This window comes from Methylobacterium sp. J-072, from assembly GCF_022829425.1.
Taxonomy (GTDB): Bacteria; Pseudomonadota; Alphaproteobacteria; order Rhizobiales; family Beijerinckiaceae; genus Methylobacterium.
The window spans coordinates 1-56,597 of record NZ_JAKSYK010000184.1; the positions used below are offsets into that span (position 1 = coordinate 1).

Annotated in this window: 51 protein-coding genes (1 of these 51 running past the window's edge); 24 read left to right on the top strand and 27 right to left on the bottom strand. The window is 69.5% G+C overall.

Annotated elements, in window-relative coordinates:
* Positions 1–286: 286 nt before the first annotated feature.
* Positions 287–1,417: an FAD-binding domain-containing protein gene (locus tag MKK67_RS23090; RefSeq protein ID WP_243969866.1), complete on the bottom strand. Its 1,131-nt coding sequence runs from the start codon at positions 1,415–1,417 to the stop codon at positions 287–289.
* Positions 1,418–1,701: 284 nt separating this feature from the next.
* Between MKK67_RS23090 and MKK67_RS23095 the strand changes: the two genes are divergently transcribed.
* The 3 genes from MKK67_RS23095 (at position 1,702) to MKK67_RS23105 (ending at position 5,607) form a co-directional block, all read left to right on the top strand.
* Positions 1,702–2,793 carry an alkene reductase gene (locus tag MKK67_RS23095; protein WP_243969869.1) on the top strand — a complete coding sequence of 364 codons (1,092 nt, stop codon included), beginning with the start codon at positions 1,702–1,704 and terminating at the stop codon, positions 2,791–2,793.
* A 170-nt stretch (positions 2,794–2,963) separates the two neighbouring features.
* Positions 2,964–4,877, top strand: coding sequence for a PAS domain S-box protein (locus tag MKK67_RS23100; RefSeq protein WP_243969871.1), 1,914 nt, complete (start codon positions 2,964–2,966; stop codon positions 4,875–4,877).
* A gap of 1 nt (position 4,878) precedes the next feature.
* Complete coding sequence (locus MKK67_RS23105; protein ID WP_243969873.1) at positions 4,879–5,607, top strand: HAD hydrolase-like protein; 729 nt, start codon at positions 4,879–4,881, stop codon at positions 5,605–5,607.
* A gap of 150 nt (positions 5,608–5,757) precedes the next feature.
* Here MKK67_RS23105 and MKK67_RS23110 read toward each other — a convergent pair whose 3' ends face one another.
* The gene (locus MKK67_RS23110) at positions 5,758–6,255 is read right to left on the bottom strand and encodes an outer membrane protein assembly factor BamE (RefSeq protein ID WP_243969876.1); all 498 of its coding nucleotides are present in this window, start codon (positions 6,253–6,255) and stop codon (positions 5,758–5,760) included.
* A gap of 614 nt (positions 6,256–6,869) precedes the next feature.
* Between MKK67_RS23110 and MKK67_RS23115 the strand changes: the two genes are divergently transcribed.
* The 12 genes from MKK67_RS23115 (at position 6,870) to MKK67_RS23170 (ending at position 19,348) form a co-directional block, all read left to right on the top strand.
* Positions 6,870–7,427, top strand: a complete 558-nt coding sequence (locus tag MKK67_RS23115; RefSeq protein WP_243969878.1) for a ubiquinol-cytochrome C chaperone family protein — start codon at positions 6,870–6,872, stop codon at positions 7,425–7,427.
* Positions 7,424–7,939, top strand: a complete 516-nt coding sequence (locus MKK67_RS23120; protein ID WP_243969880.1) for a YceD family protein — start codon at positions 7,424–7,426, stop codon at positions 7,937–7,939. Before MKK67_RS23115 ends, MKK67_RS23120 begins: the two co-directional genes overlap by 4 nt.
* A gap of 394 nt (positions 7,940–8,333) precedes the next feature.
* Entirely contained in the window at positions 8,334–9,368 is a 1,035-nt protein-coding gene (plsX, locus tag MKK67_RS23125) for a phosphate acyltransferase PlsX (RefSeq protein WP_243969882.1), read from the top strand.
* A 377-nt stretch (positions 9,369–9,745) separates the two neighbouring features.
* On the top strand, positions 9,746–10,738 hold the full coding sequence (locus MKK67_RS23130) for a beta-ketoacyl-ACP synthase III (protein WP_243969884.1): 993 nt from the start codon (positions 9,746–9,748) through the stop codon (positions 10,736–10,738).
* Between the two features lie 113 nt (positions 10,739–10,851).
* Positions 10,852–11,223, top strand: a complete 372-nt coding sequence (locus MKK67_RS23135) for an integration host factor subunit alpha (RefSeq protein WP_279594519.1) — start codon at positions 10,852–10,854, stop codon at positions 11,221–11,223.
* A 411-nt stretch (positions 11,224–11,634) separates the two neighbouring features.
* Entirely contained in the window at positions 11,635–12,108 is a 474-nt protein-coding gene (locus MKK67_RS23140; RefSeq protein WP_243969886.1) for a MerR family transcriptional regulator, read from the top strand.
* A gap of 96 nt (positions 12,109–12,204) precedes the next feature.
* The gene (locus MKK67_RS23145; protein ID WP_243970007.1) at positions 12,205–12,624 is read left to right on the top strand and encodes a hypothetical protein; all 420 of its coding nucleotides are present in this window, start codon (positions 12,205–12,207) and stop codon (positions 12,622–12,624) included.
* 171 nt (positions 12,625–12,795) lie between these two features.
* Positions 12,796–13,251 (top strand): Ig-like domain-containing protein, encoded by a 456-nt coding sequence (locus tag MKK67_RS23150; RefSeq protein ID WP_243969888.1) that lies wholly within the window; start codon positions 12,796–12,798, stop codon positions 13,249–13,251.
* A 228-nt stretch (positions 13,252–13,479) separates the two neighbouring features.
* Positions 13,480–15,432, top strand: coding sequence for a PrkA family serine protein kinase (locus MKK67_RS23155; RefSeq protein WP_243969891.1), 1,953 nt, complete (start codon positions 13,480–13,482; stop codon positions 15,430–15,432).
* Between the two features lie 256 nt (positions 15,433–15,688).
* Entirely contained in the window at positions 15,689–16,990 is a 1,302-nt protein-coding gene (locus MKK67_RS23160; RefSeq protein WP_243969893.1) for a YeaH/YhbH family protein, read from the top strand.
* Between the two features lie 138 nt (positions 16,991–17,128).
* Positions 17,129–18,706, top strand: coding sequence for a SpoVR family protein (locus tag MKK67_RS23165; protein ID WP_243969895.1), 1,578 nt, complete (start codon positions 17,129–17,131; stop codon positions 18,704–18,706).
* Between the two features lie 213 nt (positions 18,707–18,919).
* The gene (locus tag MKK67_RS23170) at positions 18,920–19,348 is read left to right on the top strand and encodes a PaaI family thioesterase (RefSeq protein WP_243969897.1); all 429 of its coding nucleotides are present in this window, start codon (positions 18,920–18,922) and stop codon (positions 19,346–19,348) included.
* 263 nt (positions 19,349–19,611) lie between these two features.
* Here MKK67_RS23170 and MKK67_RS23175 read toward each other — a convergent pair whose 3' ends face one another.
* The 5 genes from MKK67_RS23175 to glyA form a co-directional block, all read right to left on the bottom strand.
* Positions 19,612–20,238, bottom strand: a complete 627-nt coding sequence (locus tag MKK67_RS23175) for a riboflavin synthase (RefSeq protein ID WP_243969899.1) — start codon at positions 20,236–20,238, stop codon at positions 19,612–19,614.
* A gap of 3 nt (positions 20,239–20,241) precedes the next feature.
* The gene (gene ribD, locus MKK67_RS23180; RefSeq protein WP_243969901.1) at positions 20,242–21,351 is read right to left on the bottom strand and encodes a bifunctional diaminohydroxyphosphoribosylaminopyrimidine deaminase/5-amino-6-(5-phosphoribosylamino)uracil reductase RibD; all 1,110 of its coding nucleotides are present in this window, start codon (positions 21,349–21,351) and stop codon (positions 20,242–20,244) included.
* Complete coding sequence (nrdR, locus tag MKK67_RS23185; RefSeq protein WP_243969904.1) at positions 21,348–21,890, bottom strand: transcriptional regulator NrdR; 543 nt, start codon at positions 21,888–21,890, stop codon at positions 21,348–21,350. The genes ribD and nrdR overlap by 4 nt, the downstream gene beginning before the upstream one ends.
* 133 nt (positions 21,891–22,023) lie before the next feature.
* The gene (locus MKK67_RS23190; RefSeq protein WP_313899040.1) at positions 22,024–22,755 is read right to left on the bottom strand and encodes an amino acid racemase; all 732 of its coding nucleotides are present in this window, start codon (positions 22,753–22,755) and stop codon (positions 22,024–22,026) included.
* Positions 22,756–22,836: 81 nt separating this feature from the next.
* On the bottom strand, positions 22,837–24,141 hold the full coding sequence (gene glyA / locus MKK67_RS23195; protein WP_243969908.1) for a serine hydroxymethyltransferase: 1,305 nt from the start codon (positions 24,139–24,141) through the stop codon (positions 22,837–22,839).
* 593 nt (positions 24,142–24,734) lie between these two features.
* Between glyA and MKK67_RS23200 the strand changes: the two genes are divergently transcribed.
* Entirely contained in the window at positions 24,735–24,989 is a 255-nt protein-coding gene (locus MKK67_RS23200) for a hypothetical protein (protein WP_243969911.1), read from the top strand.
* Positions 24,990–25,017: 28 nt separating this feature from the next.
* Here the strand turns inward: MKK67_RS23200 and MKK67_RS23205 are convergent, their stop codons facing one another.
* From MKK67_RS23205 to MKK67_RS23220, 4 genes are all read right to left on the bottom strand, one after another.
* Positions 25,018–25,329, bottom strand: a complete 312-nt coding sequence (locus MKK67_RS23205) for a cupin domain-containing protein (RefSeq protein WP_243969913.1) — start codon at positions 25,327–25,329, stop codon at positions 25,018–25,020.
* Positions 25,330–25,787: 458 nt separating this feature from the next.
* The gene (locus MKK67_RS23210) at positions 25,788–26,534 is read right to left on the bottom strand and encodes a DUF937 domain-containing protein (protein ID WP_243969915.1); all 747 of its coding nucleotides are present in this window, start codon (positions 26,532–26,534) and stop codon (positions 25,788–25,790) included.
* Positions 26,535–26,678: 144 nt separating this feature from the next.
* The gene (locus tag MKK67_RS23215; RefSeq protein WP_243969917.1) at positions 26,679–28,115 is read right to left on the bottom strand and encodes an MATE family efflux transporter; all 1,437 of its coding nucleotides are present in this window, start codon (positions 28,113–28,115) and stop codon (positions 26,679–26,681) included.
* 8 nt (positions 28,116–28,123) lie between these two features.
* Positions 28,124–30,106: a monovalent cation:proton antiporter-2 (CPA2) family protein gene (locus tag MKK67_RS23220; RefSeq protein ID WP_243969919.1), complete on the bottom strand. Its 1,983-nt coding sequence runs from the start codon at positions 30,104–30,106 to the stop codon at positions 28,124–28,126.
* Between the two features lie 198 nt (positions 30,107–30,304).
* Between MKK67_RS23220 and MKK67_RS23225 the strand changes: the two genes are divergently transcribed.
* Both MKK67_RS23225 and MKK67_RS23230 read left to right on the top strand, forming a co-directional pair.
* Positions 30,305–30,550: a type II toxin-antitoxin system ParD family antitoxin gene (locus MKK67_RS23225; protein ID WP_243969921.1), complete on the top strand. Its 246-nt coding sequence runs from the start codon at positions 30,305–30,307 to the stop codon at positions 30,548–30,550.
* Positions 30,540–30,839, top strand: a complete 300-nt coding sequence (locus tag MKK67_RS23230) for a type II toxin-antitoxin system RelE/ParE family toxin (protein WP_243970009.1) — start codon at positions 30,540–30,542, stop codon at positions 30,837–30,839. The genes MKK67_RS23225 and MKK67_RS23230 overlap by 11 nt, the downstream gene beginning before the upstream one ends.
* A 151-nt stretch (positions 30,840–30,990) precedes the next feature.
* Here the strand turns inward: MKK67_RS23230 and MKK67_RS23235 are convergent, their stop codons facing one another.
* On the bottom strand, positions 30,991–32,595 hold the full coding sequence (locus tag MKK67_RS23235) for a formyl transferase (RefSeq protein WP_243970011.1): 1,605 nt from the start codon (positions 32,593–32,595) through the stop codon (positions 30,991–30,993).
* Positions 32,596–32,936: 341 nt separating this feature from the next.
* On the opposite strand from MKK67_RS23235, the gene MKK67_RS23240 reads away from it, so the two are divergent.
* On the top strand, positions 32,937–33,230 hold the full coding sequence (locus MKK67_RS23240) for a hypothetical protein (RefSeq protein WP_243969923.1): 294 nt from the start codon (positions 32,937–32,939) through the stop codon (positions 33,228–33,230).
* Between the two features lie 48 nt (positions 33,231–33,278).
* Here the strand turns inward: MKK67_RS23240 and MKK67_RS23245 are convergent, their stop codons facing one another.
* Positions 33,279–33,707, bottom strand: coding sequence for an RT0821/Lpp0805 family surface protein (locus tag MKK67_RS23245; RefSeq protein ID WP_243970013.1), 429 nt, complete (start codon positions 33,705–33,707; stop codon positions 33,279–33,281).
* A gap of 147 nt (positions 33,708–33,854) precedes the next feature.
* On the opposite strand from MKK67_RS23245, the gene pdxH reads away from it, so the two are divergent.
* A complete protein-coding gene (pdxH, locus tag MKK67_RS23250; protein WP_243969925.1) occupies positions 33,855–34,484 on the top strand; it encodes a pyridoxamine 5'-phosphate oxidase in 630 nt (209 codons plus the stop codon).
* Positions 34,485–34,630: 146 nt separating this feature from the next.
* Here pdxH and MKK67_RS23255 read toward each other — a convergent pair whose 3' ends face one another.
* From MKK67_RS23255 to MKK67_RS23290, 8 genes are all read right to left on the bottom strand, one after another.
* Positions 34,631–35,317: a 50S ribosomal protein L25/general stress protein Ctc gene (locus tag MKK67_RS23255; RefSeq protein ID WP_243969926.1), complete on the bottom strand. Its 687-nt coding sequence runs from the start codon at positions 35,315–35,317 to the stop codon at positions 34,631–34,633.
* A gap of 474 nt (positions 35,318–35,791) precedes the next feature.
* Positions 35,792–36,685, bottom strand: a complete 894-nt coding sequence (locus MKK67_RS23260; RefSeq protein WP_243969928.1) for an ABC transporter permease — start codon at positions 36,683–36,685, stop codon at positions 35,792–35,794.
* A gap of 1 nt (position 36,686) precedes the next feature.
* Positions 36,687–37,619 (bottom strand): ABC transporter permease, encoded by a 933-nt coding sequence (locus MKK67_RS23265; protein ID WP_243969930.1) that lies wholly within the window; start codon positions 37,617–37,619, stop codon positions 36,687–36,689.
* Positions 37,620–37,869: 250 nt separating this feature from the next.
* Positions 37,870–39,132 (bottom strand): PotD/PotF family extracellular solute-binding protein, encoded by a 1,263-nt coding sequence (locus MKK67_RS23270; protein ID WP_243970015.1) that lies wholly within the window; start codon positions 39,130–39,132, stop codon positions 37,870–37,872.
* Positions 39,133–39,148: 16 nt separating this feature from the next.
* Positions 39,149–40,159, bottom strand: coding sequence for an ABC transporter ATP-binding protein (locus MKK67_RS23275; RefSeq protein ID WP_243969932.1), 1,011 nt, complete (start codon positions 40,157–40,159; stop codon positions 39,149–39,151).
* 266 nt (positions 40,160–40,425) lie between these two features.
* Positions 40,426–41,853, bottom strand: coding sequence for a dihydropyrimidinase (gene hydA, locus MKK67_RS23280; protein WP_243969934.1), 1,428 nt, complete (start codon positions 41,851–41,853; stop codon positions 40,426–40,428).
* Positions 41,854–42,060: 207 nt separating this feature from the next.
* Entirely contained in the window at positions 42,061–43,065 is a 1,005-nt protein-coding gene (locus MKK67_RS23285; RefSeq protein WP_243969936.1) for a GlxA family transcriptional regulator, read from the bottom strand.
* Entirely contained in the window at positions 43,062–43,622 is a 561-nt protein-coding gene (locus MKK67_RS23290) for an isochorismatase family protein (RefSeq protein ID WP_243969939.1), read from the bottom strand. The genes MKK67_RS23285 and MKK67_RS23290 overlap by 4 nt, the downstream gene beginning before the upstream one ends.
* A 122-nt stretch (positions 43,623–43,744) precedes the next feature.
* Between MKK67_RS23290 and MKK67_RS23295 the strand changes: the two genes are divergently transcribed.
* Positions 43,745–44,455 carry a Sir2 family NAD-dependent protein deacetylase gene (locus MKK67_RS23295; RefSeq protein ID WP_243969941.1) on the top strand — a complete coding sequence of 237 codons (711 nt, stop codon included), beginning with the start codon at positions 43,745–43,747 and terminating at the stop codon, positions 44,453–44,455.
* A 219-nt stretch (positions 44,456–44,674) separates the two neighbouring features.
* Positions 44,675–44,899, top strand: coding sequence for a hypothetical protein (locus MKK67_RS23300; RefSeq protein WP_147854742.1), 225 nt, complete (start codon positions 44,675–44,677; stop codon positions 44,897–44,899).
* Between the two features lie 464 nt (positions 44,900–45,363).
* Here the strand turns inward: MKK67_RS23300 and MKK67_RS23305 are convergent, their stop codons facing one another.
* The 4 genes from MKK67_RS23305 to MKK67_RS23320 all read right to left on the bottom strand — a co-directional run bounded on the left by MKK67_RS23305 (position 45,364) and on the right by MKK67_RS23320 (position 50,143).
* Positions 45,364–45,762, bottom strand: a complete 399-nt coding sequence (locus tag MKK67_RS23305; RefSeq protein ID WP_243969943.1) for a hypothetical protein — start codon at positions 45,760–45,762, stop codon at positions 45,364–45,366.
* Positions 45,763–45,837: 75 nt separating this feature from the next.
* On the bottom strand, positions 45,838–48,174 hold the full coding sequence (locus MKK67_RS23310; protein WP_243969946.1) for a xanthine dehydrogenase family protein molybdopterin-binding subunit: 2,337 nt from the start codon (positions 48,172–48,174) through the stop codon (positions 45,838–45,840).
* The gene (locus tag MKK67_RS23315; RefSeq protein ID WP_092042949.1) at positions 48,171–48,650 is read right to left on the bottom strand and encodes a (2Fe-2S)-binding protein; all 480 of its coding nucleotides are present in this window, start codon (positions 48,648–48,650) and stop codon (positions 48,171–48,173) included. Before MKK67_RS23315 ends, MKK67_RS23310 begins: the two co-directional genes overlap by 4 nt.
* A gap of 263 nt (positions 48,651–48,913) precedes the next feature.
* Complete coding sequence (locus MKK67_RS23320) at positions 48,914–50,143, bottom strand: MFS transporter (RefSeq protein WP_279601792.1); 1,230 nt, start codon at positions 50,141–50,143, stop codon at positions 48,914–48,916.
* 158 nt (positions 50,144–50,301) lie between these two features.
* Here MKK67_RS23320 and MKK67_RS23325 point away from each other — a divergent pair, with 158 nt between their 5' ends.
* Entirely contained in the window at positions 50,302–51,183 is an 882-nt protein-coding gene (locus MKK67_RS23325) for a LysR family transcriptional regulator (RefSeq protein ID WP_243969948.1), read from the top strand.
* 141 nt (positions 51,184–51,324) lie between these two features.
* Here the strand turns inward: MKK67_RS23325 and MKK67_RS23330 are convergent, their stop codons facing one another.
* Both MKK67_RS23330 and ispG read right to left on the bottom strand, forming a co-directional pair.
* Entirely contained in the window at positions 51,325–53,343 is a 2,019-nt protein-coding gene (locus MKK67_RS23330; protein ID WP_243969950.1) for a potassium transporter Kup, read from the bottom strand.
* A gap of 448 nt (positions 53,344–53,791) precedes the next feature.
* Complete coding sequence (ispG, locus tag MKK67_RS23335) at positions 53,792–55,126, bottom strand: flavodoxin-dependent (E)-4-hydroxy-3-methylbut-2-enyl-diphosphate synthase (RefSeq protein ID WP_409568434.1); 1,335 nt, start codon at positions 55,124–55,126, stop codon at positions 53,792–53,794.
* A gap of 353 nt (positions 55,127–55,479) precedes the next feature.
* Here ispG and MKK67_RS23340 point away from each other — a divergent pair, with 353 nt between their 5' ends.
* A protein-coding gene (locus MKK67_RS23340) for a patatin-like phospholipase family protein (RefSeq protein WP_243969954.1) crosses the window boundary here: on the top strand, positions 55,480–56,597 show its 5' portion. It continues 22 nt past the right edge of the window; 1,118 of the gene's 1,140 nt are visible here — the first part of the coding sequence; the start codon lies at positions 55,480–55,482; its stop codon lies off the right edge, out of view.

Below are 56,597 nucleotides of genomic sequence, written 5' to 3' on the forward strand. Positions count from 1 at the left end.
CACAGGTTGCAGTTGCAGCATGATTGCTCCCACCGGACGGTCCTACGCGAACTATCCCTACCCACCACGTCCTCTGTCCACCTCTGAGGTGAAGTTGCCGGACGGCCGCCGAATGGCTGCTTAAGGGAAGCGCCCATGGAAACTTGAGCGGCCGGGTTGGGTCGTAAGCAGCCACCCTAAGCGCAAGCTGATGGGTTCAGACCCCAGGATGGGCGCAAAGCAGGTCTGTCGTATCGGTCCGCCCGGCGCCCCTATCCTTCCTGGCCACGACGCCCCCCCTCGACGATCAATGCGGCCGCAGCTGCGGGATGGCCTTCTTCACCCGGGCATAGCCGCGGGTGGCCAGCGGCCAGGCGACTTCGTCCCAGGGCCGCCGGACGCGCAGGCACGCGTCCGGGAGGGCATCCGCCGACGGGCCGACCGGGGCCCAGGCCGTGACGACCGGATGGGCGTCGGACCAATCCGGGGCGACCGGTCCCGCCGGACAGCCGAAATGCGCCGCCGCGCGCGCCAGGGCATCGGCCATCGCCGCTGAATCGGCCGCCCGGACCCTGTCTGACGCGCCGGGGGCGTGGGCGATGAGGCCCGCGACCCGGACCACTCGGGCGTCGCCCAACGGCAGGCTCTCCGGGTGCAGGTCGTCGAGATGCAGCAGCAGGGCGACCGCGCCGGCCGGCGCCGCGTCGGCCCGCGGCAGCGCGACCTCGCGCGGCGGGTTCGATTCGTCGAGGGAATCCGGATACTCGTTGAGCCCGGCGGGATCGAACCGGCCCTCCGTGTAGCGCCGGATGTTTTCGGCGCGGGCGACGTAATGCTTGCCCCGCGTGTGCAGGCCCGCCACCCAGCGCCAGGACAGGGTGTTGCTCGCCGGGTCGCCATCGACGAGGTGGCGCAGGAAGAAGTCGGCGCCGAGCGCCCAGGGCAGGCGCAGGGTGAAGATCCAGATCGAGGCGAACCACATCCGGGCATGGTTGTGCAGCCAGCCGGTCTCGACCAGCTCGCGCACCCAATCGTCGAAACCGTCGATGCCGGTCCGGCCCTCGACCGCGCGCGCGTAGGTCCGGTGCAGCCCGGGCTCGGCGGCGAGCCGCGCGCGGTCCGCCGCGGCCAGGGCCAGAAAGTCCGTCCAGGCGACCGGATGGGTCTCCAGATGGCCCTTGAAGTAGGTCCGCCAGAACACCTCGGAGACGAATTTCTCGGCGCCGCCGTCGCCGAAGGCGCTGTCGGCCGCGGCCACCACCTCGGCTTCGGTGATCAGGCGCCGGCGCAGATAGGGCGATAGCGCCGAGGTGGTCGGCCGCGCCTGCACGCCGCGGTCGGTATTGCGCGAGGCGGCGTAATCGGCACCGGCCTCCGCGAGGAAGGCGGAGAGACGGTCGAGCCCGGCATCCCGGGTCATGGGGAAGATGCGATCCATGCCGCTGAGCTAGCGCAGGCAATCGCGGGCGCGGCTGCGACCCATTCCCTGCCCGGCGGCGACATGGCCTGTCGCGCCTCCGACTTTCGGCGTTGCGCCCCCGCTGACCAACCAGGAACGCTCGCTGATTCCAAAAACCCCAGGATGATCCCACGCCCCTGGGACGTGCGCTCGCGCACGGACCGATCCCCCATGTTGCGCTGCACCCTGGCATCACCGCGCCGCAACGCCACCTCGGCGTCTGACACACGGAGGCGGCGCCGCCGCACCAGCACGAGGTTTCCATGCCGTCCCTGCTAGACCCGATCCGCATCGGTGCCATCGAGGCGAAGAACCGGATCTTCATGGCTCCGCTCACCCGCGGCCGCGCCACCCGCGAGCACGTGCCGACGCCGATCATGGCCGAGTACTACGCCCAGCGCGCCGGCGCCGGGCTGATCCTCACCGAGGCCACAGGCATCTCCCAGGAGGGACTGGGCTGGCCGTACGCGCCGGGCATCTGGTCCGACGCCCAGGTCGATGCCTGGCGGCCGATCGTGAAGGCCGTGCACGATCGCGGCGGCAAGATCGTCTGCCAGATCTGGCATATGGGCCGGCTGGTCCATCCCGACTTCCTGGGCGGCGAGAAGCCGGTCTCGGCCTCGCCCATCACGGCCCCGGACCAGGCGCACACCTATTCCGGCAAGAAGCCCTACGCCGAGCCGCGCGCGCTGGAGGTCGCCGAGATCCCGCGGCTGCTCGCCGATTACGAGCGCGCCACCGCCAACGCCATCGCGGCCGGGTTCGACGGAGTGCAGATCCACGCCGCGAACGGCTACCTGATCGACGAGTTCCTGCGTGACGGCACCAACCACCGCACCGACTCGTATGGCGGCTCGATCGCCAACCGCGTGCGGTTGCTGCGCGAGGTGACCGACGCGGTCGCCGGCGTCGCCGGGCCGGAGCGCACCGGGGTGCGCCTGTCGCCGAACGGTGAAATCCAGGGCTGCAACGATTCGGATCCGGAGGCCCTGTTCGTGGCGGCTGCCCAGGCGCTCGCCGACAGCGGCATCGCCTTCCTGGAGATGCGCGAGCCCGGCCCGGACGGCACCTTCGGCAAGGCCGACCACCCGCCGATCGCCCCGGCGATGCGCAAGGTGTTCCGCAACCCGCTGATCCTCAACGCCGATTACGACGGTGTGAGCGGCCAGAAGGTGCTGGATGCCGGGCAGGCCGACGCGATCGCGTTCGGCCGGACCTTCATCGCCAACCCGGACCTGGTCGAGCGGATCGCCAAGGGCGCAACCCTGGCCAAGGACGAGGCCGCGACCTGGTACAGCCAGGGGCCGAAGGGCTACACCGACTATCCGACGCTGGACGAGGCCCGGGCGGCCTGATCGCCGGCTTCAACGCGGTGCCGGGGCCTGCGCGACGGGCCCCGGCACTCTGGAAATCGCATGCGGACTGTGCGGCCACTCGTCCTGCACCGTCACCAAGGACGCGAAAACCTTAATCCGCGGTCGTGCCTAGGCATCCAGCCGATCTGCGCCTATTTGAGCGCAAGACCATGGATGTGCCGCCCCCCCACTCACGCGCGGATCTCGAACCGACCGACCGGCGCTGGAGCAGAGCGGACCGGCTCGCGGAACTGCACGACCTCGCGATCCTCGATAGCGCGCCCGAGCCGCTCTACGACGATCTCGTCCGCATCGCCGCCCATGTCTGCCGGGCGCCGGTGGCCCTGGTCAGCCTGGTCGATGCCGAGCGGCAATGGTTCAAGTCGGAATTCGGCCTCGGCCAGCGCGAATTGCCGATCAACTGCTCGGTCTGCGCCCACACGATCGAGGCCGGCGAAAGCCTGATCATCCCCGATCTCGCCGACGACCCGCGGACCATCGACAACCCGCTGGTGACCGGCGGGCCGGGTTTCCGGTTCTACGCCGGGGCGGTGATCCGCGGCTCGCAGGGTATCCCGCTCGGAGCGCTCTGCGTCCTCGACCGGGTGACGCGGCCGGAAGGCCTCGATGCCGATCAGAAAGCCACGCTGACCGCCCTGGCGCGCCAGATCTCGACCCTGCTCGAAACACGCCGGACCCATGCCCAGGTGGCCGCCCGGGAGGCCGAGCTCGCCGCCAGCGAGCGTCGCTTCCGGGTGATGACCGCGGCGATGCCCCAGATGGTCTGGACCACCCTGCCGGACGGGTTCCACGACTATTACAACGACCGCTGGTACGAATTCACCGGCATGCCCTATGGCTCCACCGACGGCGAGGGCTGGAACGGCGTGTTCCACCCGGCCGACCAGGAGCGGGCCTGGACGCGCTGGCGCCATTCGCTCGCCACCGGCGAGCCCTACGAGATCGAGTACCGCCTGCGCCACCGCGACGGAAGCTACCGGTGGACGCTGGGCCGGGCCATGCCGATCCGCGACGCGGAGGGGCGGATCGAGCGCTGGTTCGGCACCTGCACCGATATCGACGACCTGAAGCGGGCCGAGGACGAGGCGCGCAAGCTCGCCGCCATCGTCGAGACCTCCAAGGACTTCATCGGCCTCTGCACCCTGGACGGGGCCGTCACCCATCTCAACGAGGCCGCCCTGGCGCTGGTCGGGCTGCCCGACCTCGCCGCCGCCCGCCGGCACCGGATGGAGGATTTTTTCTGCGCGGATAGCCGCCGGGTGCTCGCAGAGACCGTGATGCCGGCCGTGCAGCGTTCCGGCTATTGGGAGGGCGAGCTCGCCGTCCGGCATTTCGGCACCGGCGAGCCGGTGGCGGTGCTGTACAACATCTTCCCGGTGCGCGACCCGACCGGCGCCGAGATCGGCTACGCCACCGTCACCCGGGACCTGCGCGAGGCCAAGCGCGCCGAGGAGGCCCGCGACCTGCTGATCCGCGAGCTGTCCCACCGGATCAAGAACATCTTTGCCGTGGTCGGCGGGCTGGCGGCGCTCACGGCCCGCAGCGACCCGGCGGCCAAGCCGTTCGCAGCGGCGTTCCGGGAACGGCTCGGCGCCCTCGCCCGGGCGCACGAATATGTCCGCCCGCATTCCCCCGACAGCGCCCCCGAGGTCGAGGGCCAGACGGTCCTCGGACTGATGCGCCTGATCATGGCCGCCTACGAGGAGGGCGGCCGGGCTCGCGTCGCGATCTCCGGCGACGATGCCGCGATCGGCGAGCGCACCGCCACGGCGCTCGCGCTGATCATGCACGAGCAGGCCACCAACGCGATGAAGTATGGCGGGCTGTCGACCAAGGAAGGCGGCGTCACCCTGAGCGGGCTGCGCGACGGCGAGCGCTACACCCTCACCTGGGCGGAGGCCGGCGGCCCCCCGGTGACAGCGAAGCCCTCGCGCAAGGGATTCGGGACGGTGCTCGCCGAGCGCAGCGTCGCCGGCCAGCTCGACGGCGTGCTGGAGCACGAGTGGGCGCCGGGCGGCCTGCTGATGCGGCTCAGCGTGCCGCTGGCCAACCTCCGGCACTGAGATGGCGCGCAGCCCCGGCGGGGCCGGGCCCGCGCTCGTCGTGCTCGATTTCGACGGCACGCTCGCCGACAGCTTCGACTGGTTCTGCTCGGTCCTGAACGGCGTCGCCGACCGCTATCGCTTCCGCCGGGTCGAGCCCCACGAGGTCGAGGGGCTGCGGCTGCAGGGCGCGCGGGCGATCGTGGCCCATCTCGGCATCCCCCGCTGGAAGCTGCCGTTCATCGCCCGCCACATGCACGCGCTGGCGGCGCGCGACGCGGACCGGATCGCGCTGTTTCCTGGCGTGCCGGCGATGCTGGCTGGGCTCAACGAAGCGGGGGTGCCGCTGGCGATCCTTTCGTCGAATCGCGCCGACACGGTCCGCCGGGTGCTCGGGCTGGAGAATGCGGCGCGCATCGACGCCTATGCCTGCGGCGCTTCGCTGTTCGGCAAGGCGCGGCGGTTGCGGGCCCTGCTGGCCCGGCAGGGCGTCCCCCCGGAGCGGGCCCTGTGCATCGGCGACGAGGTCCGGGATCTCGAGGCGGCGCGGGCGCTCGGCTGCCCGTTCGGCGCAGTGGCCTGGGGCTATACCGATGCGCGGGCGCTGGCGGCGCTCGGCCCCGACTACCTGTTCGCCGCGCCGGATGAGATCACCCGGCTGGCGAATCGTCCCGAGCGGCGGCTGGCGGCCTCGGAAGGGCGGTCACCCGAGTCGCTCCGGACGACATCCCATCCAATCCCCTCATCCTGAGGGGCCCGCGTCAGCGGGCCTCGAAGGAGGGCTCCAGGGATCGCCGAGGCTTCTGGAGGGCTCCTTCGAGGGCGACGCTGCGCGTCGCCGCCTCAGGATGAGGTGGCGGATGGGATCGACCGGGTTTCCTTGGAAAGCCTCAGCGTCCGATCACAGGCCGCGGTTGGCGCCCGGGACGACGCTGGTGCCCTTGCCGGAGCCGAACGGCTCGTAGCGGGTCAGGCCGCGGAACAGCTGGCTGAGGAACGCGCGGTCGGCGCCGCTGGTCGGGGTGGTGCGCTCGATGAAGTCGAACACCTTGCCGTCCTGCAGGCCGTAGAGCGCCACCCGCTCGACCTTGAAGCCGGGGGTGAAGTAGACCGCCGTGACCTTCTGGTCCTCGACCTGCTCGCCCAGGAACATGATCGTCCGGCTGGTGTTCTGCGAGATGTAGTACCAGGACTTGTTGCCCACCGTGGAGACCGTCGACGGCGTGCCGAGGATCTGCAGCACCTGCTCGGGGCTCATGCCGGGCTTGATCGTGGCGAGTGCGGCCTGATCGACCTGGTAGCCGTGGCGCAACTCTTCGCTGACGCAGCCGGCGAGGCCGGAGCCCGCGAGGCCGAGCAGGCCGAGGCGCGCAAAGGACTGGACGAGACGGCGCCGCATCGGGCCCCCAGAGAGCGTGTTGACGGACGAGCGACGCAGGCCGCCGCCGGTCCATGTCTCCGACGGCGCTTGCGCCTTGGGCGTGGGTTGCCGTACCGCGGGGATATGGCTTTGACAAGGCAAGCTTGGCCACACGCGCCGGCCCAACGCACCCGCTTTCCCTCCCCCCTTTGCGGGCTACGATGTTCACACATCGGCTTCGGTCAGGCCCGACGCGCTCTCCTCCCCCTTGTGGGGAGGAGTTGGAGGTGGGGGTGGTTCAGAAGGCACCGCTGCGCCCCATCCGGCACCACCCCCACCCCTGACCCCTCCCCACAAGGGGGAGGGGAAACGCGCTGTGTTTCAGAGGCTTGCAACAGAACGGCCTCGATGTGTGAATCCGGTAGCCTTTGCGGGGGAGGGTGGCCCAATGGGCGCCCTCTGCGTCAGCAGGGGTCGGGAGAGGGGACCCCGGTTTCCGGAGGAGGCAGAGCAGGCGTGCGAGCCGGAGCTTCGATCTGCACCGTCGCTCCCCTCTCCCGACCCCCTCCGGGGGCCACCCTCCCCCGCAGAGGGGGGAGGGAGAGGCGCGTGTCGGCTTTGTTCTTGGCATTCTTCACGCCCGCGAGGCACCGATGATCGCCGGGCTGTTCCGGCGCGACAGCGCGCGACGCCGGGCCGTCGAGGCGTTGCACGCGGCCATCAGCGCGGCGGCGCGGCAGCCGGGCCTGTACACGCGGCTCGCCGTGCCCGACACCGTGGAGGGCCGGTTCGAGGCCCTGTGCCTGCACGTCATCCTGGTGCTGCGCCAGCTGAACCGGTTGCCGGCCCCGGCCGCCGACGTGGCGCAGGATCTGGTGAATTCGGTCTTCACCCAGCTCGACGCGGCTTTGCGCGAACTCGGCGTCGGCGATATGGGCGTCGGCAAGCGGATGAAAAAACTCGGCGCCGCCTTCTACGGACGGGCCACGGGCTACGATGCCGCCCTCGACGCCGGCGACGGCGCGGCCCTGGCCGTGGTGCTCGCCCGCAACGTGCTGGGCGGCGCGGGTGACGCGGCGGGCCTCGCCGCCTACGTGCTGGCCGCCGACGCGGCGCTGGCGGAAACCCATCTCGACGGGCTGCTCGCTGCCGGGCCGCCCTTTCCGGAGCCGGACGCGTTCGCGCCGGCCCCGACCGGAGACAGGACATGAGACACCGTACGGGTCCGGAGAGCGGACCGCTCTCGCGCTGGATCAACGTCGAGCGCCTGCCGCAGGGCCGGGGCGCCGTGACCGTCGAGGCGAGCCCGGCCGAGTGCACGGCGCTGGCCGCAGACTTCAAGATCCCCGCCATCCGCGATCTGGTCGGGCGGTTCGAGATTTCGGGTTCCACCAACCGGATGACCGTGACCGGCACGGTCGAGGCCGTGGTGACGCAGGTCTGCACGGTGAGCCTCGAGCCGTTCGAGGGGCCGGTCCGCGAGCCCGTGGAGGTGGTGTTCACCGATACCGATCAGCTCGCCGGCACCGATGCCGAGGATGTCGAGATCCCCGATCCGCTGATCGGCGGCCGGATCGATTTCGGCGCGCTCACGGCCGAGTTCCTGGCGCTCGGCCTCGACCCCTATCCGCGCAAGCCCGGCATCGCCTTCGAGCCGGTGGTGGCGGGCGAGGATGCGGGGCCTTTCGACGCGCTGCGCCGGTTGCGTGACGGGGAGGGGTGAGGCGGACCGGCCTGGTGCTGCGACGGGTCGGGTCGCTGGGCGTGATGGCAGGATTGAGCGGCAGGTTTCTGCTTAGGGATATCCAACCCACCCCCTCATCCTGAGGTGCCGGAGCGCAGCGGAGGCCTCGAAGGAGCCCTCCAGCCGGCCGCGCGATCCCTGGAGGGCTCCTTCGAGGCCCGCTGCGCGGGCACCTCAGGATGAGGGGGCTAATGGGATTACCCGGGTTCGAGCACCGCAGGGGATTCGCCCGCCCCGAAACAATTGCCTGACCCCGCCGGCCCGATTTCATTTGCCCGGCGGGCCGGTATCGCTATGGTCCGCCGCGCTTGGCGGCCGGCCCTCGCCCGTCCCGCCGTCCTCCTGTCCAGCTGAGACCGCGGCCCGCAACGATATGTCCCAACGCGTGTGCATCTCGCTCGACGCCATGGGTGGCGACCACGGGCCTTCGACCGTCGTGCCCGGCGCCGCCCTGGCCCGTGAGCGCCATCCCGACATGACCTTCCTGCTGTTCGGCGACGAGGCGGTGATCGCGCCGCTGGTCGCCAAGGAGCCGCGCCTCAAGGACTGCGTCGAGATCCGCCACACCACCGTGGCGGTCGCCATGGACGACAAGCCCAGCCAGGCGGTGCGCCAGGGACGGGGCAAGTCCTCGATGTGGCAGGCGATCCAGGCGGTGCGCGACGGCCAGGCCGATGCCTGCGTGTCGGCCGGCAACACCGGCGCCCTGATGGCGATGTCGAAGATCTGCCTGAAGACCATGTCGGGCATCGAGCGCCCGGCCATCGCCTGCCTGTGGCCGACCGTGCGCGGCGAGAGCGTCGTGCTCGATGTCGGCGCCACCATCGGCACCGATGCGGAGCACTTGGTCGAGATGGCCGTGATGGGCTCGGCTATGGCCCGGATCGTGTTCGACCTCGACAAGCCGACCGTCGGCCTGCTGAACGTCGGCACCGAGGAGATGAAGGGCAACGAGGCGGTCAAGGAGGCCGCCCGGCTGCTGCGCGAGATGGACAGCCCGCGCCTGACCTATCACGGCTTCGTCGAGGGCACGGATCTCGGACGCGGCACCGTCGACGTGGTGGTGACCGAAGGTTTCACGGGAAACATCGCGCTCAAGACCGCCGAGGGCACCGCCAAGCAGATCGGCTCCTATCTCCGCTCGGCCATGACCCGGACCCTGTCGGCTAAGATCGGCGCGCTGTTCGCCCGCCAGGCGTTCAAGGCCCTGAAGGACAAGATGAACCCGAGCCGCGCCAATGGCGGCGTGTTCCTCGGCCTGGAGGGCATCGTCATCAAGAGCCATGGCTCGGAGAACGCGCAGGGCTTCGCCGCGGCGATCGACCTGGCCCACGACATGGCCCGCCACGACATGATCCGCACGATCCGCGAGATGCTCGACCAGACGGCAGTCCTGGCGCCAGCGTGAGGGTCCGTAGACGGACGGGATGGAAACGGGCCTCCTTCTCGCGCACGTGAGGGAGCGTCCGTTCAAAAGACGCACAGCGCCTTCACCGTCATTGCGAGCGCAGCGAAGCAACCCAGTGCAGCGGGCGATCCCCGAATGGGGCGTATCCCTCGGTTGCTTCGCTGCGCTCGCAATGACGGATTGGATCGTCGGTCGGCCGATCCGACCGGAAACCGACTGACACATGGGCGGACCCGCCATCCGGTCTGGGGCGTTCACACAACACACGGCGGCGTGCGCTCCTCCGGTCCGTAAGGGGACGGCGATTCGCGCAACATGTTCAAGACGTTGACGGCCCGTGGGGATGTCCAAGCCCCCCTCGTCCGGGAAGGAAAGCGATGTCAGCCCTCCGCACAGAGTCTCCGCAGGCGCTCCGCTCGGTGGTGGTCGGGACCGGATCGAGCCTGCCCGCGCGGGTGGTGACCAACGCCGCCCTGAGCGAGCGGGTCGAGACCTCGGACGAGTGGATCGTCCAGCGCACCGGCATCCGCCAGCGCCACATCGCCGATGCGAGCGAGACCACCTCGGTGCTGGGCACCCGGGCCGCCCAGGCCGCCCTCGACGATGCCGGCCTGACCGGCGCCGACATCGACCTCGTGATCTGCGCGACCTCGACCCCCGATCACACCTTCCCGGCCACCGCCACCCAGATCCAGGCGGCGCTCGGCATCCATCAGGGCGCGGCCTTCGACCTGCAGGCGGTCTGCGCCGGCTTCGTGTTCGCGGTCTCCACCGCCGACAAGTTTCTGACCACCGGCTCCGCCCGCCGGGCCCTGGTGATCGGCGCCGAGACGTTTTCGCGGATCCTCGACTGGGAGGACCGCACCACCTGCGTGCTGTTCGGCGACGGCGCCGGAGCGGTGGTGCTGGAGGCGCGGGCGGATGCCGGCGAGCGCGGCGTCCTCTGCGCCAGCCTGCGCTCGGACGGGCGGCACCGCGAGAAACTCTATGTCGATGGCGGCCCGGGCTCTACGGGAACCACCGGGCATCTGCGCATGGAGGGCCGCGAGGTGTTCCGCTTCGCGGTCGGGCAGGTGACCGACGTGATCGCCGACGCCTTCGCGCAGGCCGGACTCACGGCGGACGACCTCGACTGGTTCGTGCCCCACCAGGCCAACCGCCGGATCATCGAGGCCTCGGCCGACAAGCTCGGCATCGCCCGCGAGAAGATCGTGCTGACGGTCGACCGCCACGGCAACACCTCGGCCGCCTCGATTCCCCTGGCCCTCGATGTCGCCCGGCGGGACGGCCGCATCCAGCCCGGCGATCTGGTGATGATCGAGGCGATCGGCGGCGGCTTCAGCTGGGGCGCGGCGCTGATCCGCTGGTGACGGGCTGGACCGATTCCAGGCCTCCCCGCGGTTGACCGGGCGGCGGGCGCCGATTAGCGTGCCGGATCATAGGGATACACCTTCAGCTTGCTGTGCGGCCGAGTTCGCCGCGCCTGTGGGCTGCCGGAAGAGAAGAGCGGGCGAGGGGACACGGCATGGCAGGCAAGACGGTGACGCGCGCCGACTTGAGCGAGGCCGTCTACCACCAGGTGGGCCTGTCGCGGACCGAATCCGCCGCCCTGGTCGAGACCGTGCTGTCGGAGATCTGCGCCTGCCTGGCGGGGGGCGAGACGGTCAAGCTGTCCTCGTTCGGCTCCTTCGTGGTGCGCAGCAAGGGCAAGCGCGTCGGCCGCAACCCCAAGACCGGCGTCGAAGTGGCGATCGAGCCCCGCCAGGTGATGGTGTTCAAGCCGTCCAACGTGCTCAAGGCCAAGATCAACGGCCAGGCGATCAACGGGCTGGACAAGCACGACGAGGATGATTGAGCGGCCTGATAGAGGCCCCCCGCGACAGGGGGGACGCACTTTCCCTCACCCGCAGAAGCTATGCGCGAGACAGGTTTGAAGCGCAGGCGCTGTTGAAGGCTGCGAGGTGCCCCCTCTCCCGTGCGGGAGAGGGCTGGGGTGAGGGATCAGGTCTGTCCGGAGAGGTCACATCTCTCACCCTGTCCCTCTCCCGCACGGGAGAGGGGACCCGCGCCTTCTGCGCCCATGGCATGATCACGGCTACGGTCGAAACCTGTCTAGGCTGTAGCCCGCAGAGGAGGAGGGAGAAGCGTCGCGGGTCGGTCTGATCTCCCGCTAAGACGACAAACAAGCCTCCTCACGCCCGGTAAGGCTTGAGCCCGGCCGCGCAGACCGGCAAGATCAAAAATTCCCGCGCCACATCAGACAGCCATGCCCCCAGCCCTCGCCGCCGACCTGTCGCTCGAACCGATGGCTGAGAAGAGCGCCGGTGCCTTTCGTACGATCAGCGAGGTCGCCGACGAGCTCGACGTGCCCCAGCACGTCCTGCGGTTCTGGGAGACCCGATTCGGCCAGATCCGCCCGGTGAAGCGGGCCGGCGGCCGGCGCTATTACCGGCCCCAGGATGTCGAGCTCGTCGCCGGCATCCGGCAGCTCCTCTACGTGCAGCGCTACACCATCGCGGGGGCGCAGCGGGTGCTCAAGGAGAACGGCATCCGCTTCGTCCAGGCCGTGGGCCGCGGCGAGGCCAAGGCCGCCGAGCCGCTGATCCAGGAGGTCGAGGGCGCGACCGCGCTCCGGGCCGACACGCCCGACCGGGCGGCGCTCATGGGCGTGCTGGAGGATCTGCACGCCTGCCGCACCCTGCTCGACGCCCTGCGCAGGCCCTACGACCGGGACGTGTGACGGCCGTCGCGGCCCTCGCTCTGCGCGAAAAGCGCGATGCGCACGCAACTTGCGGATCTGGCGAACTTTCCTGCCGGAACCCGCGTTGTCGCCCGCATGGCCGCGTCCAAACCCAAGCTGTCACCCAGCCAGGAACTGATGGCCCGCCTCATGCGGATCGTCCGTTCCTGCCCGGACGCGGCCTCGGAAGTCCTCGAACTGATGTTCCTGGTCAGCCAGATCGAGGCCGCCACCACGATCGATCGAGAATACCGGGACGCCAAGCGGGTGATCAGCCGCCTGCGCAATCCCCTGTGGGAGATGGGTCCGCCCGACCGGGAGAAGCTGCTGACCGCCGCCGAAACGATCCGCCGCGTCTGCCGCCTGCCCGAGGACCAGATTCCCCCGGTGCCGATCGCTGATGCCGGGGAGCGCGCCCGGGTCGAGGCCCGGCTCGCCGCAGCGCTCGCCGGCGAGTTCGACGCCGCCCAGATCGCCCGGGTCACGGGCGTCGTGGCCGCCGTGCTGCAGGAATAGGATCGGTTCCGGAAAAGATTCGGCGCACCGCCTCTGTCCGGGACGGGACATCGCTCCCAAAACCCTCGACGGCCGCGTCGGGCGTCACCACATGCGGTTCAACCGATGGAAGGGGCGCCCGGGTATGAGCCCGGAATCCGGCCCCGGATCGGTACCGGAGAGACGCCGCCCATGACCGCCCTTCGTCCGCTCGCCGCGCTGCTCGCAGGGGGCCTGATCCTCGCCGGACCGGCCCAGGTCCCGGCCTTTGCCCAGACCACGGTGACGCGCTCCAAGACGGTCGCCCCCGGCAAGACCGTGCGGCTGGAGATCGCCCCGAATCTCAAAAAGGACTGCACCCCCGGCCCGATGCCGGAATTCAAGGTTTCCGGCGCGCCCAAGAACGGCTCGGTGATCACCAAGGTCGGCAAGCTGAAGACGCCGGCGAGCTATCGCTGCCCCAACAAGGAGGCCGCGGTGCAGGCTTTGTTCTACCAGCCCAACAATGGCTTCACCGGCGCCGACGAGGTGACCTTCGAGGTCAAGGGCGCCGACGGGCAAGTGCAGACCCAGAACATCAAGATCACCGTCGGGGCGGCGGGTTCAAAATCCGGGGACGATGCCAAGAAAGAAGGCACGGATCTCTAAGTAGAGGCAGGAAACCCTGGCGCGTGCATAGTTTTTCATCCTAAATTGCGCGCACGAAGGAGACCGAAATCAACGTTGAACCTGGTTGAGGCCGCGTTTTGGCCAGACGAGTGTTGCAAGCAATCGACAGGCCGGCGGCGCGTTCGCCGCGCTGCGACAAAAGCGGGCCTGTCGGTTGCATCCGAGCCGAGACAGGATGAAGCTGTCAGGGTCTGAGAGGGTTATCGAATGTCGATGCATGCGACGAACGACCTTTTCCAGAGCTTCGCCCGAGGGTACGAGGCCCGCCGCGATACGGAGATGACACTCTCCGAGTATCTCGAGGCCTGCCGCGACGAGCCGCTGATGTATGCCACGGCTGCCGAGCGCATCCTGGCGGCCATCGGCGAGCCGGAATTCGTGGACACCGCCAAGGATTCCCGCCTCGGCCGGATGTTCATGAACCGGACGATCCGGACCTACCCGGCGTTCCGCGAATTCTACGGCATGGAGGAGACGATCGAGCGGATCGTGTCGTTCTTCCGCCATGCCGCGCAGGGGTTGGAGGAGCGCAAGCAGATCCTCTACCTGCTGGGCCCGGTGGGCGGCGGCAAGTCGTCGCTGGCCGAGCGGCTCAAGCTGCTGATGGAGGTCCACCCAATCTACGTGCTCAAGGCCGGGGACGAGGTCTCGCCGGTGTTCGAGAGCCCGCTCGGCCTGTTCGACCCCGACACGATGGGCGAGGAGATCCAGAAGCGCTACGGCGTGCCGCGCCGCCGGCTCACCGGGTTGATGAGCCCCTGGGCGCTCAAGCGCCTGGACGAGTTCAACGGCGACATCTCGCGCTTCAAGGTGATCAAGGTCCGGCCGTCGCGGCTGCGGCAGATCGGCATCGCCAAGACCGAGCCGGGCGACGAGAACAACCAGGACATCTCCTCGCTGGTCGGCAAGGTCGACATCCGCCGGCTGGAGACCCTGTCCCAGGCCGATCCCGATGCCTACTCCTACTCGGGCGGCCTGAACCGGGCGAACCAGGGCGTTCTCGAATTCGTCGAGATGTTCAAGGCGCCGATCAAGATGCTCCACCCGCTGCTCACCGCGACGCAGGAGGGCAACTACGTCGGCACCGAGAATATCGGCGCGATCCCGTTCACCGGGGTGATCCTGGCCCACTCGAACGAGTCCGAGTGGCAGACCTTCAAGACCAACAAGAACAACGAGGCCTTCATCGATCGCATCTACGTGATCAAGGTCCCGTACTGCCTCCGGGTGACGGAGGAGCAGCACATCTACGAGAAGCTGATCTCGGGCTCCGAACTCTCGGACGCGGCCTGCGCCCCCGGCACGCTCGAGATGCTGGCCCGGTTCTCGGTTCTGTCGCGCCTGCGCGAGCACGCGAATTCCAACGCCTTCTCGAAGATGCGGGTCTATGACGGCGAATCGCTCCGCGAGGTCGATCCGCGCGCCCGCTCCATGCAGGAATACAAGGACGCCGCCGGGGTCGACGAGGGCATGGACGGGATCTCGACCCGCTTCGCCTTCAAGGTGCTGGCCGCGACCTTCAACCACGACACCACCGAGGTCTCGGCCGACCCGGTGCACCTGATGTACGTGCTGGAGCAGTCGCTCCGCCGGGAGCAGCTGCCGCCCGAGACCGAGAAGAAGTACCTGGAATTCATCAAGACCGAGCTGGCCCCGCGCTACGCGGAGTTCATCGGCCACGAGATCCAGAAGGCCTATCTCGAATCGTATCACGATTACGGCCAGAACCTGTTCGACCGCTACATCGACTACGCCGATGCGTGGATCGAGGATCAGGACTTCAAGGACGCCGAGACCGGCCAGTTGCTGAACCGCGAGCTCCTCAATCAGGAGCTCACGAAAATCGAAAAACCTGCGGGGATCGCCAACCCGAAGGATTTCCGCAACGAGGTGGTCAAGTTCGCCCTGCGGTCGCGGGCCCAGCATGGCGGCCGCAACCCGAGCTGGACCAGCTACGAGAAGCTGCGCGAGGTGATCGAGCGGCGCATGTTCAGCCAGGTCGAGGAACTGCTGCCGGTGATCTCCTTCGGCTCGAAGAAGGACGGCGACACCGAGAAGAAGCACGGCGAGTTCGTCGAGCGCATGGTCGCCCGCGGCTACACCGAGCGGCAGGTCCGCCGCCTGGTGGAATGGTACATGCGGGTGAAGCAGGCCGGCTGAGGGACGAAGACTCCGCCCGGGGTCGAGCCCGGGCGGCCAAGTTTCGACCCTCCGCCGCCATAGTTTCGGACGACCGGCCGGCGAGGCTCGCAAGCATGATGTGGGAAAAGGGAAATCCGCTTTTCCGAACTCATCATCTGGGAGCGGCGCGTTAGACCAGACTGTGCGAAAGAGGGAAGCCTCTTTCGGAGGGCAGCATGGTATAACGGGAGGCTAGAACCGGCCGGAGCACGCGGGACGAGGGTTTTCGCAGCGTATGCACATCGTCGACCGACGCCTGAACCCGGGGGGCAAGAGCCTCCCCAACCGCCAGCGCTTCCTGCGGCGCGTGAAGGATGTTGCCCAGCGCGCCGTGCGCGAATCCGCCCGCGAGAAGGACATCAAGGATCTCGGCAAGGACGGCCGGGTGACCGTACCCGCCGACGGCGTGCGCGAGCCCCGGTTCTCCCGCCAGCCCGGCACCGGCCTGCAGGACCACATCCTGCCGGGCAACAAGACCTACGTGGAAGGCGACACGATCGAGCGCCCGCCGGGCGGCGGCGGAGGCCGCGGCTCCGGCGAGGGCGGGGAGGGCGGCGAGAACAGCGAGGACGCGTTCCGCTTCGTGCTCACCCGCGAGGAGTTTCTGGAACTGTTTCTGGAGGATCTGGAGCTTCCGGATCTCGCCAAGCGGCGGCTCGCGGTGGTCGACACGGAAGGGATGCGCCGGGCCGGCTACACGGTGACCGGCTCGCCGGCCAACCTCGCCCTGACCCGGACTTTGCGCAACTCGATGTCCCGGCGCATCGCCCTCAAGCGCCCGAAGCCCGAAGAGGTCGCGGCTTTGGAGGCGCAGCTCGCCGAGATGCGCGAATCGGATCCCGGCCGCCCTGACCTGGAGCAGGCGCTCCTGAAGCTCCGCGAGCGTGCCAAGCGCATCCCCTATGTCGACCCGATCGACCTGCGCTTCCGCCGGTTCGAGCCCTATCCGCGCCCGATCGCCCAGGCCGTGATGTTCTGCCTGATGGACGTGTCCGGCTCGATGACCGAGCACATGAAGGACCTCGCCAAGCGGTTCTACATCCTGCTGCACATCTTCCTGACCCGCCGCTACCGGCACGTCGAGATCGTGTTCATCCGCCACACCGACCGGGCCACCGAGGTAGACGAGGAGACCTTCTTCGGCTCCCGGGAGACCGGTGGCACGCTGGTGTCGTCGGCCCTGGTGGAGATGAAGCGGGTCATCGCCGAGCGCTACGACCCCAACGACTGGAACATCTACGCCGCCCAGGCCTCGGACGGCGACAACGTCTCCTCCGACGGGCCGACCTCGACGGAGCTGCTGCGCGCGCACATCCTGCCGGCGTGCCAGCACTTCGCCTATCTGGAGGTCGGCGACGAGAACGGCCCCCGGGCCGGGTTCGTGGAGCACCGCACCACCCTGTGGCGGACCTACGAGGCCATCGCCAAGGCCGGCGGCCCGATCGCGATGCGCAAGGTCAACCACCGCCGGGAGATCTACCCGGTCTTCCGCGAGCTGTTCGGCCGCAAGGACGCCCGGGCCGAGGCGGAGGCTTAGCGATTTCCCCTCCCCCTTGCGGGGAGGGGTAGGGGTGGGGGTCGTTCAGGATCGAGCGTCGTGGTCTCTTCTGCACCACCCCCACCCCCGGCCCCTCCCCGCAAGGGGGAGGGGAGACAGGTTGAGGAGTAGGGTTTCATGGTGACCAGCCTGAGCCGCCCGTCGAGCAAGTCGCCGATCTCCGGCGGCCAAAAACCCCTGTTCACCGGCAACGACTGGGATTTCGACACGATCCGGCGCATCCACGACGCCTGCGAGGCCATTGCCGGGCCGGAATTGGGGCTGTCCTGGTACCCGAACCAGATCGAGATCATCACGGCCGAGCAGATGCTCGACGCCTACGCGTCGATCGGCATGCCGCTGTTCTACAAGCACTGGTCGTTCGGCAAGCACTTCGCCCAGCACGAGGCCGGCTATCGGCGCGGCCTGATGGGGCTCGCCTACGAGATCGTCATCAACTCGGACCCGTGCATCTCCTACGTGATGGAGGAGAACACGGCGACGATGCAGACCCTGGTGATCGCGCACGCTGCCTTCGGTCATAACCACTTCTTCAAGAACAACTATCTGTTCCGGCAATGGACCGATGCCGAGGGCATCCTCGACTATCTGGACTTCGCCAAGGGCTTCATCACCCGCTGCGAGGAGCGCTACGGCCACCAGGCGGTGGAGCAGGTGCTCGACGCCGCCCACGCGCTGATGAGCCAGGGCGTCCACCGCTACCCGCGCAAGAAGCGGCCGGACCTCGCTTCCGAGCAGCGCCGCGAGCGCGAGCGGATCGAGCACGGCGAGCAGATCTACAACGACCTGTGGCGGACCTTGCCGCAGAAGACCGGCGCGGTGCGTCCGGACCTGGCGGCCGAGCGACGCAAGGCCCTGCTCGAACTGCCGCAGGAGAACATTCTTTATTTCCTGGAGAAGGTCGCGCCGCGGCTGCGCCCCTGGCAGCGCGAGATCCTGCGCATCGTCCGGCTGGTGGCCCAGTATTTCTACCCGCAGCGCCAGACCAAGGTGATGAACGAGGGCTGTGCGACCTACAGCCACTACCGGATCATGAATTCGCTCTCCGAGAAGGGGCTGATCACCGAGGCCGCCTATCTCGAATTCCTGCAATCGCACACCAACGTCATCCGGCAGCCGAACTACGACGACCGCTCCTATGGCGGCCACAACCCGTACGCGATCGGCTTCGCGATGATGCAGGACATCGCCCGCATCGTGGAGCAGCCGACGCAGGAGGACCGCGAGTGGTTCCCGGACATCGCCGGCACCGGTGACGCCATGGCGGTGCTGCGCGATTGCTGGGCGAATTACCGCGACGAGAGCTTCATCCAGCAGTTCCTGTCGCCGAAGCTGATGCGTGACCTGCGCCTGTTCCACGTGGTCGACGATCCCGAGGAGCCGGAACTGCGCGTCGAGGCGATCCACGACGAGCGCGGCTACCGCAAGATGCGCCGCTCCTTCGCCCGCCAGTACGACGTCGCCTGGCTCGATCCGGATATCGAGGTGGTGGACGTGGATCTCGAAGGCGACCGCCGCCTGATCCTGCACCACAAGGCGATCAACAAGATCACCTTGCAGAAGGACGACGCCAAGCGCGTGCTCCAGCACCTCGCCGACCTCTGGGGCTACGACGTGGTCCTCAAGGAAGTGGAGCCGGCAACCGGCACGGTGCTGGGGGAGATCAGCGCCAGCGCGCGGCCGATCTTTTTCTAGAGAGGATCCGGGAGGCCATCCTCCCACCTTCAACCTCATCCTGAGGTGCCCGGCGATCGAAGATCACCGGGCCTCGAAGGAGGGCTCCAGGGATCGCGCGGCCACTGGAGGGCTCCTTCGAGGGCTCCGCTGCGCTTCGCCACCTCAGGATGAGGTCGTGGATTGGATCAGCCGCGGATTGCCTCACCACCCCAACCCATGCTGCAACCAGGCATGAGCGCCCCGATCCTCACCCTCGAAGAAACAAAAAATTTCCTCGACCGGGAATTCCCGCAGATGCAGGCCGGCGGGCGGGCGTTTCATCTGGAGGCGGTCGGGCCGCTCTCGGCGCGGATGCGGATGGAGGGGCAGGAGCGCTTCCTGCGGCCCGGGGGCACGGTGTCGGGGCCGGCCATGATGGCGCTGGCGGATTACGTGCTCTACGCCGCGATCCTGGCCCAGATCGGCCCCGTCGCCCTGGCGGTGACCACGAGCCTGACCTTCAACTTCCTGCGCAAGCCCGCCCCCGGCGACCTGCTGGCGGAATGCCGGCTGCTCAAGCTCGGGCGGCGCCTGGCGGTGGGCGAGGTCGGGATCACAGTCCCGGGCAGCGACGATCTCGTCTGCCACGCCACCGGCACCTACGCGATTCCGCCGCGCTAGAGCAGGATGACGCTGCCTTGGCAGGGCAGTCGGCGGAGCGGACTCAAACGTCGGTCCGGTCCTGATCGACGCTCATCCAACCCTCATCCCTCATCCTGAGGTGGCGACGCGCAGCGGCGCCCTCGAAGGAGCCCTCCAGTTTGCTCGCGATCCCTGGAGGGCTCCTTCGAGGCTCGCTTCGCTCACACCTCAGGATGAGGGGTGTGGGCTGGATGAGCGCCGATCCAGATGAAGCCGGCCCCTGTCATGTACCGTGCCCGCGGTTAGGCGCTCGGCTGCGCCTCGGTGAGCCGGGCCGCGTAGCGGGCGATCAGGTCGACCTCCAGGTTCAGCCCGTCGCCGGCGCGCCGCTCGCCCCAGGTGGTGACCTGGAGGGTGTGGGGGATCAGCAGCACCGAGAAGACGTCGCCCGCGACGCTGTTCACCGTGAGCGAGGTGCCGTCGAGGCAGACCGAGCCCTTCTCGGCGATGAACCGCGACAGGTTTTGGGGTGCGCGCAGCGTGAAGCGGTCGCTCGGCCCCCAGGCGCCGGCGGTGACGCTCTCGCGCTCCAGGATCTCGGCGACGCCGTCGACATGGCCGGTGACGAGATGGCCGCCGAGCTCGTCGCCGATCTTCAGGGACCGCTCCAGGTTGATGCGCGCCCCCGCCACCCAGCGGCCGACCGTGGTCCGCGCCAGGGTCTCGGCGGCGGCGTCCACCGCGAAGACGCAGCCGCCCTCGGCCGGCTCCATCGAGACCGCCGTGAGGCACGGGCCCGAGCAGGCGATCGAGGCGCCCAGCGCGATGGTGGCCGGGTCGTAGGAGGCGCGGATCGTGATCCGGCGCAGGTCGCCCTCGCCCGCGATCGAGACGATGGTGCCGACATCGCTGACGAGACCGGTGAACATGTTTTACGACATCCTCTCGTAGGTGGCGGCCTTGTCGGGGCCGAGCTGCAGCCGCTCGGCCAGCCGGAATTTTTTCGGGTCTGCCAGCGCGCCGGTCAAATCCGGGCCGAGTGCCTTCAGGCCGCCCGTGGCGCCGAGTTCCGCCGGCCCGGTGACCAGCGTGCAGGCCTCGATCAGATCGGCCCGCGCGAGGGCATCGGCAAGGCGTGGGCCGCCCTCGGTGCACAGGCGCGTCAAACCGCGCTCCCCCAGATGCGCCAGCGCCGTCGGCAGGTCGACGCGACCGGCGACATCCGCCGGCAGGATGGCGATCTCGACGCCGAGCGCCTCCAGGGCCCGGCGGGCATGGGCCGGGGCGGAGCGGGTGGTCAGGACCAGCGTGGCGGTGTCGCGCGCGGTCCGGGCGAGCACGCTGGCGGGGGAGAGCATCAGCTGCGAATCGAGCACGATCCGCAGGGGCGAGCGGGCGCCGAGGCCCGGCAGCCGCACGGTCAGGGATGGGTCGTCGGCCCGGGCGGTGCCGATGCCGATCAGGATCGCGTCGGCATGCGCCCGCCAGAGATGCACCGCCCCGTCGGCCACCGGGCCGGTGATCCGCAGGCGCTCCGGGCCGGCGCTCGCGCAGAAGCCGTCGCGGGTGCGGGCGAGCTTGAGATGCACGGCCGGCCGGCCACGGGTCACCCGGGTGATGTGGCCGATATGGTCCCGGGCCGCCGCCTCTTGCATCAGGCCGGTCTCGACGGTGACGCCCCCCTGGCGCAGCAGCGCGTGGCCGCGCCCGGCCACCCGCGAATCTGGATCCTCGACGGCGCTGACCACCCGGGCGATCCCGGCGGCCAGGATCGCGTCGGTGCAGGGCGGCGTGCGACCGTGATGCGAGCACGGCTCCAGGGTGACGTAGAGGGTCGCGCCCCTTGCGGCCGCGCCGGCCTCGGCGAGGGCCAGGGGCTCGCCGTGCGGCCGGCCCCCCGGCGCCGTCGCCCCGGTTCCGAGGATCCGGCCGGTGCCGGGCTCGACCACGACGGCGCCGACCGACGGGTTCGGCCAGGTGGTGCCGAGCCCGCGCCGGCCGAGCGCCAGGGCGAGGCGCATGAAGCTGGCATCGTCGCTCATGAGCGGACGGCCCGGCGGCGGGGCGGTGCCTCGGGCTCTGGTTCCTCAGGGTCGGGCGACGAGTCCGCCTCGGCCCCCACGGCCAGCAGGCCGTCGCCCAGGGTGCCGAGCAGGTCCTCGAAATCCTTGGCTTCCCGAAAATTCTTGTAGACCGAGGCGAAGCGCACATAGGCGACGTCGTCGAGGCCCTTCAGCCCGGCCATCACCAATTCGCCGATCGCCTCGGAGGTCACCTCCGGCTCGCCGGCGCTCTCCAGCTGCCGGGTGATGCCGCTGACCAGCCGCTCGATTCGCTCCGGGTCGACGGCGCGCTTGCGCAGGGCCACGTCGATCGAGCGCTGGAGCTTGTCCCGGTCGAACGGCACGCGCTTGCCCGAGCGCTTCAGCACCACGACCTCGCGCAGCTGCACCCGCTCGAAGGTGGTGAAGCGGCCGGCGCAATCCGGGCAGACCCGGCGGCGCCGGATCGCGGCGCCGTCCTCGGAGGGCCGCGAATCCTTCACCTGCGTCTCGGAGCCGCCGCAATAGGGACACCGCATGGGATCTGAGCCGCCTCGTTTCAGGGTCTCGAAGACCCGCATCGGCTATCTGCCCCAGCCGCCTGCGGATTGCCAGGATTGGGGCACGCGACAGAGCGTGCGGTGTGCGCCCGTCGGGCACGCGCTCCGACCGTCAGGAAGCAACCGCCTGGGCGAGAGCTGCGCGGGCGAGCAGCCGTGTCGAATCCAGGGTCGGCAGCGACGCATTGACGTCGTTGATGATCAGGGGGATTTCGGTGCAGCCGAGCACGACGGCGTCGCAGCGCTCGTCGTCTTTCAGGCGTGAAATGACCGTCTGGAACAGGGCGACGCTCGCCGGATCGAAGATCCCGTTGACCAGCTCGGATAGGATGATCGCGCCGATCCGGGCGCGCTCGTGCGGTTGCGGGATCACGCAGGTGATGCCGTATCGGCGCAGCGCCGTCGGGTATACGTCGCTCTCAACCAGCCAGCGGGTTCCGGTCAGGCCGACCCGGCGGAAGCCGCGGGCGGAGGCTTCCGCCGCGACCACCTCGGCGATGTGCAGCCAGGGCAGTGGCGAGTGTGGACGAACCCAATCCATCGCCTGATGGATGGTGTTGTCCGGACAGATCAGGAAATCGGCCCCCGCCGCCCGAAGCTTGGCCGCCGAGGACAGCATCAGGTCGCCAACCCCCGCTAGATCGCCGCGATCGAGGCAATCGACATAGGCCGCCAGCGAATGCGTATGCATCGACACTTCCGGGTGTCCATGCGGGCCCAGATGCGCCGCGCCTTCTGCGCAGATCGTCCGGTAACAGAGCGCCGCCCCTTCGGCGGAGCATCCCACGATCCCGATATGCTTTGGCACGGCGTTGCGTCCCGGAGAGAGCCTTGGCGTCGACACAACGACGCCCGCGGATCCGAAGACCCGCGGGCGTTTATTCCTCTCCCAGGACTCTAGCGCAATCGGCTAGGCCGGCAGGTCTCAGCCGTAGATCGGGAACCGGTCGGTGAGCGCGTGGACGCGGCTCTTCACCGAGGCCTCGACCTCCGGATCGCCGGCCTCGCCCTTGGCCACCATGCCGTCCAGCACCTCGACGATGAAGCCGCCGATCTGCTTGAACTCGGCGACGCCGAAGCCGCGCGAGGTGCCAGCCGGGGTGCCCAGGCGGATGCCCGAGGTGATGGTCGGCTTCTGGGTGTCGAACGGCACGCCGTTCTTGTTGCAGGTGATGTCGGCCCGCGACAGGGCGGCCTCGGCGGCCTTGCCGGTGAGGCCCTTCCGCTGCAGGTCGACCAGCATCAGGTGGTTGTCGGTGCCGCCCGAGGTGATGTCGTAGCCGCCCGAGATCAGGGTGTCAGCGAGCGCCTTGGCGTTCTCCACCACCTGGCGGGCGTAGATCTTGAACTCGGGCTTGAGCGCCTCACCGAAGGCCACGGCCTTGCCGGCGATGACGTGCATCAGCGGGCCGCCCTGGAGGCCGGGGAAGATCGCCGAGTTGAATTTCTTGGCCAGCGCCTCGTCGTTGGTGAGGATCATGCCGCCGCGGGGGCCGCGCAGGGTCTTGTGGGTCGTGGTGGTGACCACGTGAGCGTGCGGGAACGGCGACGGATGCACGCCGGCCGCGATCAGGCCGGCGAAGTGGGCCGCGTCGACCATGAAGTAGGCGCCGACGGAATCGGCGATCTCGCGGAACTTGGCGAAGTCCCAGTGGCGCGGGTAGCCCGAGCCGCCGGCGATGATCACCTTCGGCTTGTGCTCCTCGGCGAGGGCGGCGACCTGCTCCATGTCGATGCGCTGGTCATCCCGGCGCACCGTGTAGGAGACCGGCTTGAACCACTTGCCCGAGACGTTGGGCGGGGCGCCGTGGGTCAGGTGGCCGCCGGCCGCGAGGTCGAGGCCCAGGAAGGTGTCGCCGGGCTGCATCAGGGCCAGGAACACGCCCTGGTTGGCCTGGGAGCCGGAATTCGGCTGCACGTTGGCGAAGCCGCAATCGAACAGGCGCTTGGCGCGCTCGATGGCGAGGTTCTCGGCGATGTCGACGAACTGGCAGCCACCGTAGTAGCGCCGGCCCGGATAGCCTTCCGCGTACTTGTTGGTCAGCACAGAGCCCTGCGCCTCCAGCACGGCGCGGGAAACGATGTTCTCCGAGGCGATCAGCTCGATCTCGTGCTGCTGGCGGCCGAGTTCCTTCGACACCGCATCGGCGATCTCGGGATCGGCCTCGGTCAGCGGGGCCGCGAAGAAGCTGTTCGAGAAGTGCTTGTCGGCGGCGGTACCGGCGCTCATGGTCTGCCTCTGTTCTGATAGGGGCGGGGCCCGGCCTTTCGTCGGCGTGCACGGGCGGGCATTCGAGCGGGATTCCTACACGGGCCGGCCCGTGCCGCCAAGCACAGGCATTTTGGATGCGCGCAAAGAATTATTTGCCGCAGGCGCGTGCAGCGGCCCCGGTCTGATGCCTTGCGTGCCGCCTTCGAGTCGGGCGACAGAATCGCTTGACTCAAGCAAATCGCGATAGAATAAAATATGAATCCATCGCGCGGACGATACTATTCTGCAAGTGTTGATTTGAGTTGTTCGGTATATTATCAAAATATATGATTTGCAATAAACATTCAATGATTCAATGACACAGTATAGAAATAAAATATAAATCTAAAAATATTTAAGATCGGAGCGGCGCGCGCATGACCATGGAAGCCTACGCCTTATGCCGGTAGCCCATTTCCAGCATCCTGGAATGGCAGGCCGCCATCGATGCAATAGGATTCGATCTGACGCTGAAATCCGATCAGATCCCGCCAGCCGTCTCCGGTCACCTCCCTGCCACATGGCAGGGGCGTGAGGCTGGCTTCGAGTGCTCGGTCATTCCGTTCTCCGACTTGGCGGAGACCTACCCCGAAACGGATTTCAGGGGACCATGGGCCTACGCGTACGCCTTCTATTTCGCGACGTTCCCGGCCTGCGCGGGGACCTGGATCGCGATTGCCGCCGGCCTCAGGCTGTCGGGAGGGATCGCCTTCGACCCGCAGGAGGACAAGCCGCTGACCGCCGAGGCCGCAATCCGCTACGCCCACGACACGGTGGTAAGCATCGCAAGGCTCGAGGCGCAGTTCGGTGCCCACACATCGATCTGAAGCCGGATCGGGGGAAGGTCGACCGCGGTCAGGAGACGAGATTCGTCTCCACCAGCACCGTCTCGGTCTCGAACGCGGCGGCATGCCACGTCCCGGCCGGGAAGTGGAATACGCTGTTGGCGGAGAACGGCTTGCGGCCCTGCTCGGTCTCGAGAAATCCGGAGCCGGAGATCACCTGCACGAACTGCTCGTGATCGTGGCTGTGGCGCCCCGCCGAGACGCCCGCCGGCACCACGACCCGCACCAGGCTCGCCGCGGCACCCGGGATCGTGCGCTTGGCGACGCCGTTGCTAGCAACATTCTCTTCGCGGGCGTCCCAGGCGGTCAGGTGGTCGGTCATCGGAGGCTCCCTGGGGTCTGCGTGACTTCGCGCATCTGCTTGAATGGGGCGCGGCGCGTGCGCCTCGACCCACGCGGCGGGTGAACGCGACTTCGACTGCAGGCGGCTGAAACGTCGCCCTTCCCCCTCTATGGGCAAATCGGCAGCGTTGAGAAATCCCATCCTTCCAAGGGTTCGGGCAAGGGTTCGGGCGTGGCGCCGACACCTCGGCACTCACCCCGTCATTCCGGGGCCGCGAAGCGGAGCCCGGAATCCAGAAACGCAGGTGGAGCAAGGTCTTGCACCGTTGGCGGCTCTGGATTCCGGGCTCGCCTGCGGCGCCCCGGAATGACGGGTTGGTCTATCCTGCGGCCGTGATTGCGCTGATCGGCGAGAAGATCCGCGCAATCGCAAAGGGTGTGAGGAGAAAACCGTCCGCCCTCTCGCGAAGGGCCACACGCGGTCCCATGGCGCTTAACTCAACTATTCCCGCCCTCGGGCGCGCGACCGCGCCGGGGTTTTGGCGAGCCCGGATCGGGCTTCGACGGCGCCGGATCCGCGGGTTTTCCCGACGACGGCCAGAAGGTCTCGAACAGCTCCTGCATCGCCCGGAGGTTGTTGCCCTGAACCTCGGCCCCGGTGCGCATCATGTGCTCGATCATCGCGGAGCCGGCCTCGCCGGCCTTCTCGCTCGGCGATTTCGGGATGGGCTTCGGCGGCGGGGCCGGGGCGGCGGTGGCGCCGGGCATGAACGCCTTGGCCATCTCGCCCCAGGCCGGGCCGAACGGGAACGGCACGGGGGGCGGGGGCGCCGTCGGCCGCGCCTGCGCCGGCTCGGCCTGCGGCTGGTTGAGCATGACGTGGACGATGCTCGCCACCACGGCGCCGGCCATCATCGGCAGCATCTGGCGCAGCACCTGGGCGCCGACGCCGCTGGTGGCCGAGGCCTGGCGCAGCACCGCCTGCATCAGCTGGGCCGAGCCGAACATCTGGGTCAGGGCCTCCAGGCCCTGGGGCGCGGCGGCACGGGCGACCTCGGGCATGCCGAACATCCGGGCGAAGGCGCCCGGGTCGAGGCCGGCGCCGCGCTGCAGCCCCAGGGTCAGGGCCGGCATCAGCGCCTCGAAGGCGCGGGCGGTCTGCTCGGGGGTCAGGCCGAATTGCTGGGCCATCGCCTGGATCCCGGCCTCGCCCTGGGCCTGGAACATCTCGAGCGGGTTGAACATGACGCCTCGTCCCTATCCCGATCGAACCGGCCGGGACGGGCCATCGTGACCGGTTGCGCGGCGAAATACCAGTTCCCGTGAGAGGAACTTGTGCTCAGCCCGGTCCGGACCGACGATCGGACGGTATTGCGGACCGCCGCCGGTTCAGCTCACCGGCCCGGGATGGGGCTGGCCGGCGGGCAGGGGCGCGGCGCGCTGCGACGCCTCGCGGGCGCCCTCCGGCTCGCGCAGGCGGCGGCCCCGCATCTCCAGCCGGTCGACGGTGCGGCGGGCGAGCAGGAGGCCGGCGATGCCGAAGACCAGGGAGCCGAGGCCCATGCCGGCGATCACGCCGCGCGGCCCGTAGAGCGCCGCGCCGAGCATCGCGGGCGGCACGGTGCCGAGCGTCGCCCGGCCCCAATTCAGCAGCGTCGAGCGGATCGGGAAGCCGAGGTTGTTGAAGGCGGCATTGCCGAGGAACAGGAGCCCGTTGAAGAACCAGATCGCCCCGCCGGCCAGGCAGAAGAACCCGAACAGGTCGCGCGCCACGCCGTGCAGCCCGAACAGGGATGCCAGGGGCTCGCGGGCGAGGGCCAGGAGCAGCCAGACCACGGCCACGTAGGCCAGCGTCACCCGCACCGCCTCGCGCAGCACGCCGCGCATCCGGTCGAACCGGCCCGCGCCCCAGTTCTGCGCCAGGATCGGGCCGATCGCCCCCGACAGGGCGAACAGGCCCCCGAAGGCGACCGGCGTCAGGCGGTCGATCACCGCGGCGGCCGCCACCGCGTCGGCGCCGTAGCCGGCAAACAGCCGCGCCAGGAAGGCGCTCGCCACCGAGGGGGCGAGGTTGGTCAGCACCGCCGGGCCCGCGACCGACGTCAGCACGGGCGCATCGGCGATCATGTCGGCCACCCGCGGCAGGCGGAGCAGCTGGTGTTGCATCACGCCGTGCAGGCCCACCGCCACGAAGGTCGCCCGCGCCACGCAGACCGCGATCGCCGCGCCCTCGACGCCCAGGCCGGCGCCGAAGATCAGCAGCGGATCGAGGAACGCGGTGACGATGGCGCCGGCGAGCGTCACCATCATGGCTTGGCGTGCCGCGCCGACCGCGCGCAGCAACCCGGTGAACAGCATGCCGACGGCGAGCAGCAGGTTCGACGGCAGGGTGATGTCCAGAAACAGCGCGGCGACGCGCAGCGTCTCGCCGCTGGCGCCGATCAGGCTCAGCAGCGGTTCGGACAGGACGAAGATCAGCAGGGCGATGAGCGCGGCGGCGAGGCTCGCCAGCCCCAGCGCCGAGCTCGACAGCCGCCGCGCTGCAGCCCGGTCGCCCGCGCCCACGGCCTTGCCGACCAGCGCGCCGGCCGCGATCATCAGGCCGATATTCACCGCGGTGGCGAAGAACTGGACGATCGCGGCGAAGCCGACCGCCGCCGTGAGCTTCGGGTCGCCGAGCTTCGAGACGTAGAACAGCGACAGCAAGTCGACGACGAAGATCGCCATCAGCCCCACCGAGCCGGTGGCGGCCATCACGACCACGTGCCGGAGGATCGAGCCGGTGACGAACCGGCCCGCCTCGGCCGGGGGCAGGGTGTCAGGCATCGGGACCGTCACGCATCCCGGGTGCTGCCTTCCGATTCCAGCTCGGGCTCCGGCTCGATTTCGCTCTCGGCCTCGGCCGCGTCGGGCTCCTGCGGGGCGAGGGCCGGCTTGTCCAGCACCCGCTCGGCCGCTTCGCGACGGTCGCTGCCGATCAGGTCGCGGGTCTCGGTGCTGAGCGCGCGGGCCGGCCGGACCGGCTCGGTCAGCGGCTCGGGCTTCAACCCCACCGCGGCGCCGCGCATCCAGCCGGCGCCCTCCGGCAGGGCGCCGGCCTGTTGCAGCACCAGGCGGGCGATGTCGCGCTTGCGCACGTCCTCGGCCCGGGCTGCGGCCACCTCGGGCGACAGGCCGAGCCCCTCCAGGGCCGCCCGCCCGAAGGCGAGGGCCGATTCCGCGGTCTCGCGGATCTGGTAATCGACGTCCCGGTTCATCAGCTCGACGGCGTGCAGGCGGTCGTAGGCGCGCACGAAGGTGCGCACGTTCGAGAACTCCTCGTGCACGATGTCGACGATCTTGAGCGCGCCGGCGCGGTCGTCGACGCAGATGCAGACCAGCTCGACCCGGCCGATCCCGGCGGCGCGGAGCACGTCGAGCCGAGTACCGTCGCCGTAATAGATCCGGAAGCCGAAGCGCGAGGCCGCGCGCAACTGCTCCACGTCCTTGTCGATCACGGTGACCGGGATCCCCTCGGCGAGCAGCACCTGGGTCAGCACCTGCCCGAACCGGCCGAAGCCGATCACCAGCACCCGGGCGTCGCCGCTCTCGGACAGCTCCGCGGAGGGTTCCGACACGTCGACCTGCTCCCGGGCGGTGCGGCGCTCGATCAGCTTGTCGAGGCCCTTGGCGGCGATCGGGCCGATCAGCATAGTGAGTGCAGCCAGCGCCACCGCGAAGCGCGTCGCCGTGGCGCCGGTGAGCCCGAGATCCTCCGCCTGCGGCAGCAGCACGAAGGCGAACTCGCCGGCCGGCGCCAGCACGGCCGCGCCGCGGAGCGCCCCGAGGGTGTCGGAGCCGAACAGCCGGAACAGGCCGGCGACCAGCGCGACCTTGAGCAGGATCGCCCCGAGCGTCGCCCCGAACAGGGCCGGCCAGACCTCCCGCACCAGGCCGCCGTCGATCGACATGCCGACGCTCATGAAGAACAGGCCGAGCAGCATGCCGCGGAACGGCTCGATCTCGGCTTCTAGCTGGTGGCGGAAGTTCGATTCGGCGAGCAGGATGCCGGCCAGGAACGCGCCCATCGCCATCGACAGGCCGACCTGCTCCATCAGCAGCGCCGTGCCGAGCACCACGAGCAGCGCCGCCGCGGTCATGACCTCGCGGGCGCCGCTGGCCGCGAGCAGGCGGAAGAATGGGTTGAGGCCGTAGCGGCCGACCAGCACCACGGCGAGGATCGCCGCCACCGCCTTGCCGGTGGAGATCGCCGCCGCCCCGAGCCAGGGGCCGCCGGTCCCGCCGCCCGCCGTCGCCAGCAGCGGCATCAGCGCCAGGATGCCGACCACCGACAGGTCTTGGAACAGCAGCACCGCGAAGGCCCGGCCGCCATAGGCGCTGCCGAGATCGCCGCGCTCCTCCAGGAGCTGCAGCGCCACCGCGGTGGCCGACAGGGCCAGCGCGATGCCGATCACCGAGGCGGCCCCGAGGCTGAGCCCGGCGGCCAGCCCGACGCCGCCCAGGACCAGGGCGCAGGCCACCAACTGCGCCGCGCCGAGGCCGAAGATGTCCCGCCGCATCGAGACGAGCTGGGAGAGGTGCAGTTCCAGCCCGACGATGAACAGCAGCAGCACCACGCCGATCTCGGCGACGCTCGCGGCGGTGTCGGGCTCGGCGATCAGCGACAGGCCGGACGGGCCGATCAGAACGCCGGCGACCAGATAACCGAGCACCGCGCTCTGGCCGATCAGCCGGAACACCGGCACGCCGATCACCGCCGCCGCCAGAAAGGTCAGGACCGGCGGCAGGAAGCTCGCATGTTCGACGGGGCTCGCCATGCAGGTCTTCTCGGCGGATGGCTTCGGGTTCGTGGGCTCCGGCTTAGCGCGCGAGGCGCCGCGATGCGAGATGCGTGAGGGTGCCGTTCGGCACAAGCGGGTTTTCGAGCCGACGGCGATTCGGGTCTGTGCGGGGTCGTTCGGCGCCCTGCGCGCCGTGTACCAAAATATGGTATCTTCTGGTATCAGGAGGCTGCCATGGCGAAGAACACATCCATCTCGCTCGGGGACCATTTCGCCGGGTTCATCGATCGTCAGGTCACGGACGGGCGCTACGGATCGGCCAGTGAGGTCGTTCGCGCGGGCCTGCGCCTGCTCGAAGAGCACGAGGTGAAGGTCGCCGCACTTCAAGCAGCCCTTATCGCCGGGGAAGAATCCGGTCCCGCGGAGGAGCTGGACAGCCCCGCTTTCCTTCAGGAGATGCGGGCCAAGTCTGGGCGCTAGCCCCCGCGCCCGGTTCACCCCCCGCGCCCGCGCCGACCTGGAAGAGATCTGGCGCTACACGTTCGGCCGGTGGTCACCGGACCAGGCCGATCGCTACCATCAGGCGATCGTGGACGCGGCCGGCGAGCTCGCTACCGGCGCGAAGGCCGGCCGCGCCGTCGAGATCCGCGCCGGCTATCTCAAATACGCGGTCGGATCGCATGTCATTTTCTACCGGCAGACGGATGCCGGGATCGATGTCATCCGCGTCCTGCATCAGCGCATGGACGTGCCGTCCCGCCTCTCTTGAAGGGACTTGATGGCGAGGGCCGCAACGCCTTCTCGTCCGACTTGGGGCCGGACTTTTTATGGAGAAGCGACAAGCTGATTGGCATGCTTTCTTGGCCCCGCAATGCGAAGCCGTCACGACACGCCTTCGGCCGCCCGACACGCGCCCAAGATCACCCCAGCAGCCGCGACCGCGCCCGGCGCGAGCCGTCGATGAACTCGAAGCCGCCGGCCGCGCTCAGCATGTGCAGGCGCGAGCCGGGCCAGGCCGCCCCGGGGCCGAGGCGGGTCTCGACCCGCTGCTCGTAGCCCTCCGCGTCGAGCCGCAGGATCCGGGCGAGGCCGAGCGCCGCGCCGTAGCCCCGACGGCAATCCTGCACGGGGCGGATCAGGGCGCCGTCGCGGGCCACGATCGGCCCCGCCGCCCGGGCCGAGCCGACATCGATCAGCACCGGGTTGCGCGGGTGCGGCGTCCAGGGGCCGCGGAAATGCGGCGCGTGCCAGAGGTGCAGGGTGTCGGAATAGCTGCCCCCGCCCGCCCGGACCGTGGCGAACATCCACCAGCACCCGTCGTGGCGCAGCAGCGTGGCGTCGCCCGCGACCACGTGATCGACCAGCACCGCCTCGTGCACCCAGCCCCCCGGGAACGCGGTCGCCCGATACAGGTCGATCGTGCCCGAGGCGTGGGATTCCGGGATCATCCAGACCGCCCCGTCCGCCTCGAAGACGAACGGGTAGGAGAGGTGGGTCTCGAGTTCCAGCACCGGCTCCGGGCGACCGCGCGGCCCGGTTTCGTCGAAGGCCAGGGCCGAGATCACGCCCTTGCCGCGGCGATAATCGAACTCCTCGACGAACAGGGTCACGGCCCCGCCATGCGCGATGGCGAAGGGGTCGGCATAGAAGCGCCGCCCGTCATCGGGCAGGTCGGTCCAGCCGCCCTCGGGATGGCGGCGCAGGTCGATCAGGTCGGGGCCGACGACCCGCCGCCAGCCGACCCGCCATTGCGGGCTGTGGAAGCAGAGGGCGTAGAGCCGCCGGGCGATCTGCCGGGCCAGCCCGCTCGCGGCGCGCCGGCTGACGCCGAGGCCGCCGAGGTCGAAGCGCGACCCCGGCTGCAGCGGCGCCTCGGACCCGTCCGGGAGGCGCGGCGAGGCGGCGCCGTCGAGGGCGGCGGTGATCAGCGTGATGATCCGGGCGAGGTAATCCTCGAAGGCGACGAGCATCACCGTGTGGGATTCTGCGCCGAGGCGCCCGACCGCCACCGGAGCGCCGTCGGGACCCCGCAGGGCCGCCACTGGAGCACGCCCGGCGAACAGGGCGGCGAGCAAGCCGGCCTCGCCCGGCAGTCCGTCGAAGTCGAGCCGCCAGACCGGCCGGCCTGTGTCGGCTTCGGCGAGGGCACCGGAGAGATCGAGGACGAGGTCGGCCTCGTCCGCCGCGCTGTCCGTCCCGTAGGCGGCGAGCGCCACCGGCTCGGCCGCGGTGGCGAGGCCCGGCCGCGGCAGGCCATGGATCGCCGCCTCCAGCCGGAACAGCAGCTCGGCATTGGGCGGCAGGCCGTGCGCGCCCGCGACCCATTCGACCCGCAGGCGCCGCTCCGCCCGCTGCCCGAGCTGGTCGAGGAGGCGGATATGCCAGCCGCGCAGGGTCCGGCGGTCGAGCCGCACCGTGATCTGCCGCGCCACCGGCGGCACCGCGACCGTCCGGGGCTCCGGCCAGACCGGTCCGCGGCCGCTGCCGGCGACAGGGCGGTCCACGCCTCCGATCGACCGCTCCATCAGGGCGACGGGCTCGTGTGCGGCGTTCCAGATCCCGTAACGACGCACACCGCGAATCCACACCCTGACGAAGCCCTCCGACACCCATCGATACGGTTGTCGGAGGCGCGAATGCTATCGCTCTGTGGCACGATCAAACAAGTCGGGTCGATGGCCCAGCGTTCCGAGCGGTTAATTCGCATCGGATTCTGTTGAGAAGCGGAGGGATCTGTTTTTCACGCGACGCGATAACCCACCGTTACGGCGCCGTGATATCATGCCGCGCGCCGAACCCGGCCTCCCCCGGGAACTCGCCGACCGGCTTGGCGGTTCGCCCGTGAGATGTGATGCGGAGACACGACATGACACGCAAGATGGTGCCGCTGGCCGCGATGCTGCTCATCGGTCTCCCGAGCGCGGCCTTCGCCTGGGGTGGCGGCGGCGGTGGCGGCGGTGACAGCGGCAGCGGTCTCTCGCCCTACGCGGCGCTGAGCGGCAACGACCGCTCGGCCGGGGTCAACAACGGCAATTACCGCGATCCGGCCCTCGACCCGTATATCCGCGCCTACGATCCGGAGGCTGCCGCCCGCGCCGCCACGCCGCCGGCCGCCCAGCCGCGCCTGCGCATGCGGCCGTATTACGGTCATCCGTACTGAGGGAGTCCGCGTCCGCCGGGCCCCGGATCGGGTGCCCCGGCGCGCCCCTCAAGACCGCTCTGACCCGGCTGCCCGGACCTTCTTGAGCACCCAATGGCCGCCGGATGGCTTGCAGCCGGTGCCGCGCACGAAGCGGCTGCGGCCCGGGCCGATCACCGAAGCCAGGAAGTTGCGGCAGATCAGGTCGTCGGCCACGTAAGGCAAGCCGGTCGGGTTGACCGCGCCGTGCAGGCCGGTCTCGGGGTTGTCCCACTTCACCGGACGGCCGTTGCCCTGCGGATCGAGGGCGACCGCCAGCGCCGCGCGGGCGCGCCGCCAATCCTCTTCTCCGAGATCGCTGCCAAAACTCGCCGGCCGCTTCTCGATGCTGCCGGTGACCACGGGCTCCTCGGCCACGGGAGGCGTGGCCGCCGGCTCGCCGCGGAAGACGAGCAGCGGCTGGCTGCAGCCGCACAGGACCAGCGACAGGGCTGTCATCGCCACAGGGACGCGCAACCGCCGGCTTGGCTCTTTACACGCGCATCGCCGCATTACACCTGACTCACGACGGGCTATCCGCTCGACCGAACATGCCGATGTCGGTGGCCCCCTCAGGCCCTGGACGCGGCAGGCAGGAGTCTTGCCGTGGATCAGTTAAGGACCGATGACCCGAAGGCCCCGGCGGGGGACTTCACTCTCAGCGACGATCCGTTCGCGCTGTTTTCCACCTGGATGCGTGACGCGGAGGCCGCCGAGCCCGAGGATCCGAACGCGATGGCGCTGGCCACCGCGGGCTCGGACGGGCTGCCCGACGTGCGCATGGTGCTGCTGAAGGGCTTCGACGCGCACGGCTTCGTGTTCTACACCAACGTCCAGTCCGCCAAGGGTGAGGAGCTGGCCCGGAACCCGCAGGCCGCCCTGGTGCTGCACTGGAAGAGCCTGCGCCGGCAGATCCGCGCCCGGGGGCCGGTGACGCCGGTGACGCCGGAGGAGGCCGACGCCTATTTCGAGAGCCGCCGCCGGGAGAGCCGGCTCGGCGCCATCGCCAGCCAGCAATCCCGCCCGCTTGCCGACCGCGCCACGCTGATGGCCACGGTGACGGAGCTGGCGTCCCGCTACGAGGACGGCCCGATCCCCCGGCCGGAGCACTGGACCGGCTTCCGCATCTCTCCGGTGTCGCTGGAATTCTGGCAGAACGGCGATTACCGCCTGCACGACCGGGTCCGCTTCACCCGCGCCGGCGACGGCTGGAGCCGGTCGCGGCTGTATCCGTAGGACACTCCTGGTTTCAAAAGGTCCGAGACCTTTTGCGGGTCCAGGGCAGAGCCCTGGCCCCTCAAGGGCTCCGCCCCGAGACCCCTGAAACGAAGAGAGCCCCGGCGGGGCCGGGGCTCTCGACGATGCGCGGAATGCGACGAGGCTCAGGCCTCCTCGCCGTCCTTCTTCTCTTCGTCCTCGGACGCCTCTTCGGCCTTCTCCTCGGCGGCCTCGGCCGACTGCGCCTCGGCGATCGCGGCCTCCTCGGCCTCGACCTCGGCGCCCAGCACGGTCGGCGGCACGATGTTGGCGACCGGATCGTGGGGCTCACCGGTATGCGTGCCGGCCGGGATCTTGACGTCGGAGACGTGGATCACGTCGCCGATCTGGCGCCCGGTCAGGTCGACCTCGATCGCGTCCGGGATCTGGTCCGGAGCGACGTCGAGGGTCAGGGTGTGGGCGACGATGTTGAGGGTGCCGCCGAGCTTCTTGATGCCGGGGGCCGCGTCCTCGTTGATGAAGTGCACCGGCACCTCGACGGTCACGGTCTGACCGGAGACGACGCGCAGGAAGTCGACATGCAGCGGGACGCCGCTGACCGGGTCGAGCTGGAAGTCGCGCGGGATCGCCCGGACGGTCTTGCCGCCGGCCTTGATCTCGAACAGCGTGGTCTTGAAGCCGCCGGCGTAGATCAGGGTGCGGGCGCGGACGAGGTCGATGGCGATGGATTGCGGCGGCTGGCCGCCTCCGTACACGACGGCGGGAACTTGACCCTGGCGACGAACGGCCCGGGCGGCCCCCTTGCCGACCCGGTCGCGTGCCACGGCCTCAAGCGTCTTGACTGCGCTCATGGCGTGATCCTTCAAATGATGGCTGGATCCGGAAAACGAAAAAGCCGCCCGACGCGGACGGCTGTGACCTTCCCGGTGCGCCCCTGCCTCCAAGGGTGTCGGGGGGCGCGCCGTGCGCATACACGGCTGGGGGTGGATTGGCAACGTTTGGGTGGGTCCGCGCAGTGCCGCGATGGCTCTCCGCTTCGGTATATTGTCGAATCACTTGGCTACGCGTTGCACACCGTCATTGCGAGCGCAGCGAAGCAACCCAGGGCAGCGCGCGATCGCAGAACGTGGAGCCAGACTGGGTTGCTTCGCTGCGCTCGCAATGACGATGAGGCTCGATGCCGACCAGCACGGTATCGAGGCGGCGTGAACGAGGCTCACGAGCAAGCCCGTTACCGGCACTCTCGGTGATCCTCGGTCGACGATTCCTGCCGATGAGGTGTTCGCCGAGCTGCGCTCCTAGGCTTCTAGTTCAATTCAAAAACTCTACGGCCGCAGCCCCGCCAGCGCCCGTCGGGCCCGGCGCTTCTGCAGCCACACGGTCAAACCGAGCGCCGTGCCGATCACCAGGGCGGAGAACGCCGTCGTTGTGGTGCCGAGCGCGTAGATCTCCGGCGTCGTCACCGTGGTGGTCAGGCCCTGGAGCTCAAGCGGCAGGGTGTTGCGGCCGCCGATCGCCTGGCTGGTGCGGGCGAGTTCGTCGAAGGACAGGGTGAAGCCGAACAGGGCGACGCCGACCAGCGCTGGCGCCAGGATCGGCACCACCACGTGCCGCAGGGTCTGCGCGCCGGTGGCGCCGAGGTCGCGGGCGGCCTCCTCGTAGGCGGGGCTGAAGCGGTTGAACACCGCGAACATGATCAGCAGGCCGAAGGGCAGCGTCCAGGTCAGGTGCGCGCCCAGCGCCGAGCTGTAGAGGCCCATGAAGGTGCCGTGGTCCTGCAGGAATCCCCAGCCGGTGGCGTCGGCCAGCGCCTTGACCGCGTCATCGAGCAGCCGGAATTCCAGCCCGATCCCGAGCGAGACCACGATCGAGGGCACGATCAGGCTCGACACCGCCAGGGCGAAGACCAGGCCGGCCCCCCAGAACCCCTTGCGGAAGGCGAGGCCGGCATAGAACGCGAGGGCGACGGTGAGGACCATCACCACCAGCCCGAGCATCAGCGAGCGCCGCAGCGCCGCCCAGATGTCGACGACGCCGACCCCCTCCCACAGCTTGGCGAACCAGTGGGTCGAGACCCCGTTCATCGGGAAGGTCAGGCCGCCGGACGGGCCCTGGAAGCTCAGGGCCAGGATCGTCAGGGTCGGCCCGTACAGGAACAGGACGTAGAGGCAGAAAATCCCGCCGAGCCCGTAGAAGGCGAAGCCGCGAGGCCGGTCCATCCTACAGCTCCCTGCGCAGGTCGATCATCCGGGTGAGCCCGAGGGTCATCAGCAGCACGGCAGCGAGCAGCACCACCGCGTTGGCGGCAGCCGCCGGGAATTGCAGGTAGGCCATCTGCACCTGGATCACCTTGCCGACGCTGGCGATCTGCTGGCCGCCCATCACGCCGACCGTGACGAAGTCGCCCATCACCAGGGTCACCACGAAGATCGACCCGATGGCGATGCCGGGCTTGGCCAGCGGCAGCACCACGTTCCACAGGGTCTGGAACCCGGAGGCGCCGCAATCCCGCGCCGCCTCGATCAGCGACCGGTCGATGCGGGCCAGGCTGTTGAAGATCGGCACGATCATGAACACCGTGTCGAGGTGCACGAAGGCGAGCACCACCGCGAAGTCGGAATAGAGCAGGCCCTCGATCGGGGTCTTGATCAGGCCGAGGCTGCGGAGCGTGTCGTTGACCAGGCCGTTGCGGCCCAGCAGCGGGATCCACGAGATCATGCGGATCACGTTCGAGGTCCAGAACGGGATCGTGCAGAGCAGGAACAGGCCCATCCGCACCGTGTCCGAGCGGATGTGGAAGGCCAGGAAGTAGGCGATGGAAAAGCCGAGCGGCAGGGTGATCGCCAGGGTGAGGGCGACGAACTTCAGGGTCGAGAGATAGGTGCGGACCGTGGTGCACAGGTCCGCGGAGAGGCAGCCGTCGAACAGGTCGGCGTAGTTCTGCAGGGTCAGCGCCGGGGTGATGGCGTACTCGTTGTACTCCCAGAACGACACCATGGCGGTGAGCAGCAGCGGCACCACCAGGAAGACCAGGAACACCAGGGCCAGCGGCGCCGCCTGGAGATAGGCGAGGCTGCGGCGCCGAGGCCTGGGGGCGGTGGCGATCGGGGCGGCAACGGCTTCGGCGTTGCGGGGAAGGGTGAGGTCGTTCATCGGATCGGCCTCGTCGGTGCCGCCGCATCCGGCTGCCTGGGGCGGACTACGAGGCTTGCGTAGGCTGCGACGTGCCCCCTCTCCCGAGCGGGAGAGGGCTGGGGTGAGGGACCAGGGTCTTCCGGAGAAGTCGCATCCCTCGCCCTGTCCCTCTCCCGCACGGGAGAGGGGACCCGCGCCGCGTCCGGAACGGCGCGAGTCCAGTTGCCTCCCTCACCGAGGGGGAAGGGATGGGAAAATGCCAGCCCGCTCACGCGGCGATGAACTCGTTCCACTTGCGCACCATGTAGGTGTTCTCGTCCATCACGGCGTTCCAGCAAGCGACCGAGCCCATGCGCTGGTCGAAGGAGCCGCCGTCGCGGGTGGCGCCGGCCTTCTCGATCAGGGTGCCGTCGGGGCCCAGGATGTCCTTTTCGGCGGGCTTGCCCTCCATCCAGAACGCCCATTCGTAGGGCTGCATGTGCGCCTGCGCGGTCTCCAGCACCGCGGAATAATAGCCCTGGCGGTTGAGATAGGCGCCGGCCCAGCCGGACAGGAACCAGTTGATGAACTCGTAGGCCGCGTCGAGCTTCCGGCCGCTCAGGGTCTTCGGGATGCCGAAGCCCTGGGCCCAGGCGCGGTAGCCCTCCTTGAGGGGCTGGTAGACGCACGGCACGCCCTGGGCGCGCACCTTGGTGACGGCGGGCGACCACATCGACTGGATCACCGTCTCGCCGGACGCCATCAGGTTCACGGATTCGTTGAAGTCCTGCCAGAAGGCCCGGAACTGGCCGGCGCGCTTGGCCTCGATCAGCACCTTGATGGTGCGGTCGATCTCGGGCTTCGTCATGTTGCCCTTGTCGCCGTAAGTGTAATCGCCGGTGGCCTCCACCACCATGGCGGCGTCCATGATGCCGATGGACGGGATGTTCAGGATCGACGCCTTGCCCTTGAACTCGGGGTTGAGCAGATCCTTCCAGCTCTCCACCGGCCGCTTGATCAGGTCGGGCCGGATGCCCAGCGTGTCGGCGTTGTAGGTGGTCGGGATCAGGGTCAGCCACTCGGTCGGCGCGGACGCGAAGGTCTTGGCGGCCTGGCCCTCGAGGTAGAACACCTTCTTGGGCGCGGTGCCCTGGTCGCCGATCCGCTTGCCGGCCACCTCGCCCTTGGTGAACACCGAGGAAATCTGGTCGGCGAGTTTGATCCGCTTGGCGTCCAGGCCGCTGAGGTTGCCCGACGGGATGATCTTCTTGAGGCTGAAATACTCGGTGTCGACCAAGTCGAAGGAATTCGGCTGGGTGACCACGCGCTTGGTCACCTCGTCGGTGACCACCGGAATGTATTCAAGGGTGATCCCGAGATCCTCCTTCACCTTCCGGGCGATGTCGGCGGACTGGCTCACCGCGGTGCCGAGGTAGCGCAGGGTCACGGGCTCGGCCGCGTGCACCGCCGGGAAGCCGGTGACCGGCGTGGTTGCCAGGGCCGCGGCCCCTTTCAGCAGCGTGCGCCGGCTCGGCTTCGAGAACAGGTCCATCATCGTCTCCAACTGTCTACGCGTCGAGGCGGTGGGCGGCCGCCGCGTCCCAGCCGACCGGGATCGTGTCGCCCGGCCGGAGCGGGCGGGCCGCGAAGGCGGCATCGCTGAGCACGACGGTCAGCGCGGCCGGACTGCTCTCGGCCAGGGCTTCGGGCGGCCGCTCCAGCCCGTCGGCGTCGAGGCCGACATGGACGCTGGTGCCCTGGTACTCGACCGCGACCACCCGGGCCGCGAGCGCGCCGGGGCCGGCCTCGTCGCCCAGCCGCATCCGGTCGGCGCGCACGGCGATCATCTCGTCGGGCAACCGGATCACGTTGTGGCCGCCGATGAACCGGGCCACGAAGGCCGTGGCCGGCCGCTCGAACACGGTGCGCGGGTCGGCGGCCTGCTCGATCCGGCCGGCATTCATCACCACCACGAGGTCGGAGAGCGCCATTGCCTCCTCCTGGCTGTGGGTGACGTGGATGAAGGTGAGCCCGAGCTCGGTCTGGATCCGCTTCAGCTCGACCCGCATCCGCACCCGCAGGAACGGGTCGAGGGCCGAGAGCGGCTCGTCCAGCAGCAGCACCTTCGGGCCGGTGACCAGCGCCCGGGCCAGCGCCACCCGCTGCTGCTGCCCGCCCGAGAGCTGGGCCGGCAGGCGCCCGGCGAGGTGGCCCATCTGCACGAGATCGAGCATCGCCATCGCCTTGGCCCGGCGCTCGGCCTTGCCGACGCCGCGCATCCGCAGGCTGAAGGCGACGTTGTCCCGCGCGTCGAGATGCGGGAACAGGGCGTAGCTCTGGAACATCATGGCGGTGCCGCGCTCGGCCGGCGTCGCGTCGCCCACCGCCTTCGGGCCGATCACCACGTCGCCGGCGCTGGCGCGCTCGTGGCCGCCGATCATCCGCAGCGTCGTGGTCTTGCCGCAGCCGGAGGGGCCGAGCAGGCAGCAATAGGCCCCGGACGGCACCTTCAGGTCGATGGCATCGACCGCGGTCGCCGCGCCATAGCGCTTGGTCAGGCCGATCAGCTCGACATTCATGCGAGTCTCCCCCGGCTGCGGCTACAGGCGGCACATGGTTGAGGCACCTTCGCGCGCGAAGCCCGCGACGTGCCCCCTCTCCCGTGCGGGAGAGGGCTGGGGTGAGGGAACAGGTCCATCCGGAGACGTCGCATCCCTCACCCTGTCCCTCTCCCGCACGGGAGAGGGCACCCGCGCCCGATCCGGCCGAGGACATGTCCGCGACCTTGATGCGGCCTGGTCGCCCACAACTTCAAACGGGAGAGCAAGGGCCGGGCCAGGGGCCTTCATGCGCCCTGCCGCTCCGCCGGATCGACCGCCCGGTCGAGCACCCGGCCGCGGCCTGGCTCGGACAGGACCTTGCCGTCCTCGGCGATCACCTGCCCGCCCGCGATGGTCATCACCGGCCAGCCGGTGACCGCAAACCCCTCCCAGGGGGTGTAGTCGGAGCCGTGGTGGAGGATGTCCTGGCGGATGGTCTCGCGCTTGTTCGGATCCCACAGCGTCAAATCTGCGTCGAAGCCCGGGGCGATCGAACCTTTTCGCGGATACAGGCCGTAGAGCTTCGCGTGGTTCGTCGCCGTGAGGGCGGCGAACTGGTTGAGGCTGATCCGCCCCTTCGAAACGCCTTCGGAGAAGAACACCGGCAGCCTTGTCTCGACCCCCGGGATGCCGTTGGGGATCCAGCGGAACGAGGATTTCCCGCGCGGGTTCAGCTTGCCCTGCGGGTCGTCGTAGCGGAACGGCGAGTGGTCCGAGGAGACCACGTCAAAAATTCCGCGCCGGATGCCGGACCAGACCGCCTCCTGGCTGGCCTCGTCCCGGGGCGGCGGCGAGCAGACGTATTTCGCGCCCGCCATCGGGTCGTCGAGGCCGAGCCCTTTCATGTGCTCGGCCGTCAGCGTCAGGTATTGCGGGCAGGTCTCGGCCCGGATCTTCAGGCCGCGCGCTTGCGCCCACGCAATCTGCTCGGTGGCCTCGCGGCCCGAGACGTGGACGATGACGATCGGCAGGTCGATCAGCTCGGCATGGCTGATCGCCCGGTGGGCCGCCTCGCGCTCGACCACTTCGGGCCGGGACAAAGCGTGGCCGTAGGGCTTGGTCTCGCCGGCCCGCTCCAGGCGGTCGCTGAGATAGCGGATCGCGTCGTAGCCCTCGGCGTGGACCATCACCCGGGCGCCCTGCCGCCGCGCGACGTGGAACACGTCCAGCAGCTGGCGGTCGTTCAGCACCAGGTCGTCGTAGGTCATGAACACCTTGAACGAGGTGTAGCCGTCGGCGACCAGGGCGGGCAGCTCCTGGCCGAGCACCGCCTCGCTCGGATCCGAGACGATCATGTGGATCGCGACGTCCACGTGGCACTGGCCCTCGGCCTTGGCGCGATAGGCGTCGACCGCGCCGCGCAGCGAGCCGCCCCGGGGCTGGACCGCGAACGGCATCACGCAGGTGTTGCCGCCGGCCGCCGCCGCCCGGGTGGCGCTGGCGAAATCGTCGGCCATGACGATGCCGGGGCCGGGATCCTGGGCGATGTGGACATGGCTGTCGATGCCGCCGGGCAGGACCAGCAACCCGGAGGCGTCGATCACCCGGGCAGCGTCGGCGATGCCCTCGGCGACCGCCACGATCCGCCCGCCGCGCACGCCGACATCCGCCCGTACCGTGTCGCTCGCGGTGACCACCGTGCCGCCGCGGATCGCCAGGTCGTATTCGGGCATGACGCTTCACTCCTCCGCGCCCGCGGGCGCCTGTCGGGACGGGCGGATGCATCGTCCGCGCCGATTCGGACGACCCGAGGAGGGCACAGCCGTCCGGCGGGGTCCAGAGTGCGCAAGTCATGGGTTCCCAAAGGGCTCAGCCCTTTGGCAGGGGTTCGGGGGCTGAGCCCCCGAGAGACCAGGGCTCTGCCCTGGACCCGCGAAAGGTCATGGACCTTTCGAAACCGGAACTTTGGCGCGAAGACTCGACGGGGCGGCTGCGTGGAAGAGGCGCCAGACGCGGCGCATGTGCCGAGCCGAGCCGAAGCCCGCGCGGTCGGCGACTTGCTCCAGGGCGAGGTCGGTCTGGGCGATCAAGTCCCGGGCCAGCGCGATCCGGGCGCGGTTCACGGCATCGGTGACGGTCATCCCGGCATGGACCCGGAACAGCCGGGCGAGGTTGCGCGGGCTCGCCCCGGCGAGGCGGCCGAGGGTCTCGGGGGACCAGTCACGCGCCGGCTCGGCCGCGATCGCGTCCTGGGCGCGATGCACCACCGGATGCAGGTGGCTGCGGCCCTCCAACCAGGGCGAGAGCTGCGGGTCGTCGGCGCCGCGGCGCATGTAGACGACCAGGGTCCGGGCCGCCGCTAGCGCCGCGGCCGGGCCGGCCCATTCGGCGACGAGATGGAGCATCAGATCGACGCCCGCGGTCACGCCGGCGCTGCTGAACCGGTCCCGGTCCTGCACGAACAGCCGGTTCTCCAGCACCCGCGCCCGGGGCGCCAGGGCGGCGAGCCGGGCGCAGCTGGCGTGATGGGTGGTGCAGGCATAGCCGTCGAACAGGCCGGCCCGGGCCGCGAGCAGCGTACCCTCGCAGACCGTGACGAGGGTGTGACCCGGCCGGACCGCGCCGCGCAGCCAGTCGACGATCCGCGCTTCGGCGGCCGCGTCGTCCAGATCCGGCTCGAAGCCGAGCACCCGGGACGACGATCCGGGCAGGAGCACCACGGTGCCCGGCGCGATCGCGTCCGGCAGCGGTTCGGTGCCGCTCAGATCCAGCCCGATCGAGCAGCGGGTACGCGAAGCCGGCGCCACGTAGCGCACCGCGAAGGCGACCCGGTCCTGGGCCGCCCCGGCGATGCGCAGGACCTCGACCGGGCCGGCGAGATCCAGCAGCAGGGTGCGCGGCGGCAGGACCACCAGGACCGGGATGCGCCGCGCCGCCCCGCTCATGCGGCGACCGGCAGGTCCCGGCCGGCCAGAGCCTGCTCCACCGTGGCGATGCGGGCGAAGCGGTCCACCAGCACCAGCTCGGTGCGGGCCTTGATGTCGTCGGCCTCGAACCGGCGGCCGTCAGGGTGGGTCATCGCGAAGGTCAGCGTCGCCTCGGTGACGTAATCGACTAGCCAGCCGCTGTCGGAGGCGTGGCGCGCGGTGGTCTCGCAGCATTGCTCGGTGCGGATCCCGGACACGATCAGCCGGCGGATGCCGTGCTGCGTCAGCCACCTCGCGAGACCGGTATCGACCAGCGCGCTGTGCTTGCGCTTGTGGAAGATCGCGTCCGGCGCGATCACGATGGGCTCCAGGGTGCGGACATGGCCGGACTCGACCGAAAACGGACCCGTCTCCGCAACGTGGAACACCTGCAGCACCGGGATCTTGCGCGCGACCGCGCCGTCGATGAGCGCCTGAAGGCGTTCGGTGAAGAGCGGCACATCGGCCTCGCTCCAGAACGGCCGGTGACGGAAGGAGTCCTGGACATCGATGACCAGCAGCGCAACATCGGACATTTCGCGTCTCCCGCTTGGTGAAGCGAGCGGCAGGATCGCGCTCTCGTTAGGCGCGCGAAAGAAACCCCGCAGCCAACCAGCGGACATTTTCGGCCATTCAGCCGACGACACGAGGGTACGGCATGGGTGACCCCAAAAACATCTTCGTGCTGACCGGGGCGGGGGTCTCAGCCGAGAGCGGGCTCGGCACCTTCCGCGACCGGGACGGGATCTGGGCGCGGTTCGACCCGATGAGGCTCGCCACCCCGGAAGCCTACGCCGCCGATCCCGACACGGTGCTCGATTTCTACGACCATCGCCGCCGGGGCGTGGTCGCGGCCGCGCCCAACGCGGCGCATGTCGCCCTGGCTCGGGCCGAGGCGCGGCTGGCCGCGCGGGGCGGACAGCTTTTCTTGTGCACGCAGAACGTCGACGACCTGCACGAGCGGGCGGGTTCGCGCGCGGTCGTTCACATGCACGGCGAGCTGCTCAAGGCCCGCTGCACCGCCTGCGGGGCGGTCACGCCCTGGCGCGACGACCTGAACCGGACCTCGTCCTGCCCGGCCTGCGGGACGCTGGGGCGCATGCGGCCGGACGTGGTCTGGTTCGGCGAGATGCCGATGCATCTCGACGCGATCGAGGACGCGCTCGCCGCCGCCGACCTGTTCGTGGCGGTGGGGACCTCGGGGGCGGTCTACCCGGCGGCGGGCTATGTCCGGCAGGCCCGGGCCCTCAACATTCCCACCTGCGAGATCAACCTGGAGCCCTCGGACAACGCCGACGCCTTCGACGACGCGCGCTACGGGCCGGCCAGCACGGCGCTGCCGCAGTTTCTCGCCGATCTTGGGCTTTGAGCCGCCGGGCGGCCGCAAACCCTTGCCTGCGCGAAAGATTTTGATTCGCAGGCACGTCCCCCGGGACAGGACCAGAGTCTTAAATGACGCGAATCACATCCGCGCGAGCTGTCAAGAACTGGTCGGACAGTTGCCCACCGGTTACAACGGTCAAGCTCGGGTTCGGCGTCGCGGCCCGCCCGAGCGTTCGTTGAAGCCACAAGGGGAAGACAAAGACCCATGCAGCACTTCACCGTAACCGACCGCGAGCGCGACACCGTCCTGGCGGCTCTGCGCTATTACCAGTTCTACCGGATGCAGGGACATCCGTTCGACCCCCGCCAGGACCACCTGATCGACACCATCGCGGGCCGGGCCGGCGACGCTCTGGACCTCGCTGAGATCGACGACCTCTGCGCCGGCCTGAACGGCAACCCCCACGCGCTCGCCGCCGCGGCCGCCTGAGGCTGCTACGCGGGGCGGGTTTTTGCCGCCCCGACTTCCCCCGGCCGCCGAGCCGCCGGGACCGGGGATCGACCCCTCCGAGATGAGCGAAGCCGCCGCCGGAGCTGGGCGATCCCCGACGGCTTTTCGCGGCTCTTGTCTGAGAGGCGATGCCGCGCCGGACGCAGATGCTCGGTTTTGGTCCCTTGGGCGGAGGAATAATCCGAGCCGCCCCGCCTAGTCATCCCGGGGCCGCGCAGCGGAGCCCGGGATCCAGAGCCGCCGACGCGGCAAGCTTTTGCACCGACAGAGGTTCTGGATTCCGGGTTCGCCTACGGCGCCCCGGAATGACGGTGCGGACTATCGCCCGGACGTAACAGATCCCGAAGCTTTGGGTTCGCTGAGAGATGCAACTCGGAACGATGCTTTAGCACGTTAGGGCGCCGGGCCTACGTGATCGACGTCCCGGTACCGCAACCGACGCCTCAGGGCGCCTTCTTCAGCTGGCCTTCGGCTCGGGCGACCCCGGCCTCGCAGGCCGTGGCATCACCCTTGGAATCGGCCGTCCGCGCCTCGTCCAACGCGACCTTCGCCTGCTGGGCGGCATCGGCACCCTCGCCGGCCTGGGCCGACTTTTCCGGCGGGGCCTGAGGGGATTCGTTGGCGCGCTGGCCCTCGGTGCCGGTCATGCCCTCGCCGCCGCGCTTGGCGGCGTTGCCCTGGCCGCTGGTCGAGGCCGAGATCGAGGCGGTCGCCTCCGACGTCACCCGCTTCGACAGGGCGTCGATCTTGTCCGAGCAGGGGGAGGCGAGGACCGGGGCCGCCATCAGGATCAGGGCCAGGGGCACCGTGACGGAAACCGTGAAGGCGGCGGGACGCATCATCGTAGCGAACTCTTTCATGGCGGGGGGCCGGGGATCAGGTCCCCGGTCCCCCAACGCGTCGCGAGGGAGTGCGGTTCAGGCGCTCAGCTGGTCGCGGATCGGCAATTGCCGCACGCGCCGGCCGGTGGCGGCGAAGACCGCGTTGGCGATGGCCGGCGCAACAGGAGGCACACCGGGTTCGCCGACGCCGCCGAGCGGGCCGTCATAGGAGCCGGTCGGCACCAGGTGCACGCGGACCACCTTCGGGGCGGCGTCGATCCGGATGATCTCGTAGCCGTCGAAGTTGTTCTGCACGGCCCGGCCCTGCTTGAAGGTGATCTCGGAGGTGAGGGCGAGCCCCATCCCCATGACCACGGCGCCTTCCATCTGCGACCGGATGCGCTCCGGGTTCACCTGCGGCCCGCAATCGACCGCGATGTCGATGGCGTGGACCTTCACCTGGCCCTTGTCGTCGACCTCCACCTCCGCGGCCACCGCCGTGTAGGTGACGAAGCTGTAGTGGCCGGCGATGCCGAGGCCGCGGCCCTTGGGCATCTGCCGTCCCCAGCCGGCGCCCTTGGCGACGGCCTCGATCACGCCGCGCAGGCGGCCGGTATCGATCGGGTAGAGTTTTGGGTCCTCGCCGTGGTTCCAGACATCGCCGATCGAGGTCGGGTCGATCTTCCGGGCGGGGCCGATCAGGTCGAGCAGGTAGTCCTTCGGGTCGCGGCCGGCGGCGTGCGCCAGCTCCGACACGAAGGACTGGATCGCGAAGGCGTGCGGGATGTTCGAGACCGAGCGGAACCAGCCGATCCGGACATGGGCGGCGGCTTCCGGGTTCTCCATCCGGGCGTTGGGCAGGTTGAACGGCGTGTTCACCAGGCCCATCCCGAGCTCGAACGGCAGCTCATGCTTCGGATCGGGCGCGAAAATCGAGCCGATCGTCGGTGCCACCGAGCGGTGCAGCCAGGCCACCGGCATGCCCTTGTCGTCGAGGCCGGCCTCCAGGTGCTCCACCGAGATCGTGTGGTAGTAGCCGTGGTGGATGTCGTCCTCGCGGGTCCAGGCGAGCTTGACCGGCGCGCCGTCCACCGCCTGCGAGCAGAGCGCCGCCTCGACCACGTAATCCGGCTTGGACTTGCGCCCGAAGCCGCCGCCGAGCAGCGTGACGTTCACCTTGACCTTGTCGTCGGGCAGCTTGAGCGCCTTCATCAGGCGATCGTTAGCCGCCTGCGGACCCTGCGTGCAGGCCCAGGCCTCGCAGAACCCGTCCTTGACCCGGGCCACGGCGGCCGGGGGCTCCATCGGGGCCTGGACGAGGTGGGGCACGAAGTATTCGGCCTCGACCTTGGTCTTGGCCTTCGCCATCGCACCGTCGACGTCGCCCTGGTTGCGCACCACCTTGCCGGGCTTGCGCGCGGCGGCCTCAAGCTCCTTGCGGAACACGTCGGTGTCGTAGCCGGCGTTCGGGCCGTCATTCCAGGTAATCTTGAGGGCGTCGCGCGCCTTCAGGGCCGCCCAGGTATTTTTTGCGACGACCGCGACACCGCCCAAGGGCATGAACTCGGACGGGATCTCGCCGCCGTCGATCTTGAAGATCTTGACGACGCCCGGGACCTTCTTGGCCTCGGTGTCGTCGTAGGACGCGACCTTGCCGCCATAGACCGCCGGACGGGCGACCACCGCGTACAGCATCCCGTCGAGCTTGGTGTCGAGGCCGTAGACGGCCCGGCCCGTGGTGATGTCGAAATTGTCGATCAGCCCGATCTTGCCGGTGCCGATGTAGCGGAAATCCTTCGGGTCCTTCAGCGGGACGTTGGTCGGCACCGGCAGCTCGGAGGCCGCCTGCGCCACGGCGCCGTAGCCGAGGCTGCGCTTCGACTTGGCGTGCGTGAGGGTGTGGTTGGCCGCCGTCACCTCGGAGGCCGGCACGCCCCATTGCTTGGCGGCGGCCTCGATCAGCATCAGCCGCGCGGCGGCGCCGGCATGGCGGAAATGCTGGAAGAAGTGGCGCAGCGAGCGCGAGCCGTCGGTGTCCTGGTTGCCGAAGCGCGCCTCGTCGCCCCAGGCCTGGACCACCTTCACCTTCGGCCAATCGGCCTCCAGCTCGTCGGCGACGGTGAGCGCCACGGAGGTGCGCACGCCCTGACCCATGTCGGAGCGGTGGTTGGTCACCGTGACGGTGCCGTCCGGGGCGATCGCCACGAAGATTTTCGGATCGTCGCGCCAGCCATGCGGCATGCCGTCGGCGCCGAATTTCTGCGCCTTCTGCTCGGCGGTCTGGCCCTCGTCGGCGCGGGCGTCGCGCAGGGACAGGGCCAGCACCAGGGCGCCGGCGCCGCCGAGGATGCCGCGGCGGCTGACATTGGCGAGGACCGGCTTGGCGGTCGGTTGAGCGGCCAGTTCGGCCATCATCTGGGCGTCATGAATCACAGGCGCTCTCCCTTGCCGGCGGGCGCCGTCTGGCCGGCGGCCTGATGGATCGCCGCGCGGATGCGCGGATAGGTGCCGCAGCGGCAGATGTTGCCGCTCATCGTGTCGTCGATGTCCTGCTCGGACGGCTTGGGCGTGTCCTTGAGCAGCGCGGCGGCCTGCATGATCTGGCCGCACTGGCAGTAGCCGCACTGGGCGACGTTGAGGTCGCGCCAAGCCACCTGCACCGGGTGGTTGCCGTCGGGCGACAGGCCCTCGATGGTCACGACCTCCTGGTCGGCCGCCGCCGAGATCGGGGTGATGCAGGCGCGGGTCGCGGCGCCCCCGAGATGGATCGTGCAGGCGCCGCACAGCGACACGCCGCAGCCGAACTTGGTGCCGGTGAGGCCCAGCTCGTCGCGCAGGTACCACAGCAGCGGCATGTCGGGATCGCCGTCGAAGCTGCGCGCAGCCCCGTTCACGGTGAGTTTGATCATCGGTGTATCCTGTCTGGCGGCGCCGGAACGGCGTTCCGTCGGGTCCGGGCCGAGCGGGAGGCGCCAACCGATCCTCCGGTCCACGCGTCCGCCTCTGGGGCTAACCCGACGAACCGGCCTCTGGGTTCAGAATAGGAAGAATTCTAATCCACCCCGGGAGACTTGTGCAACGCAAGGTAGGCGCGGCATGCCGCCGGAGGTCCGCGCCCGGGACATGCCGCGTGTGGCGGCGCACATGCCGATGTCTTGGAAGGATTGCCTCTTCAGGGCCGGGCGCTTGGAAAGCCATGCTGCCGCGCCGCCCCGATGACGATCAGGGTCAGCACGAGCAGGGCGAGCAGAGCGGGCGCGAAGGCGCCGGTACCGACCCTGTCGAGCAGCAGGCCGCCGACGATTCCGCCGCCCGCGATCGCCACGTTCCAGACCGTGACCAGCATCGCCTGCGCGAGATCGGCCGCATCCCCGGAGGCCTTGGCCAGCGCCGCCTGGAACAGGGTCGGCACGCCGCCATAGGCGAGCCCCCAGATCGCGGCGGCGACGCAGATTGCCGCCGGATCGTCATTCCGGAGGCCGAAGATCAGCGTCGCGAGCCCGAACAGTCCGGCGCTGAGCAGCGTCAGCGCCCGCGCATGCCGGTCGATCAGGGCGCCGACGATCCAGAGGCCGATCAGCGACGCGGCGCCGAAGACCAGCAGCACGAGGTCCGTCCGTTCGCCCATGCCGCCGGCGGCCAGGAACGGCGCGACGTAGGTGTAGAGGATGTTGTGGGCCAGCACGAAGGCCAGCGTCACGAACAGCACCGGGCGCACGCCGGTCATCGCGAACACGTCGCGCAAGGTATGCCGCCGGCCGCCCGGCTGGCCGGGGAAATCCGGCACCGTGACCAGGACCCACGCGACGAGGATCAGCGTCAGCCCGCTCATCACGCCGAAACAGGCCCGCCAGCCGATCGCGGTGCCGAGGAAGGTGCCGGCGGGGACGCCGAGCGAGAGCGCCAGCGGGATGCCGACCATGGCGACCGCGATGGCGCGGCCTTTCTGGTGCTCCGGCACCATGCGGGCCGCGTACCCGACGAGCAGAGCCCAGAGCAGGCCGGCCGAGACGCCGGCGACGAGGCGCGCCGCCAGCGTCAGGGCGTAAGACGCCGAGACCGCCGTGACGGTGTTGGCCACCGCGAAGCCGAGGATCGCGGCGAGGAGCAGCGTCCGGCGGCGCAGGCCCTGGGTCGCCGCCGTCAACGGGATCGCGGCGATCAGCGAGCCCAGGGCGTAGATCGTGACGAGTTGCCCGGCCAGGGATTCTGGCACCGCGAGGCCGGCGCCGATCTGCGGCAGCAGGCCGGCGGGCAGCGCCTCGGTCAGGACGGTGATGAAGCCGGCGAGCGCCAGCGCCAGCAGCCCTGCCAGGGGAAGGCTGTTCGGCTCGGCCGTAGCGTTGATGGTACCGGCAATGGATTGGCCGGGAAGGGTTCGGGGTTCCGGGGTCGCCGTCATCGCTCACCTGTCCGATCGAGGCGGTGCCCTCCGCTGGCGGGAGCGCCGGGAGACCAGTCACCGACTCGGGTGGCGACGATAGAATCGCTGGCGCGACCCGATCATCGGGCTACAATTCGCGACATATCGGACAGATCGGTCCGCAATCGGTGGGCGCGATGGACAGGCTCGGCTCCTTGACCGTCTTCATGCAGGCCGCCGAGGCACGCAGCTTCACGGCGGCGGGCCGACAGCTCGGCGTCTCCGCCTCGGCGGTCGGCAAGGCGGTGGCGCGCCTGGAGGCGCGGCTCGGCGTGCGGCTGTTCCACCGCTCGACCCGGGTGGTCACGCTGACCCCGGAAGGCGGGCAGTTCCTCGAACGCTGCCGCAAGATCTTCTGCGAGATCGAGCAGGCCGAGCTGGAATTATCCCAGACCCGAGATGCCCCACGCGGAAAACTGCGGGTCAGCCTGCCGATGGTCGGCCGCCTGATGGTGCCGACCCTCTCGGCCTTCATGGTCGCGTGGCCGGAGATCGAACTCGACCTCGATTTCACCGACCGGCTGGTGGACGTGATCGACGAGGGGTTCGATGCGGTGATCCGCACCGGCGAGGCGCGGGATTCCCGACTGATGACTCGTGTGCTCGGCAGCTACGACCTCAAGCTGGTCGGCGCGCCCGCCTATTTTGCCGCGCATGGAATCCCGGACTCGCTGCGCGACCTCTCCGGGCACCGGTGCCTGCGCCATCGCTTCCCGACGACGGGCCGGCTGGAGGATTGGCTGCTGGAGGCGGGCGACACGATCGACCTGCGCACCGCGGCGACCTCCAACACCATCGAGCCGCTGGTCTGCCTGGCTGAGCGCGGCCTCGGCATCGCCTGCCTGCCGGATTTCGCGGTCCGCGCGCAGATCGCGGACGGGACACTGATGAGCGTGATGGACGACGTGGTGCACCGCTGCGGCACCTTCCGCATCCTCTGGCCGTCGAGCCGTCAGCTCGCGCCGAAGATCCGCGTCTTCGTGGATTTCATGGCGGAGAACCTGTTCGCGCCGCCATGACAATCCAGGTTTCAAAAGGTCCGGGACCTTTTGCGGGTGCAGGGCAGAGCCCTGCAAGCCACCGGGCTCCGCCCCGGAACCCCGCCAAAGGGCTGAGCCCTTTGGAGACCCGATGTCTCCTGCGCGCGATCAGGATCGCTCCTACACCGTCACCTGCGTCCCGACCTCGACAACGCGCCCGGTGGGGATCTGGAAGAAGTCCGTCGCGTCGTTGGCGTTCTTGGCGAGGGTGATGAAAATCCGGTCCTGCCAGAGCGGCATGCCCGAATGGGTCGCCGGGCGGATCGAGCGGCGGGACAGGAAGAACGACGTCGCCATGATGTCGAACTTGAAGCCCTGGCGGCGCAGCAGCACCAGGGTTTTTGGGATGTTCGGCGTCTCCATGTAGCCGAACTTCATCACGACCTTGAAGAAATGCGGCCCCACCGGCTCGATCCTGACCTTGTCGGCCTCGTTCGAGCGCGGGGTGTCCACCGTCTCGACGGTGAGGATCACGTTCTTCTCGTGCAGCACCTTGTTGTGCTTGAGGTTGTGCAGGAGCGCGGCCGGGGCGATCTCGGGGTCGCTCGTCAGGAACACCGCGGTGCCGCGCACGTGGTGCGGCGGGCTCTTCTCCAGCATGCCGACCAGCTCGACCAGCGGCACGTCGGTCTTGCGTGTCTTGTTGAACAGGATCGTGACCCCGCGCACCCAGGTCCACATCAGCACGATGAGGGCCCCGGCCAGGATCAGGGGTACGTAGCCGCCCTCGACCACCTTGATCAGGTTGGAGAGCAGGAACAGGAACTCCAGCACGATGAAGGGCAGCATCACCAGGGCGGCCGCCACCGGCGACCAGCCCCACATCCGCCAGATCACCAGGAAGGTCATCGAGGCGGTGAGCAGCATCGTCCCGGTCACCGCGATGCCGTAGGCCGAGGCCAGCGACGACGAGGTCTTGAACAGCACCGCCAGCAGCACGACGCCGACCATCAGCAGCCCGTTGATCTGCGGCAGGTAGATCTGGCCGGCATGCGATTCGGAGGTGTGCCGGATCTCGAGGCGCGGTAGCAGGCCGAGCTGGATCGCCTGACGGGACAACGAGAAGGCGCCGGTGATCACCGCCTGGCTCGCCACCACGGTGGCCAGCGTCGCCAGCACCACCATCGGCAGCAGGCCCCAGGCCGGGACGAGCTGGAAGAACGGGTCGGCGGTGTCGGGCTTCTCCAGCACCAGGGCCGCCTGGCCGAGATAGTTCAGGGCGAGCGCCGGGAAGACCAGGCAGACCCAGGCGACCTGGATCGGCTTGCGGCCGAAATGCCCGAGATCGGCGAACAGAGCCTCGGCGCCGGTCACCGCCAGGAACACCGCGCCGAGCGCCACCAGCGCTCCGGTGCCGTGGCCGAGGAGGTAATGCACCGCGTACCAGGGGTTGGCGGCGCGAAAAACCTCCGGGTGCAGGCCGATATGCGGCAGGGCCGCGAGCGCCATGGCGACGAACCACACGACGGTCATCGGCCCGAAGAACGCCGCGACCTTGGCGGTGCCGCGATTCTGCACGAGGAACAGGACGATGATGATCGTCACCGTGATCGGCAGCACGTAGTCGTTCAGGGCCGGGGTGACGAGCTTCAGCCCCTCCACGGCCGAGAGCACCGAGATGGCCGGGGTAATCACCGCGTCGCCGTAGAACAGCGAGGCGCCGAGCAGCCCGAGCATGAACACGATGCGGGAGCCGCCGAGCGCCTTGCGGGCCAAAGCCATCAGCGAGAGGATGCCGCCCTCGCCGTTGTTGTCCATGCGCAGCAGGATCAGGACGTACTTGACCGTCACGATCAGGAACAGCGCCCAGAGGATCAGCGAGACGGTGCCGATCACCTCCTCGGGCAGCAGGATGCCGTCGGTGCGGGCCGGGACCAGCGCCTCGCGGAAGGCGTAGAGCGGGCTGGTGCCGATATCGCCGTAGACGACGCCGACCGAGCCGACCAGCAGCGTCCAGAAACCGGCATGGCCGTGCCGGGTCTCCGCCTTCTCGGGAGAATCGAGGGCGCCGCCGGGCGCAGGCCCCTGCGCCGGTCCGGTGCCGCCGGTCTCGCCCGCCGCCGCGGCGGAATCGGGCGGGGCGTCAGAGGCCGCGGGCACGGGCTGGGCTGCTACGCCGGGTGCGAAGGTTTGGCTCATGCGGAATGTCGGAGGCTCGGGCGTGGCCGGCGTTTCGCGGGTCGGCTCAGGGGCCTGGTGGGGCCGGGCAGGAGGACGCGAAAACTCCGCCGAACCACGCGGGCCGGCCACCGGGCCGACCGCTCACGGGATCGTGCGGCCTTGCTATCACGGCCTCAGGCGGCCGGGAACCGGGGGCACCGCGAAGATCAGGGCTTCGGTGGGAGCGGGGCCGGCGGGGAAGGCTACCCGGGGCAGAGGAATTTACTTATTCTCTTGGGACTCAAAAGTTCTCTGAACTTCTAATCACCCGCCTTGTCATCCCGGGGCCGGGAAGCGGAGCCCGGGATCCATAACCGCCGACAGTTCAAAATCTTGCGCTGTCGGCGGCTCTGGGTTCCAGGCTCGCCTACGGCGCCCCGGAATGACACGGCGGTTAATCCTGCCGTCCAGCGCGCACTGCGTCCGGCTATTCGGCCGCGGTGCGCGTGCCGCCGCCCTGCTGGCCGAAGCGGCGCTCGATGTACTCGATCACGACGGTCTCGAAATCCTTGGCGAGCGTCGCACCGCGCAGCGTCATGGCCTTCTTGCCGTCGATGAACACCGGCGCAGTCGGGGTCTCGCCGGTGCCCGGCAGGGAGATGCCGATATCAGCGTGCTTCGATTCGCCCGGGCCGTTGACGATGCAGCCCATCACGGCGACGTTCAGGCCCTCGACGCCCGGATAGCTCTTCTTCCATTCCGGCATGGAGGTGACGATCCAGTTCTGGATGTCCCGGGCCAGCTCCTGGAAGGTGGTCGAGGTGGTGCGGCCGCAGCCGGGGCAGGCCGCGACCATCGGCACGAAGGTGCGGAAGCCCATGGTCTGCAGCAGTTCCTGGCTCGCCTTGACCTCGACGCTGCGGTCGCCGCCCGGCTCGGGGGTGAGCGAGTAGCGGATCGTGTCGCCGATCCCCTCCTGCAACAGCACGCCGATCGCCGCCGAGGCCGCCACCAGGCCCTTGGAGCCCATGCCGGCCTCGGTCAGGCCGAGATGGATCGCGTAATCCGAGCGGCGCGCAACCTCGCGGTAGACCGCGATCAGGTCCTGCACCGCCGAGACCTTGGCCGAGAGGATGATCTTGTTCTGCGGCAGGCCGAGTTCCACCGCCCGGTCGGCCGAGCCGATCGCCGAGCGCACCATCGCCTCGCGCATCACCGCGCGGGCATCGATCGGCCGCGGCAGCTTGGCGTTCTCGTCCATCAGATGGGTGAGCAACTCGCCGTCGAGGGAGCCCCAGTTGGCGCCGATCCGCACGGTCTTGCCGTACTTGATCGCCTGCTCGATGATCGAGGAGAACTGAGTGTCCTTCTTGTCCTTGAACCCGACATTGCCGGGGTTGATCCGGTACTTCGCCAGGGCCTCGGCGCAGGCCGGATGGTCGGCGAGCAGCTTGTGGCCGATATAGTGGAAGTCGCCGACCAGCGGTACGTGCACGCCGATCCGGTCGAGGCGCTCGCGGATCTTCGGCACCGCGGCGGCGGCCTCGTCCCGGTCGACGGTGATGCGGACCAGCTCCGAGCCGACCCGGGCGAGCTGGGCCACCTGCGCCACCGTGCCGTCGATGTCGGCGGTGTCGGTGTTGGTCATCGACTGCACGACGATCGGGGCGCCGCCGCCGACCATGACCGCGCCTTCGCCCTCGCCGACCGTGACGCCGACGGTGCGGTGGCGCGGTGCCGGGCCGGCGACCTCCGGGCCCCCGTAGGCCAGGATGGTCTCGGGAGCGGGATTTTCGGAGCGGATGGCTTCCATGACTTCCATCGTGGACCTTCGCGTGCGCGCGCTTCGCGAAAAAGCGCCGGGGCCTTATCGGGCCGGCCGGGCGTTTCGCGGCGCGCGCCTCGCCGGAGCTTCGGGGCTGCGGGCCGCCCGCGGCTTAGCTGCGGACGACGCCGCGCAGCGTCAAGCCGACGCCGCGCATGACAGCATCGCGGCTGTCATGTCGTATCCGGATGCGGATGTCGAGTTGGCCGCGTGCGCAACATCGGTTTTCGTCCGGCCCTGTTGCCGAATCGCGCGTCGTGACCGGGGCCTCGGATGTGCCGTAAGCCCGGCGCATGGTTGATGTTGCACTGCACCATCCCATCTAGGGGATCCTGATTTTGGAGGCCGACATGAGCGAGCACCCCCACGGCGGTGAGCCGCACAACCCGGTGACCGTGGTTCCCGAAATTCCGTCCGAAGTCCCGGTCTCGGACGGGATCGAGCCCTCGCCCGCGCATCCGCCCCGCCAGATCCTTGCGGGGCCCCGGGCCGAGAAGCCGGTCGCGCTGGCCTTGCAGGGCGGCGGTGCGCACGGCGCCTTCACCTGGGGCGTGCTCGACGCGCTGATCGAGGACGGGCGCCTGGCCTTCGAGGCGGTGACCGGGGCCAGCGCCGGGGCCATGAACGGCGTCGTGATGGTCGACGGCTGGCTCAAGGGCGGCCCGGACGGCGCCCGGGAGGGACTGGAGCGGTTCTGGCGCGAGGTCAGCCTCGACGGCGATCTCGGGCCGGCGCAGCGCAACTTCGTGAGCGGGCTGTTCAACCTGTGGAAGGGCAACCCGGTGGCCGAGTTCTGGTCCAAGCTGCTCTCGCCCAGCCCCTACGTGTCGAACCCGCTCAACATCAACCCGCTGCGCAAGGCGCTGGCCGAGCAGATCGATTTCGAGCGCCTGCGCGAGGCCGAGACCGCGGGCCTGTTCGTCTCGGCCACCAATGTCTGGACCGGCAAGCTCGCGGTGTTCGAGCGTGAGCGCCTCACCGTCGACCACCTGATGGCCTCGGCCTGCCTGCCCACGGTGTTCCAGGCGGTGGAGATCGACGGCGTGCCCTATTGGGACGGCGGCTATCTCGGCAACCCGCCGCTCTACCCGCTGCACCGGGGCGCCCGGACCCGCGACATCGTGCTGGTCCAGATCAACCCGGTCGAGCGGCGCGAGACCCCGCGCACGGAGAGCGAGATCCGAGACCGGCTCAACGAGATCACCTTCAACGCCAACCTGATGCGGGAATTGCGGGCGATCGACTTCCTCGACGGGCTGATCGAGGACGGCACCCTCGGCCAGGGCGGTTATCAGCGGGTCCTGGTGCACCGGATCGACGGTACCGACGCCTTGGAGGATTACAACGCCGCCTCCAAGCTCGACGCGCGCTGGACCGTGTTCAAGCGCCTGCGCGACAAGGGCCGTGCCGCAGCGCAGGTCTGGCTCGCCGAGACATACGGGACGATCGGGCAGGCTTGTACACTCAA

Bases quoted from the DNA above. Each gene is read 5' to 3' on its own strand.
- MKK67_RS23090 (WP_243969866.1), bottom strand. From the start codon at position 1,417: ATGGATCGCATCTTCCCCATGACCCGGGATGCCGGGCTCGACCGTCTC.
- MKK67_RS23095 (WP_243969869.1), top strand. From the start codon at position 1,702: ATGCCGTCCCTGCTAGACCCGATCCGCATCGGTGCCATCGAGGCGAAG.
- MKK67_RS23100 (WP_243969871.1), top strand. From the start codon at position 2,964: ATGGATGTGCCGCCCCCCCACTCACGCGCGGATCTCGAACCGACCGAC.
- MKK67_RS23105 (WP_243969873.1), top strand. From the start codon at position 4,879: ATGGCGCGCAGCCCCGGCGGGGCCGGGCCCGCGCTCGTCGTGCTCGAT.
- MKK67_RS23110 (WP_243969876.1), bottom strand. From the start codon at position 6,255: ATGCGGCGCCGTCTCGTCCAGTCCTTTGCGCGCCTCGGCCTGCTCGGC.
- MKK67_RS23115 (WP_243969878.1), top strand. From the start codon at position 6,870: ATGATCGCCGGGCTGTTCCGGCGCGACAGCGCGCGACGCCGGGCCGTC.
- MKK67_RS23120 (WP_243969880.1), top strand. From the start codon at position 7,424: ATGAGACACCGTACGGGTCCGGAGAGCGGACCGCTCTCGCGCTGGATC.
- plsX (WP_243969882.1), top strand. From the start codon at position 8,334: ATGTCCCAACGCGTGTGCATCTCGCTCGACGCCATGGGTGGCGACCAC.
- MKK67_RS23130 (WP_243969884.1), top strand. From the start codon at position 9,746: ATGTCAGCCCTCCGCACAGAGTCTCCGCAGGCGCTCCGCTCGGTGGTG.
- MKK67_RS23140 (WP_243969886.1), top strand. From the start codon at position 11,635: ATGCCCCCAGCCCTCGCCGCCGACCTGTCGCTCGAACCGATGGCTGAG.
- MKK67_RS23145 (WP_243970007.1), top strand. From the start codon at position 12,205: ATGGCCGCGTCCAAACCCAAGCTGTCACCCAGCCAGGAACTGATGGCC.
- MKK67_RS23150 (WP_243969888.1), top strand. From the start codon at position 12,796: ATGACCGCCCTTCGTCCGCTCGCCGCGCTGCTCGCAGGGGGCCTGATC.
- MKK67_RS23155 (WP_243969891.1), top strand. From the start codon at position 13,480: ATGTCGATGCATGCGACGAACGACCTTTTCCAGAGCTTCGCCCGAGGG.
- MKK67_RS23160 (WP_243969893.1), top strand. From the start codon at position 15,689: ATGCACATCGTCGACCGACGCCTGAACCCGGGGGGCAAGAGCCTCCCC.
- MKK67_RS23165 (WP_243969895.1), top strand. From the start codon at position 17,129: ATGGTGACCAGCCTGAGCCGCCCGTCGAGCAAGTCGCCGATCTCCGGC.
- MKK67_RS23170 (WP_243969897.1), top strand. From the start codon at position 18,920: ATGAGCGCCCCGATCCTCACCCTCGAAGAAACAAAAAATTTCCTCGAC.
- MKK67_RS23175 (WP_243969899.1), bottom strand. From the start codon at position 20,238: ATGTTCACCGGTCTCGTCAGCGATGTCGGCACCATCGTCTCGATCGCG.
- ribD (WP_243969901.1), bottom strand. From the start codon at position 21,351: ATGAGCGACGATGCCAGCTTCATGCGCCTCGCCCTGGCGCTCGGCCGG.
- nrdR (WP_243969904.1), bottom strand. From the start codon at position 21,890: ATGCGGTGTCCCTATTGCGGCGGCTCCGAGACGCAGGTGAAGGATTCG.
- glyA (WP_243969908.1), bottom strand. From the start codon at position 24,141: ATGAGCGCCGGTACCGCCGCCGACAAGCACTTCTCGAACAGCTTCTTC.
- MKK67_RS23205 (WP_243969913.1), bottom strand. From the start codon at position 25,329: ATGACCGACCACCTGACCGCCTGGGACGCCCGCGAAGAGAATGTTGCT.
- MKK67_RS23210 (WP_243969915.1), bottom strand. From the start codon at position 26,534: ATGTTCAACCCGCTCGAGATGTTCCAGGCCCAGGGCGAGGCCGGGATC.
- MKK67_RS23215 (WP_243969917.1), bottom strand. From the start codon at position 28,115: ATGCCTGACACCCTGCCCCCGGCCGAGGCGGGCCGGTTCGTCACCGGC.
- MKK67_RS23220 (WP_243969919.1), bottom strand. From the start codon at position 30,106: ATGGCGAGCCCCGTCGAACATGCGAGCTTCCTGCCGCCGGTCCTGACC.
- MKK67_RS23225 (WP_243969921.1), top strand. From the start codon at position 30,305: ATGGCGAAGAACACATCCATCTCGCTCGGGGACCATTTCGCCGGGTTC.
- MKK67_RS23235 (WP_243970011.1), bottom strand. From the start codon at position 32,595: ATGGAGCGGTCGATCGGAGGCGTGGACCGCCCTGTCGCCGGCAGCGGC.
- MKK67_RS23240 (WP_243969923.1), top strand. From the start codon at position 32,937: ATGACACGCAAGATGGTGCCGCTGGCCGCGATGCTGCTCATCGGTCTC.
- MKK67_RS23245 (WP_243970013.1), bottom strand. From the start codon at position 33,707: ATGACAGCCCTGTCGCTGGTCCTGTGCGGCTGCAGCCAGCCGCTGCTC.
- MKK67_RS23255 (WP_243969926.1), bottom strand. From the start codon at position 35,317: ATGAGCGCAGTCAAGACGCTTGAGGCCGTGGCACGCGACCGGGTCGGC.
- MKK67_RS23260 (WP_243969928.1), bottom strand. From the start codon at position 36,685: ATGGACCGGCCTCGCGGCTTCGCCTTCTACGGGCTCGGCGGGATTTTC.
- MKK67_RS23265 (WP_243969930.1), bottom strand. From the start codon at position 37,619: ATGAACGACCTCACCCTTCCCCGCAACGCCGAAGCCGTTGCCGCCCCG.
- MKK67_RS23270 (WP_243970015.1), bottom strand. From the start codon at position 39,132: ATGGACCTGTTCTCGAAGCCGAGCCGGCGCACGCTGCTGAAAGGGGCC.
- MKK67_RS23275 (WP_243969932.1), bottom strand. From the start codon at position 40,159: ATGAATGTCGAGCTGATCGGCCTGACCAAGCGCTATGGCGCGGCGACC.
- hydA (WP_243969934.1), bottom strand. From the start codon at position 41,853: ATGCCCGAATACGACCTGGCGATCCGCGGCGGCACGGTGGTCACCGCG.
- MKK67_RS23285 (WP_243969936.1), bottom strand. From the start codon at position 43,065: ATGAGCGGGGCGGCGCGGCGCATCCCGGTCCTGGTGGTCCTGCCGCCG.
- MKK67_RS23290 (WP_243969939.1), bottom strand. From the start codon at position 43,622: ATGTCCGATGTTGCGCTGCTGGTCATCGATGTCCAGGACTCCTTCCGT.
- MKK67_RS23295 (WP_243969941.1), top strand. From the start codon at position 43,745: ATGGGTGACCCCAAAAACATCTTCGTGCTGACCGGGGCGGGGGTCTCA.
- MKK67_RS23300 (WP_147854742.1), top strand. From the start codon at position 44,675: ATGCAGCACTTCACCGTAACCGACCGCGAGCGCGACACCGTCCTGGCG.
- MKK67_RS23305 (WP_243969943.1), bottom strand. From the start codon at position 45,762: ATGATGCGTCCCGCCGCCTTCACGGTTTCCGTCACGGTGCCCCTGGCC.
- MKK67_RS23315 (WP_092042949.1), bottom strand. From the start codon at position 48,650: ATGATCAAACTCACCGTGAACGGGGCTGCGCGCAGCTTCGACGGCGAT.
- MKK67_RS23320 (WP_279601792.1), bottom strand. From the start codon at position 50,143: ATGACGGCGACCCCGGAACCCCGAACCCTTCCCGGCCAATCCATTGCC.
- MKK67_RS23325 (WP_243969948.1), top strand. From the start codon at position 50,302: ATGGACAGGCTCGGCTCCTTGACCGTCTTCATGCAGGCCGCCGAGGCA.
- MKK67_RS23330 (WP_243969950.1), bottom strand. From the start codon at position 53,343: ATGAGCCAAACCTTCGCACCCGGCGTAGCAGCCCAGCCCGTGCCCGCG.
- ispG (WP_409568434.1), bottom strand. From the start codon at position 55,126: ATGGAAGTCATGGAAGCCATCCGCTCCGAAAATCCCGCTCCCGAGACC.